Consider the following 43,083-nt stretch of genomic DNA (forward strand, 5'->3'; position numbering starts at 1 on the left):
CGATGGAGGAGAGGGAGGGGGAGGAGGGCGTCGGGAAGTACGTGACGATGTCCAGGTCCGGGCGCTGGTAGAGGGTGAGGGCCTCGGACTCCACCAGCAGGTCCGACCAGTTCAGGGCGGCGCGGCGGTTCGCGGCGAGGATGCGGCCGAAGCCGTCCGGGGTGAGGGGGAGGAGCTGCAGGGTCAGCCAGAGGGCCGCTGCCGCCGCGCCCGCGCGTGAGCACTCCAGGCTGATCTCGCCCAGGTGCAGGTCCGAGTCGGTGAAGTACGTGTACGGCGAGTCGTGCGCGAAGTGCCGGCCGGCCCGGGGGTCCGGGAAGAGGACCGCTCCGCAGCCGTAGGGCTGCAGGCCCTGCTTGTGCGGGTCGACGACGACCGAGTCGCATTCGGCGATCGCGCGCCAGGGGGCCGGGTCGATGTCGCCGGTGGCGGAGCGGCCGAGGATCGCGTAGAAGCCGCCGTATGCCGCGTCGACGTGGACGCGCGCTCCGTAACGGCGGGCGAGCACGAGGACCTCGTGGACCGGGTCGACCGCGCCCAGGCCGGTGGTGCCGGTGGTGACGACGACCGTGCCGATGCGGCCGCCGCGCAGGGCGTCCTCCAGGGCGTCGAGGTCGATGCGGCCGTGGGCGTCGGCGGGGATGCGGTGGCCCTCCATGCCGAGGACGTGACACATCCGCTCGTGCGTGTAGTGGCACTCGCTGCTGTACGCGATCCCGCGGTCCGGGTGCAGCTGCCGGGCGACGTACAGGGCCTCCAGGTTGGCCATCGTGCCGCTGGTGGTGAGGTGCCCGACGTGCGCGGGGAGGCCGAACATGGCGGCCAGTTCGGCGACCGCCTCGCGTTCCATCTCGGTGGTCGCGGGGCCGCCCTCCGCGGCGTGGTTGTTCGGGTTGAAGAGCATCGCGGTGAGGTAGCCGGTCACGGCCGCCGGGTGCGGGGGCTTGACCATCTGTCCGGCGTAACGCGGGTGGAAGAACGGATAGTTGTGGTCCATCCGCTTCGCGAGGCGGTCGAAGGCCTCGGTGAACGCGTCGGGAGGCACCCGCTGGGCGTCGTGGGTCTCGTAGGGGCCGAACTGGCCGCCCCACCGCTCGGCCACCCCGAGCGCGCGCGGCAGCCAGTCGCGTAAGTCGTGCAGGTCGTTCAGGTCCACGGGAATCTCCCCCAGCGACCGCCGGACAGGGCGGCACAAGTCGGGCGTACGCGGTCGTACGTACGCACGAGTAAGGGTTGCCCGGCCCCCGCAAGGCCCGCGCAACCTGACCCGATCCGGGCTCGAGTGACCTGCGAGCCGTCTCTGTTCCACTCGCGGCGCGACACCCGCGCGGCCCCCATCCGTCCCAGGAGGAAACCCATGGTCACCAGACGCAGCGTGCTCGGCGGCGCCATAGGCGCGGCCGGTGCGGGCCTGCTCACCACCGGCGGGCTGGCGCCGCTGCTCAACGCAGGGTCCGCGCAGGCCACGGAGGCGGTCACCGTCCCGGCGCCGTTCACCGTGAAGATGCCGACGCTGCCAGTGCTCTCGCCGTACAACGTGCTGGGCGGCCAGGACACGTACGCCGTCACCATCAAGGAGGTGACGCGGGAGATCATCCCCGGGGTGCAGACGAAGGTCCTGACCTACAACGGCAACTTCCCCGGCCCGGTGCTGCGGGCCCGCTCCGGGCGGCCGGTGTCGATCCGGCACCGCAACAGCCTCACCATGCCGGTCTCGGTCCACCTGCACGGCGGCAGCGTCTCACCGGAGAACGACGGCGGCCCGATGGACACCTTCGGGCCCGGCACCTCGCGCACCTACACCTACCCCAACCAGCAGCCGGGCGCGGCCCTGTGGTTCCACGACCACGCGCACCACATGGAGTCGGAGCACGTCTTCCGCGGCCTGTCCGGCATGTACCTGCTCTCGGACGAGACCGAGCGCGCGCTGCCGCTGCCGGCCGGCCAGTACGAGGTCCCGATCGCGCTGCGCGATGCCCGCTTCGACGAGGCCGGACAGCTCGTCTACCAGATGGACGACGTCTTCGGCCGGACCACGATCCTCGCCAACGGCCGCCCGTCTCCCTATTTCGAGGTTGCGGCGCGCAAGTACCGCTTCCGGCTGCTCAACTCCTCCAACATGCGCTTCTTCCAGCTGCGCCTGTCGGACGGCGGCCAGATGATCCAGATCGGTACGGACGGCGGGCTGCTGGAGCGCCCCTTCACGACGGACACCGTCGGGCTGTCCCCGGCGGAGCGCGCGGACGTGGTCATCGACTTCTCCCGCTACCCCGTCGGCACGAAGATCGTCCTGGAGAACACCCTGGGCCCGGGGACGCCCGACCAGGTGGGCAAGGTGCTGCGCTTCGACGTCGTGCGGACGGCCGCCGACCCGAGCCGGGTGCCCGACGCGCTGCGCACGCTGCCGGCCCTGCGGACGGCTACCGTCCAGCGGAACATCGTCCTCAGCATGGACGAGGACGGCCGCGAGGAACCGCGGGGCCTGATGGACGGCCAGGAGTGGGACTACCAGCGCATCGACCAGACCATCGCGCACGGCACGTCGGAGATCTGGACCGTCACCAACGCGAACAAGATCATCCCGCACAACTTCCACATGCACCTGGTCCAGTTCCGGGTGCTGGAGCGCAACGGCGCCCCCGTGGCTCCGGCCGAAGCAGGGCTGAAGGACACCGTCCGGCTCTTCCCCGGCGAGACGGTGAAGCTGCACGCCACCTTCGACACGTACCGGGGGACGTACGTCTACCACTGCCACCTGCTGGACCACTCGGCGATGGGGATGATGGCGAACTTCCGCGTCCGCTGAGTCCTCCGGCGGGCACGCACGCGGCTCGGCGCGACGGCCGTCCCTCCGCTCGACGAACGCTCAAGGGCGAGCCGAGGGACCGTCGGAAGAATCCTGGACAACAGACCATGTCCGGCCGTGTCCCCCACGGATCTCCGCATGAGTCCACGTGCAAGAGTTCGGCCGCTTGAGCCCCGCTCAAGCACTGGTGGAAACCCATGGCAGGGCATTCCGGGGAATGCCACGATCGGATGTCCGTGCCGAGGGCGAGCACTACTCCCACCACCCAGATGAGGATGTCCCATGAACTCCAATCCGGCCGGTAGCGGCTACTACGCCCCGCCTCAGCAGCCCGCGCCGGCGTCCGCCGAGCGTTCCGGGCTCGCCACCTCCCTGCTGATCGTCTCGACGGTCCTCATCGGCCTGATGGCGGGCCTGTTCTTCGCCTTCGACGTCTCGGTCATGCCGGGCCTGGCCGCGGGCGACGAGCACACGTACGTCACCGCCATGCAGAACTTCAACTCGAAGATCGACGGCAACGGACTCTTCGGCATGGCGTTCATCGTCGCCCTGCTCGCGTCCGCCGCCTCCGCGATCATCGAGTTCCGCAAGGGCCGCCGCAACGTGGCGATCTGGGTCGGGGCCGCGGCCCTGGCCTACTTCGTCGTCCTGATGATCACGTTCTCCGTGAACATCCCGCTCAACAACGAGCTCGCCGACGTCGGTGACGCGGCGAAGCTGACGGACTTCTCGATCGTCGAGAAGTTCAAGACCACCTGGGTCTCCACCAACATCCTGCGCACCCTGCTGTGCACGTTGGGCCTGACCGCCATGTCCCGCGCCCTGATCCTCTTCGGCCGGGCCACCCGCTGATCCGCAGACCCCGCCGGTCCTGATCCCCCCCCCACGCACCACGACGAAGTCCCCCGGCCCACCCGACCGGGGGACTTCGTGCGCGTGCGCGTCCGGGGCGGTCCGGCCGGGGTTGCCGGGGTTGCCGGCGTTGCCCGGGTCAGGCGGTCTGGCCGTGCAGGTACAGGGCCCAGGCCAGGAAGCCGACGGCGGCGGTGCACAGCAGGGTCCGCCAGACGTTGGCGCGGACCCAGGGGCCCTCGAAGGCCCGCCGGACGGCGGCCGGGTCGGCGATCCGGGAGACCGGGCCGGCCTGCTCCAGGGCGTTGTTCAGCGGGATGTTCACCTTGTTGGTGACACCCATCGAGACGATGTAGCAGACCAGGGCCGCGATCAGCGGCGGCAGCACGTCACGGCCGTCGGACGGGACGTGCAGGGCCAGGGCCAGGGCCGTGAAGAGGAACGCGCCGATGTAGCCGAGGACGAACCAGCCGTTGAGGATGGCCTTGTTGATGTGCTGCATGACCTCGATGACGGTCCGGTCGTCCGTGCGCTTCAGACCCGGCATCACGGAGACGGAGAAGCCGTAGAACAGGCCGCTGACCAGGCCCATGGTGAGGGTTGCGGCGATCAGCGAGGCCAGGCGTGCGGTCTCCATACAGTCTCCCCCTGCTCGTCCGGCTCCCGTGACCGCGGGTCATCGATTCTTCGGGAACGGGTCATCAAATAGTCAAGGCATGGCGACTATACGGGGGGAGGCCTCCCGTGGTGCGGTGGATTCGAGCGGCCTTCCACCACGTCTCGAGCGGCTCTGTCCGAACTCGCCCTGGAGGGGCGGCAGTTCCGCCGAACGCCTGGGCGTGGCGCCTGGAAAACAAACGGGCTCGCCGGTATATTTTCGGCCTCCGGATGGACACGGGCTGTCATTGGGGAGGGCACCGCTGTGCAGGGGTTACGTGACATGCAGGCGCACGTGGTCGTGGTCGGCGGGGGGCCGGTCGGCATGCTCGTCGCCGCCGAACTGGCCGCGTACGGGGTCGACACCGTCCTGTTCGAACCACAGGCCGGGGTGCCCGAATGGCCCAAGGCCAACACCCTCCACGCCAGGGCGGTGCAGGGCCTCGCCAGACGGGGCCACCTGCCGACGGCCGCGGCCGCACCCGCCGGTCCCGGCGGCGGCAGCGCCTTCCACTTCGCCGGGATGCCGGGCCTGTTCATCAAGGCTCCGGAGACCGAACCGCAGCCGATCCTCAAATGCCCCCAGTCGGAGCTCGAGCGGCGCTTCGAGGAACGCGCCCGGGCGGCCGGCGCACGGATCCTGCGTGAGCACCGGGTGACGGAGGTCGTCCAGGACGCGGACGGGGTGCGGGTCACCGCCGAGGGGCCGCAGGGGCCCGTCGCCTGCACCGCCTCGTACGCGGTGGGCGCGGACGGGGCCCGCAGCACCGTCCGCGAACAGGCGGGCATCGCCTCCGACACCCAGCCGGCCACGGTCGCCTCGCTGATGGGCGCGGTCACGCTCACCGACCCGGACGCGCTGCCCCAGGGCTGGCTGCGCACGGAGCGGGGCTGGATCGCGGCCAAGCGGGACGCGGAGGGCCGGATGCACATCCGCACGCTCGACTGCGCCGGCGCCCACCGGGACCGGCAGCTGGCGCCCACCCTGGAGGAGCTGCAGCGCGAGGTGTCCCGGATCGCCGGGCACGAGGTCGCGATGGAGGACGGGCGCTGGCTCAGCCGATTCAGCGACGTCGCGCGGCTGGCCCGTACCTTCCGGCAGGGCCGGGTCTTCCTGGCGGGGGACGCGGCGCACGTGCACTTCCCGATCGGCGGCCAGGGCCTCAGCACCGGAGTGCTGGACGCCCTCAACCTGTCCTGGAAGCTGGCGCTCGCGGTGCACGGCACGGCGGCCCCGGGGCTGCTGGAGACGTACGACGCCGAGCGCAGGCCCGCCGCCCGGCGGGTCGTCGACAACACCCGGGCCCAGCTCGCCCTGATGCGGCCGGGCACCGAACCGGACGCGCTGCGCGGGCTGTTCACCGACATCCTGGCCGCCGACCGCAGTCACGGGCGGCTCGGCGGCATGATCAGCGCGCAGGACACGGTGCTCCCGGCCTGCGCAGGCCTCCCGTCACCCGGGGCAGGAACGTTCCTGTGCAACACGCCGCTCGACACGGAGGACGGCCGGACCGATGTGATCGGGCTCCTCCGGGACGGCCGTCCGCTGCTCCTGCTCCTGGGGGAGCAGGGGGCCGGCCACCTGGACGGGGCGCGCGCCTGGGAGGGGAGCCTGCACGTGGTGCGCGCGCAGCCCGTGTCCGGCGTGCCGTACGACGCGCTCCTGGTGCGGCCCGACGGCTACATCGCCTGGACGCCGGGTGAGACGGAGCTGTCCGAGGTGCTGTCCGGGTACCTGGTGCCCCACCGCCTCGGCGTGGTGGTGGCCGCCGGATAGCCGGTGCGGGCGGCCGGATGGCCGGTGGCCGCAGCCGGGCGGACCGAGGGAGGGGCGGCGGGTTGGCAGCTGTCGATTCGGTTGTAGGCCACGGTAGGTCATACAGTCCCCCCACATGAGTGATGCGGTTGAGGAGTGGGTGTCGGCGGGCAGGGCGGCGAAGCGGTTGGGGGTTTCCACGCGGACGCTGCGCCGCTACACCCTGGAGGGGGTGCTGGAGGACCGCCGTTCGCCGGGGGGTCGACGGGTGTTCCGGGTGACGGACCTGGACGCGCTCGCGCGCAGGCGGGGAAACCCCGCGGTGCCGACGGCCGGGTCGGTGGTGCTGTACGGGCGGGTGTCCTCGCACCGTCAGCGCGCCGAGGGCGACCTGGACCGGCAGATGGACCGGCTGCGCCAAGCGGCCGGGGATCGGCCGGTAGCCGGGGAGTTCACCGATGTCGCCTCAGGGTTGTCGGACAAGCGCAAGGGGATGCGGCGTGCGCTGCGGGCCTGCCAGGCGGAGGCCGTGACGGTGTTGCTGGTGACGCACGACGAGCGGCTGGCCCGCTTCGGTACGGGCTTGCTGGCGGAGGTGGTGCTGCCGTCGTGGGGGTGCCGGCTGGAGGTCGTCGGCGGGGAGGAGGAACTCGACGGGAGCGAGGAGGGGGATCTGGTGCGGGACATGCTTGCGGTCGTTACCTCGTTCTCCGGCCGCCTGTACGGGGCACGTTCCGCAAAGGCCCGCGCACTCACCTCGGCAGTGAAGTCCACCACCGGAGAAGGTGATTTGTAGGCCATTATTGGCCATGTGTGGGATCTTATCGGTTGGTTGAAGACCTGCACCGGAAGGGGGCTGCGATCGTGGGCAAGCGCATCAAGAAGAAGCGCGCACTGCGGACAATCGCAGCCCCCTTCACCGTTTCCGCTCCCACCGGCGCCCGCATCCGCGACCGCGCCCGCTTCAACGAGCGAGACGTACAGGTATTGCACCTGGCCGGCGAGCACCTCGGCCACCACCAGCGCGCCGACCTCGCAGAACGCATCAGCCTCGGCAAGGTCGCCGTGAAGGACAACCAGCGCGCTCCGCGCAAGAAGTCCCTCACGGCGGTCTCCTCGTCGCGCTGGGCCGGAGCCATGACCCGCGCCTCCGAGGATCAGTACCAGTTGTCGCTGCGAGCCCTGTTCGACGAACGGGCTTCCCTGCGCCGAGCCGTGCGCACCGTGGAGAAGCGGCTGACCGTCCCGTGCGGGCAGCGCTCCAAGTCCGGCGTGCGCGGCTACCCGACGCAGGCCGAACGCTTCGAGAAGCAGCGTCGCCTCCAGGTCCTCCTCGGCCGCCTCGCTGCCGTGGAAGAGCGCATCGAGGCCGGGAGCCCGGCGGTCACGGTCGGGGGCCGGCGGCTGCTCAAGGCCCGCCACAACCTCGCCAAGGCCGAGCTGACCGTCGAGCAGTGGCGCGGGCAGTGGGAAGCTTCGCGGTTGTTCCTCACCGCGGACGGCGAATCCGGCGCCCCGCACGGCAACTACACCATCACCGTCGACCCCGCCACCGGCGAGGTCACGATGGTCCTGCCCGAGCCGCTGCGGCATCCGGCGAACGCGCCCCGCGGCCGCTACCGGTTCTCCTTCACCGTGCAGTTCAACCACCGCCGCGAGGAATGGCTGGACCGGGCGAGTGCGAACCGGGCCGTGCGCTACGACTTCGTCCACGACCCCGCCCGTGACCGCTGGTACCTCGACGCGTCCTGGGGTGCTGAGGCCGCCGTCCTGCCCACCCCGGAGGAACTCCAGGCCCGCGGGGAGCGCCTGCTCGGCGTCGACCTGAACGCCGACCACCTCGCCGCGTACGTCCTCGACCCGCACGGCAACCCCGTCGGCACCCCCATCACCATCCCCCTCGACCTCGCCGGCCCCACCTCCCAAAGGGACGGCCGGCTCCGCGCAGCGATCTCCGAACTCCTGCGCACCGCTCGAAGCCACCGGTGCGCAGGTATCGCGATCGAGAACCTCGGCTTCGACGACGCCCGCGCCACCGGCCGCGAGACCATGGGCCGCGGTAAGCGCGGCAAGACGTTCCGCCGCACAGTTGCGGGCATGCCCACGGCGAAGTTCCGTGAGCGCCTGCGCTCGATGGCCTTCCACGCGGGCCTGGTCGTCATCGCAGTCGACCCCGCGTACACCAGCGTCTGGGGCGGCCGGTACTGGCAGGCCCCGATCCAGCAGACCAACCAGAAGACCACCGTGACCCGCCACCACGGTGCGTCGGTGGCCATTGGACGACGCGCCCTCGGACACCGAGCACGGCGACGGCCAGGTGTGACCGCCAACGACCAGAGGATCGTTGCGCGGAGAGCTACCGGCCAGGCCCTGCCCGGACCGAGGGCGCGTGGGACCGCGAACCCACCCAGGACAGCGAGCACGCCCACCACGGGCGGCAAGACTCGACCGGGCCAAGGTGACCAACTCGCGCTGTTCCCCGACCCTGAGCACCGTTCGCGGGGTCACCGGACTGGTCCGGTTTCGTGCGATTCGGCCAATGACGGCCAACATCACTAAGAACGGTCAGCCTACGGCGCCCGCCAGTTCCTGCTCCTCGGCCGCCTTCAGCGCGTCGGCGTAGACCGTGGCGCCCCGGCCCTCGGAGAGGTCGAGCGACGCGAGCACGGAGGGCACCGCCACGCTGGGCAGCAGGTGGCGCAGCAGGGAGGAGACCCTGCTCGGCAGGTCGCGGTAGTCCGAGACGACCTGGGACATGGACTGCACGCCCGCGAAGGACCCCACGATGACGTCCGCCGTCTCGGACGGCACGACGTGCGGCAGCAGCTCGCCCTGCTCCTGCGCCTTCTGGAGCAGGTGGAGGCCGGCCTGGCTCCACTGGAGGAAGGGGCCGCTGCGGTCCAGGCCCTGCGCCTGCTGGTCCAGCGACAGGCGGACGCTGGCGCGCACCATGGGATTGGTCTGCAGGCGGTGGGCGTGCAGCATCACCGCGTCGATGATCTCCTGGACCTTGGAGGCCCGGGGCGGGGGAGCGAGCCGCTCGTCCTGCTGTCCGGCGAGGACCCCCAGGGCGAGGTCCTCCTTCGACTGGAAGTGGAAGTACAGGGCTCCCTTGGTCACCCCGGCCTCGCTGAGGATCTGCGAAATCGTCGCGGCCTGGTACCCGTGTTCCTCGAAAACCTTGGCCGCCGCGGACAGGATCGTCTGCCGTGTGCGGATGGCGCGGACTTGCTCGGCCACGTCGGCCCCTCCCTTCCTCAGTTGATGAGATCAGGGTCAGCAAAAAACCGCCCGGTTTGTATCTTACCGCGGGTGATGGTCTCCGCCGGATCCCAGTGGTGAGGAATTCGTGAGCATGACACGGAAATGGACATGATCCTTGTCACCCCGCGCTGATAGGGAGGCCGGGGTCCGGGGCAGTCGCGCCCGGGTGCCGTCAGGAGCCGTGCAGCCCGGCGGTCACGGTGGCGCTGAAGGCGAGGACGCCGTCCTGGACCGCCGTGACCAGGACGGTCTCCTCGGCGTCGGGGGCCGGCCCGGCGATCCGGCGGGCCTCGATGGTGCAGGGCGAGTCCAGTTCGACGTACCGCTTGAACTCGCTGGAGAGGCTGAGCGGAAGGTACGAGGAGCGCCCCAGCACGGAGGCCGTGGCCTGCCGGGCCGCCTCCAGGAGCACCATGCCCGGGACGTGGTCCAGTGCGTGCTCGAAGAGTATGGGGTGGCGGGTGTCCACCCGCAGCTGCCAGCGGTCGGGTTCGGCCGTGGGGGACAGGACCACGTCCATGGGGGACATGCGGCCCACGCTCTGCGGGGCCGCCGGGCTGATGAGCGGAAGCTGGTACCAGTCGTCGCCGAGGGTGTGCTCGCCGCGCACGCGCTTGTACAGTTCGGGCGCCATGCAGGAGAACGAGCCGCCTCCGGTGGCGACGACGGCGCCGTCGCGCCATAAGACCGACTCGAACCGGAGCTTCGAGACGTTTCTGCCGCGGCGCTCGATCTCGGTGCAGGTGATCTCGATGTCGAGCGACGCGGGAGCCCAGCCCACGAGCAGGTGCTCGGGCCGCACGGAGACGTCGAGGTCCCAGATGACGAACTGGTGGCCCAGGGGGACCCCGAACTCGGCGTGGGCGAGCAGGATGCCGAACTGACGCACCGTCTCGCACACGATCAGCGGGTCGTGGTAGCCGTCCGCGACGGGGGTGAAGAAGCTGTGGGCGCGGGGCCACTGGGCGGACACCAGGAAGCGGTCCTCGGCCAGCCGCTGCCAGTCGGTGAGGACGACCTCGGCGACCGAGGCCCGGTGCACCAGCTCCTTCGGGACGGTGACGGTCAGGGACGGGAAACGGAAGCCGTTCGGGAGGGGCAGTGGAGGCGCGAACTCCCCCGCTGCGGTGTCGTTGACCGTGGTGCGCTCGACTCGGAACGTGCTGGCAGACATGGCTCCCCCTAGGCTGCGCTGACGAGAAGGGCTTGGTGTCTCTGGCCCGGAAAGATACAGACCAGCCGGTTTAATTTCTAGCGGTACCCGACCATCCGCTATCGGCTGAAGGGGAGGGATCTTCTCTCCGTTACCTCTTACTCCTGGTCGGCCCGGTTGTCCCGCCCTCCGACCTGCTCGGGCCCGGATTTTCGGGCACGTTCACCGCGCAAGTGCATCCAGCGGGGCGCGAGCCGTCCTCGAGTGCCGGTGGGGAGGGTGGCCGAATGCCCTCGGCCGAAATGATCTCCTGAGGCCGGGCGGGGCGGGTGGCGGACGGGGACCTCAAAACCGCGCAGGCGGTTTGTTAGAGTGGATCGTCGAACGGGACCGCATCCTCGCGCAGCTCCGCGGCACCTTTGCCATGCCCGCATCTCCGTGGGCGCGCACTCTCTCGCAGTGACGGAGCAGCCCATGGTCAAACAGGAACGCGCCGCCCGCACGCGTGACACCCTGATCCGGTCCGCGGCCGAGGTCTTCGACCGGGAGGGCTTTCCCGCCTCCTCGCTCACCGCGATCAGCACCCAGGCCGGAGTGAGCAACGGGGCCCTGCACTTCCACTTCCCCAGCAAGGCGGCCCTCGCCGACGCCGTCGAGGAGGCGGCGCTGACCCGGCTGCTCGCCGTCACCGGAGCCGAGCCCCGGCGCGGGGCGGGCCGCGTGCAGCTCCTGATCGACGTCACCCACGGGCTGGCCGGCGCGCTGCGCCGGGACGTCGTGCTGCGGGCCGGGTTCGAGCTGAGCGGGGAGGTGTCCCGCGTGCCGCAGGCCGACCTGCGCGGGCGGTGGCGGCGCTGGGTCGAGGAGACGCTCAAGCAGGCCGCCGCCGAAGGGGAGCTGCGCCCGGAGGTGGCGGCCGGGGACGCGGGGGGCGCGGTGGTGGCCGCGACCGTGGGCTTCGAGGTGCTCGGGGCCCGGGACGCGCAGTGGCTCGCCGCCGCCACGGTCACCCGGTTCTGGCTGTTGCTGCTGCCGACGCTCGTGCCGCCGGAGCTGCTCGCGGAGCTGCGGGCCGGAGGGTCCCCCGTCGCTCGGTAGCCAGTACGGTCCGGGCGGTTTGTTTTCGAACGTATCGGCTCGCTCTGGAGTGGCTCTGGAGTCTCCCTGTGGGAGTTGCCGCACCTTGCCAGGACTAAATATCCCCAGGTCAGAGGCTTTTTTGAGGTGCCCTCAAGTGCGTTGTGAAATGAAAACAGCACGGTCGGTTTTGTATTGACAAACCGTGGGTCCTGTTTTTAACTGGGATCGGCTCATCCAAGGACAGGGGAGTACGGCGTGGACATCCAAGTACTGGGCACACTGGCGGTGCGGGAGCAGGGGATCTCCGTTACGCCGACCGCCCCCAAGCCGCGGCAGGTACTGGCGATCCTGGCGCTCCATGCCGACCAGGTGGTCCCGGTGTCGGCACTCATCGAGGAACTGTGGGCGGGCACCCCGCCGCGCAGCGCCCGGACCACGCTGCAGACCTACGTGCTGCAGCTGCGGACCCTCATCGCGGCGGCCCTGGAGCAGAGCCCGCCCGGCGAGGGCGGGGGCGGGGGCGAGCGGCGGACGGCCAAGGACGTGCTGGTCACGCTGCCCGGCGGCTACCTGCTCGACAGCGGCGGCGGCCTCAGCGACATACGCGAGTTCGAACGGCTCTCCGGAATGGGCTACCGGGCCATGGACGCCGGCGACTTCCCCGGCGCGGCCCGCAAGCTCCGCGAGGCCCTGGCCCTGTGGTCCGGCCCCGCCTTCGCCGACGTACAGGGCGGAATCCAGCTGGATATGGAGACCCGGCGGCTGGAGGAGACCCGGCTCTGCGCCCTCGACCAGCGCATCGAGGCGGACCTGCGGCTCGGCCGCCACCGCGAGCTGCTCGCCGAACTGACGGTGCTCGTCAGCCAGTACCGCACGCACGAGAACCTGCACGGCCAGTTCATGCTCGCGCTGCACCGCTCCGGCCGCCGGGGCGAGGCCCTCGACGTCTACCAGCGGCTGCGCGCGACGCTCGTACGGGAACTGGGCCTCGAGCCCTCCACCTCGCTGCGCCGGCTGCAGCGCTCCATCCTCATGGCCAGCCCCGACGGCCTGGCAGAGGTGCCGGAGGCGGGTGGCGGACGTCTGGTACGCGTGGGCTGACATGGCCGCACGCGCGAGGGCGACACCCCAGACGACGGTGCAGACGGCAGCCCGTACGCCGGCCCGGACCGCGGCACGGCCCCGGAACCGGAGCGCGGGCCGGGAGGGCGGCGCCATGGTGCAGGAGCGGTCGGAACGGACCCGCCGCAAGCTCGTGCACGCCGGAGCCGAATGGTTCCACCGCCACGGCTACGCGAACGCCACGCTCGGCGGGATCGCGGCGTCGGCCGGAGTGACCAAGGGGGCGCTGTACTTCCACTTCGCCTCCAAGGACGAACTCGCCGAGGCCGTCCAGGAGCGGGGCCGCGCACTGCTCGACGAATCCCTGCGGGCGCTGGGCGCATCCGGGCTCTCCCCGCTGCAGACGCTGGTCGACGCGACGCACTGGCTGGCCCGGGCCCTGCTCGACGAGCCGGCCGTGCCAGCCAGTTTCCGGATCACCAAGGAATGCGCGGACACCCTGCCGAACCTCACCGACTTCCACCGCGTCTGGGTCGCGGCGGCCTGCGGGCTGCTGCGCCAGGCCCGGGACGCGGGCGAACTGCGCGAGGAGTGCCCGTGGGAGGGCGCCGAGTCGCTCGTCGCCGCGGCCGTGTGCGGGATCGAGGTGATGGCGGGTACCGGAATGCCCGGCGCCGAGCTCCAGCGCAGGGTGGCCGCGCTGTGGACGCTGCTGCTGCCGGGCCTCGTACCCGAGGGCGCCGCGGACGGCTTCCGTACGGCGGCGCCGGAGGCCGCCTACGCACACGGATTCTCGGGCAGCGCCGGCTGACCCGCATCGGCGCCGGTTCGGAGGAGTCACCGATGACGAACGACCGTCCTTCCGCTCCGCCTCGCACCGCCGACGTGCTGCCCGACATCATCGGGGTGCTCGGCGACGTGCTCAAGGTGGACCCCCAGAAGATCGACCCCGAGCAGACCTTCCAGTTCCTCGGCCTCGGCTCGCTGCTGATCGCGGAGTTCGTGGCCGTGGTCAACGCCCGCTACGGGACCGCCCTGTGCCCGAGCGACCTCTACGACCACCCCACTCCGGCCGCCTTCGCCCGGGAGGTGGTGCGGGCGGCCGAACCGGTGTCGCTGCAGGTCGTTCCGGCCGTGCTGCCGGTTCGGGGGCTCCCGGTGGTCCCGCCGGTGCCGGCCGGTCCGCCGGTGCCGGCCGGTCCGACGGCTCTGGCCGTCCCGGGCACCGAGATCGTCGACGTACTGCGCGAGCAGCTCACCGCGATCCTGTGCTGCGACAGCTGGGACGTGGACGCGGACACCCCGTTCCCGCGGCTGGGGGTGGACTCGCTCCTCGGCGCGGAGTTCGTCTCCGTCGTCAACCGCGTCTTCGGGCTGAGCGAGCGGGCCGTGGTGCTGCACGAGTACCAGACGCTCGACGCGCTCGCTGCGTACGTGGCCCAGCGGACCGGTGTCCGGACCGGGCCGCCGGCCGTCCGCGAGCTCGAACTGCTGCTGGACGCCCTGCAGGACGGGCGGCTCAGCGTGGCCGAGGCGCTCCTGCTGCTGCCCCGCCGGGCCCAGGTCTGACGGGGGGACCGGCCGGGATGGACGAGCGGGAGATTCTGACCCGGTTCAAGGACGGGACCCTGGACCGGAGACAGGCGGTCGCCCTGCTGGCGCCGGCCGTCGACGCGGCCAACGGCATCGACGGCATCAATGGCAGCCACGGCATCCACGGCGTTAACGGCGTTAACGGCGTTAACGGTTCCGGCGGCGTGGCCGTGGCCGCCGCGCCCGTCGCGCCGTACGAGCCCGCGGGGCGGGAGCTGCCCGTCCGTGCGGCCCCCGTGGCCGTCGTCGGGATGTCCGGCCGCTATCCCGGAGCCCCCGACCTGGCGGCGTTCTGGCACCTGCTGCGCGACGGCCGGGACACGGCCGCCGCGCCGCCGCCCGGCCGGCCCGGCGGCGAACCGGGGCACTACCTGGAACAGGTCGGGGAGTTCGACGCGGAGTTCTTCGGGCTCGACCCGGAGGAGGCCGCGCTGACCGACCCCCGGGAACGACTGCTGCTGGAGACCGCCTGGGAGGCCTTCGAGGACGGCGGGTGCACCGGCAGCCGGCTCGACGCACTGCGCGCCCCGGACGGAACGCCCCGCAACGTCGGGGTGTTCGTCGGCGCGGGAGCGGGCGACTGGCCGCTGCTCGCCGCCGAGGCGGGCACGGCCTCGCGCGGCGGCCCGTGGGACATCGCCAACGGGGTCTCCCGGGTGCTCGGCCTGACGGGCCCCAGCCAGTGCGTGGACACCGCCGAGGCCTCGGTGCCGACGGCGCTGCACCTCGCGCTCGCCTCACTGGAACGCGGGGAGTGCACGGCCGCCCTCGTCGGCGGCGTCCACCTGCTGCTGCACCCCTGGAGCCGCCGGCCGGGAGTCGGCGAGGCGGTGGGCGCGCTGCTGCTGAAGCCGCTGGACCGGGCCCTCGCGGACGGCGACACCGTGCACGCCGTCGTCCGCGGCAGCGCGGCGGCCCACGCCCGGGGCGGGGCGGCCCTCGCGGCGGCCCTGGAACGGGCCGGGCTCGCCGAGCAGGAACCGGGCCTGCGGGAGACCGCGCCGTGCGCGCGTCCCTCCGTCGGGGAAGGCGGCCCGGCCACCGGACTGGCCCTGCTGACCCGGGCCGTCCTCCAGCTGCGCCACGGCGTCCTGCTCCCCGCGCCGGGCCGCGAGAGCGCCGAACCCTGGAGCCGCCCCGACCCGTCCGACCCCTCGGTGCCCCGCCGCGTGGTCGCCGGCCTGCGCGGCGCGGGCGGAGTGGACGCCCAGGTGGTGCTGGAGGAGTACGCGGCCCGGCCGGCGCCGGTCCGTGAGCGCCCGGCCGGGCATGCGGAGCTCGTACTGGTGTCCGGCCCGACCCCGGAGCACGTACGGGCCACCGCGCGGCGGCTCGGGGAGTGGCTGCGAGCGGGTCACGAGGTGCCGGGCCTCGCGGCGGTGGCCCGCGGACTGCGGACCGGGCGCGCGGCCATGGACTGCCGGCTCGCCTACGTCGTGCACGGCGCGGAGGAGCTCGTACGGCTCCTCGTGGAAGCGGACGCGCCGTGCGCGGACCTGCGCGGCGGGCGCCGGGATCCGATGCGGCTGGGCGAGGCCCCCGAGAGCGCCGACTACCTCGCCGCCCTGTGGCGCGGCGGTCGGCTCGGGCAGCTGCGCGACCTGTGGCTGGCCGGGGTGGACGTGGACTGGGCCGCGCTGGAGGCGGCGCCCGGCGCCGCGGCCGTATCGGTCCCGATCCCGCCGTCCGCCCTGCTGCGCACCGCACTGTGGCTGCCGGCGCGGTGAGCGACGGCCGGTGAGCATCAGCCTCTGGTTCTGTCCCGACGCGGACCTCGCCCCGGCCGTATCCGCGACCCTCGCCGCACACTGGCTGGACGAGCAGGAGCGGGAGACCGCCTCCCGCTTCCTCTTCGAACGGGACCGGCGCCAGTACCTCGTGGCGCACACCCTGCTGCGCCGGGTGCTGGCCATGGAGACCGGGATCCCCGAGGCGGAGGCCGTCCTGCAGCGCTCTCCCTACGGCAGGCCCCACCTCCAGCCGCCGCCGGGAGGACTCCCGCGCGGCGGCGCCGCGCTGGACTTCAACCTTGCCCGCACCTCCGGCCACACCCTGGTCGGCGTGGCCCGGGGCCACCGCATCGGCGTGGACGTGGAACACCTCGGCCGGGGTGCGGCGGCCCTGGACGGCGTCGTCGAGGGCTTCCCGCAGGCGGAGCGCGACTGGATCGGCGCGGTGCCCCCGGGGCGTGCGCGCACCCGCCGGGCGATGCGGCTGTGGACGCTCCGGCAGGCGTACGCGAAGGCGTGCGCGCAGGGCGCCGGACCGGAGGCGGCCGCGGCTCCGTCCGCGTACACCTTCACGCGCGCCGACGAGCGCGGCACGTTCGCCTTCACCGTGGAGGGACAGGAGGAGGGCGACCAGGACCGGTGGTGCTTCCTGGAGTTCGAGCCGGTGCCGGAGATGCTCGCCGCGGTCGCCGTGCGGATCGAACGGCCGGCGGGCGGCCCGCCGGCCGTGCACCTGAGGCAGGGATTCCCCTGGGCCCGCCCGGCGCCCCGCGTCCTGCGCCTCACCTGACCGGCCTGACCTGCATGACGTACGTGACTGGAAACAGTCCTTCGTTCCAGGGGTATTCAAGTGCCGTTCCAACGGCTCGTGGCAATGCGGAAACCGGGTGCCGGCCCTTCCGTATGCGGCCTTCGCCAGCGGTAACTCCCCTATCCAGTAGGCCAATTGGAAGCACGCTCGACGGCCGCTCAAGCTTCCGGAGGTTATCCGCGGAGTCCCGCTACCGTGCACGGGTCAAGGCTGGAAATCGAGGGGAACTCGACGAAAGTGACGGAGGAGACCATGCAGATTCAGGTTCTGGGTCCCTTGAGCGCCGAGGTCAACGGGGGCTCGATTGTTCCGACCGCCCGCAAGCCGCGCCAGATCCTCGCACTGCTCGCGCTGTACCCCGGCCGGGTCATGCCCGTACCGACACTCATGGAAGAGATATGGGGGACGCAGCTGCCGCACAGCGCCCTCACCACTCTCCAGACCTACATCCTCCAGCTGCGCCGGCGCCTCGGCACCGCCATGGGGCCGGGCGCCCCGGGCAACGCCAAGGAGGTGCTCGCCACCCGCCACGGCGGATACCTCCTGCAGATACCGCCGGAGTCCGTCGACGTCCACGAGTACGAGCAGCTCGTGACGCGCGGCCAGAGCGCCTTCGAACAGGGGGACGACGAGACCGCGGCCACGCTGCTGCGCCAGGCCCTCGGCCTGTGGAACGGCAACGCGCTGGTCGACGTACGGGTCGGGCCGATCCTGGAGATCGAGGTCATGCGCCTGGAGGAGAGCCGGCTCGTCACCACCGAGCGGCGCATCGACGCTGACCTGCGCCTGGGCCGGCACACCGAACTCCTCGCCGAGCTGAAGGAGATGATCGCCCGCCACCCGCAGCACGAGGGACTGCACTCGCAGGCGATGGTGGCCTTCTACCGCTCGGGACGCCAGGCCACCGCCCTCGACATCTACCGCAGAATGCGGGCCCGGCTGATCGAGGACCTCGGGGTGGAGCCCTCGCCGCAGCTCCAGCGGCTGCACCACGCGATGCTCGCGGTCGACCCGGCGCTCGACGTGGTCGCCGGACCGCGGGGAGGATCGACCTTCAACCTGTACGCGGCCTGAGCGGCCCGATCCGGCACGGGAAGGGCACGAGGATGGGCGTACGGGTGTGGTGCTTCGCGCACGCGGGGGCCGGGGTCTCGGCCTTCCACCACTGGCCGGGGCTGCTCGGGCCGGGCGTGGAGCCCGACGCGTGGCTCCTGCCCGGGCGGGACCGGCGGCGCCGCGAGGCACGGGTGACCGACCGGGCCGCGCTGCTCGAGGACCTCGCCCCGCTCGTCGCATCCCTCGCGCGGGTGGAGGAACCGTACGTGCTGTACGGGCACAGCCTCGGCGGGATCGTCGCCCACACCCTCACCCGGCACCTGCACGAGCGCGGACTGCCGCTGCCGGCCCTGCTGGCCCTCGGCGCCGTGCCCCCGCCCGACGGGCCCGCCGCGCTCGCGGCCTCCGCCGACCTGCCCGACGCGGCACTGCTCGGGCTGCTCGACACCTTCGACGCGGTACCGGCCGGCACCGAACCCGGCGGCATCTGGCACCGCATGGTCCTCCCCGTCCTGCGCGACGACCTCCGGCTCGCCGGAGCCCTGCGCACCGCCGCCCGCGAAGCCGGGGGCCCGCTCCCGGTACCGGTCCTGGCGGTCGCCGGCCGCGAGGATCCCCTGGTCACCCCCGAGGTGGTGGCGGGCTGGGCCCGCTGGACCACGGGCCCCTTCGTCCACCGCACCGTGCCCGGCGGGCACTTCTTCGTACGCGACCGGCTCCTGCCGCGTCTGATCGGGCGGGCCGCGCGGGTCGTCGAGCGGGTGACGGGGCCCGCGTCCGCAGTGGTGAGGGGCCGGTGAGGCGGGCCGTCGTCACCGGTCTCGGCGTCGTGGCCCCGGGCGGGACCGGGGTGCGGGGCTACTGGGACCTGCTCACCGCCGGGCGCACCGCCACCGGAGCGCTGACCCGCTTCGACCCCTCCGGATTCCGCTCACGGGTCGCCGCGGAGGCCGCGTTCGACGAACTGGGCCGCGGTCTCAGCCTGACCGAGGCGCTGCGGCTCGACCGCGTGGCACAGTTCGCGGTGGCGGGCGCGCGGGAGGCGCTGGCCGACAGCGGGCTGGCCGGCCCCGCCCGGGTCGCGGATCCGACGCGCCGCGCGGTGTCGCTGGGCAGCGCCCTCGGCTGCGCGAGCTCCCTGGACCGGGAGTTCGCCGCCGCCGCGGCGGCCGCCGGTACGGCCTTCGGCCACGCGCGTGCGGCGGAACGGCTCTACGACTACTTCGTGCCCTCCTCGATGGCCGCGGAAGTGGCCCGCGCCGTCGGCGCGCAGGGCCCGGTGTCGCTGCTCTCCACCGGCTGCACCTCCGGCCTGGACGCCCTCGGGCACGCCCTCGACCTGATCCGCGAGGGCATCGCCGACGTGGTGGTCGCCGGGGCGAGCGAGGCGCCGATCTCCCCGATGACGCTGGCCTCCTTCGACGCCGTACGCATCGCCTCGCACCACCGCAACGACGACCCGGCCGCCGCCGCCCGGCCCTTCGACCGCACCCGCGACGGGTTCGTACTGGGCGAGGGCGCGGCCCTCCTCGTCGTCGAGGAACTCGAACACGCGCGGCGTCGCGGGGCCCGCGTGTACGGCGAGATCGCCGGGTTCGGCTCGCGCAGCAGCGCCTTCCACATGACCGCGCTGCGCACCGGCGGAGCCGACCTCGCGGAAGCCGTCCGGGCCGCCCTCGACGAGGCCCGCCTGGACCCGGGCGCCGTCGACCACGTGGCCGCGCACGGCTCGGGCACCCGTAGCGGCGACGTGCACGAGACGGTCGCCCTCAAGCGGGCCCTCGGCGCCCACGCCCACCGGGTACCGGTCAGCGCGGTCGCCTCGATGATCGGCTACTCGCTGGGCGCCCTCGGCGCCCTCGCCGTGGCCGCCTGCCTGCTGGCCGTCCAGCACGGCGTGGTCCCGCCGACGGCGAACCTGCACGAGCCCGACCCGGTCTGCGACCTGGACTACACCCCGGTCACCGCCCGCGAGCACCACGTCGGGGCGGCCCTCACAGTGGGCAGCGGCTTCGGCGGCACGCACAGCGCGCTGCTGGTGACCCGGGTGTGAGTCCCGGTCGCCCGTGAGGTGGTCGAGGGGGAGGGGAGCTTGCCCGCGTACTGGGCGCTCAGCCTGCCGCCGCTCGCAGCGACTCGGATCGCCACGCGCCAAGTCGGAACAGCAGCCACAGAAAGCGAGCCACGACGATGCCCGCCATGCGGGTGCCGGTAGCAATGTGGGCATCAGCCAGCCCCGGTATCAGCCACGCCATGAATTGCTCGCGCTCCCCGGCCCCAGCGGCGGGCCCTGGTGGCTGCCGGGCGGTGGACCCACCTGGGAGCGCCGTCGCGGAGCGATGGGGCGAGCAGCGACTGCCTGCCGGGGGCGTAGCCCCGGCGGGCTGGGCCGGGACCCTGCGAACCCCAGCCCACGACGACGCAGTGAGCGGCTGGACTGCCCACGAGTCCACGATCCTGCTGGCCATGCGCTGTATGGGCAGTGATGCCAGCGCTGTAAGTCGGACAGCAGCCGAGTGCGCATGGACCTCAACCACGATTGCGCATCCTCTGGAGCAGATAGCGGCATCGTCCTGACCTGCAGCGATGCGAGAGTTTTGTGCACTCAGCATGCACAACTCGATGCTCCGGAGCCGCCGAACTTGTGCACCTGCATGCACAACTGGGGCCACGCAAGGGAGGCCGCGTCTTGCTGCACAAAACGCCCTCATAACATGAGCTGGGCGCTATATTATGAGGGAAGGAAACTGGCAAAGGAGCAGGTCAGGTGCCACAACCGGCAAGGCGTAGTACATCTGTCTCCGTGCCAACTCCGGCACGGCTTGTCCCTCTGCCTGCCCCGCCGAAGGAGTTGGGCGGCAAGCCTGCCGCCGGACTTCTCAAGGCCCTGGAGAGGATCAGCCGCAACGGTGGGATCATCCAGGCCGACCCGCCACCGAAGGCGTACGGCTTCCCCGGTGGAACCCACATCAATTACTCGCAGCAGATCCAGGAAAACCTGTGGCGGTTCAAGCTGTCGCCCATGGCTCGCGATCTCCTGGACCACATGGCGGCCACGCACGACGTCGACGGCATCGTCGCGGCCACGCAAACTGCCCTGGGCATGTACTTCGGGTGTCACCACTCGAAGATCAGCCGGGCGATCAAGGTTCTGACACAGCACAACTTCGCGTGGAAGGCCCGCCAGGGTCAGTACCAGTTGAACCCGACCTATGCCTACCGGTGGGGCAGCCGACGGCACAGGGTATTGATCGACAGGCTCGGAGCGAAGACGCTCAAGGACCACACAATCGTCATCCCCCTGCCAGAGACGAGGAACAGATGAACGTCCCCGGCTTCCACAACCCCGTGGTCTGGGAGCAGCTGCCGGACGCCAGGATGTCCCGTACCGCACGCGACGTGTTCGACATCCTGACCGCACGCCAGCACCCGGGCGGCGAAGTGGAGATCACCCAAGCCGCTTTGGCGAAGAGGCTTGCCATCACCCAGAGCGCGGTGTCCCGGGCAGTGAGCGAGCTCAAGGACCTGGGCATCGTTCACCCCCGGACAAAGCACGGCAGGCTGCTCATCAATCCCCTGCTTGCCGGCTACGAGTCAGCGGCACACATGGTCAACCACATCAACGACCCCGGCACGGAAGTGTGGGATCTGAAGTTCACCACTGGAGAGGTCAGGCCGCCGAAGCGCCACGATCCGCGAACCGGAACGGACTTCGATCCGGACCCCGACGGTGGCGAGGACATGCCGCTGCCCGAGGTACCGCCCACGTTCCGCCTGGCCGGCTGACGATTCACGAGCTGCGACGTCCCTGCTACGTGTTCGACGACGCAAAGCTGTCCATCGTGTCCAGCGCGGCACTCCATGGGTACGGCCGCTTCTCCCCGGGCTGGTTCGGTTCGAAGCCTCCCGGCCCGTACAGCACCCGGACCCCGGCCGCCCGGAGGATCTCAAGCGACAGCGGCAGTTGAGGGTGCTGAGCGTACGCCGAGTTCACACATGGCATCACCGCCATGGGGATGCCCTTGCCGATCGCCTCTGCGACGAACCCGACGAGCCACGTGTCGGTGATCCCCAGCGCCCACCGGTTGATCGTGTTCGTCGTCGCGGGTGCGACGAGCACCGCGTCCGCAGCCGGCCACACGTCGGGACCGCCGGGTCGTTTGTACCGCGTACGGACCGGATGGCCCGTCAGAGCAGCCAGCCCGGGCAGACCGTCCTCCAGCCAGTCGGCGGCCGCAGGCGTAAGGCCGAGGCACACGTCCCAGCCGCGGCGTTGCGCCTCCTCCACCACACCGGCGATCTCGAAGACGGGCGGGGCGGCCGAACAGAGCAGGTAGAGAATCTTCGTCGTCATGGCGCCCGAGCCTATGCAGTCGTCCCCGATCCGTATGGAGTCGGGGCGAAGGCGCACCCGGCGCATCCGCAGCGCGGATACCGTGATTGATGCCGAGTCTTGGACGGAGACCGGTATGCCACTACCTGACGATGACCACACCGGTTTCCGCATCCGGGAACAGCGGCGCCTGACACGTCCAAGCTGACGGGACAGCCTGCCGTGACATCGCTGCCCCCTGACCGGCTGCACGCGCTGGTAGCCCCGATCCGGGAAGCACTCGACCGGTACGACCTCGGACCGAACCCCGATCTCATCGTGGTCCGGCCGGTTCCGGAGCTGATCGCAAAGGCGGACGCCCTGTGCCGACAGGTGCGGGCAACCCATTTGCGGGCGGCGGCGAAGGAGCTGCCCGGCCTGATCGTGGAACTGACCCACAGCGTATGGACGGAACCGTCGACGGAGAAGTGGCGGGCCCTCGCTTCGGCGTACCGGACCGCTCACGACGTGGCACTGAAGTTGGACTATCCGGACCTCGCCCGTGTCGCTCTGGACCGGATGGGTTGGGCCGCGGTCCGGGCGTCGGATCCGTGCGTCGAGGCAGTACAGCGGTACAAGCGCGCCACCTTGTGGCGGTGCGCGGCGAGCGCGCCGCTGATCACGTCTGGCCAGGACCTCCTCGTCGGGGAGACGAGCAGGGAAGCTCTTGCCGTATCCGGGCAACTCCACCTCGGCCTGGCCACAGTGGCCGCGAAGAACGAGGACGCCACGGGAGTGGAAATGCACCTCACCGCCGCCCAGGAGCTCGCGGACCGCGTAGGCGGTGAGGCCGGCGATGTGCACTGGCTCAGCTTCGGACGGGTCAACGTCGAACTGCACCGGCTCGGCGCTTCGATCGCGATGCGTAGCTTCGACGCGGCGCTCGGCCAGGCCCGGGCACTGGCACTACCGCAGTCGATGCTGACGTCGCGGCGCGCTCGCTACCTGGTGGACCGGGCGCTGGTGGAGATGGAGGCGGGCTCTCCCAAGACGTCACTGAAGTACTTGGCGCAGGCGAGGCACGTGGCGCCGGAGCAGACCCGGCATCTGCCGGGCACCCGGGCCACGATCCGAGGCCTCGTTCACATGTCGCGTCGAGCCCCCGACAGTTTGGGCGGAATGGCCCGCTGGGCCGGGCTGTAGCACTCACAAAACTGTGAGCATTCTTGGCTTCCCGGGCCGTCAGGCTGGTGTCACCACCCGCTGACGACGGTAGGGAGTGACCCGGTGGCCGACCGTACGATTCGATGCCCGGACACCCACGGCGTGCTGTCCATCGACACCCCGGACAACCCGATCCACGGCCTTCTTGCCGTACACGAGCCCAGTGCCGAACTCCTCGACCGTGCGCTCGTCGGCTGGGAGCGCTTCATCGGCAACGCCGAGGAGCCGGCTGATGCCTGAGGCCTACGGGTACGTACAGCACCCCCTGCTGAGGCGGCGCGTCCGTGACATCGCGTCCGGCGTCGAGGGCGAGCTGATGGCCGTGGTCAACGAGAACGTGTCCGCGACGGCCATCGAGCGCTGGGCCGAAATCGCGTACATCCGTGGCGCCAATGGCCGCGAGATTTCGACCGCCGTCAGCAACATCGCGGCAGCCGGTCAGTGAGCGACTGGCGCGTGCAGTTCCTGTACGTCGTGATCGCGATCGCCGTCCTCGGCGCGATCTCCTTCGGCGTCACCCACTGAACGAAGGGAAACGAGATGGCTACCTCCACCCTGGCAGCGTCCGCACGTCACCTGCTGTCCGCCGACGGCTTCAACCGCGTGGTGCACCTCGTGCAGCGCGACAACGACGGGGTCGACGAGCCCCTCGCCGTCCGGATCGTCGACGAGGCTCTGAAATTCACTGCCGCAGCCGGCCGGTCCACGGGGCGCCATCTGCGCCCATCCAAGCTCGTCGATATGGGCTGGCACGCGCTCATCCTCCGTACGGCCATGTACCGCGAGCTGTGTTCGGGACTCGGCCGCTTCGTTGACCACCGGCCCGAGGGCCCCAAGACGCTGCGCCGCGACGCCGACACACTTGACCGCACCATGGAAGCGATCCAGGACGCCGGGTACGAGCCGGACGCGTACCTGTGGGGATCGCTGGCGGACAGCGAGATTCATGCCGGGGACTGCATGCACAGCGAGTGCACCGAGACCCGCCTTTGACGGACCATAGACCGCGAGGCCGTGGCAGGGTTCAGGGGGAACGGACATGGGTCGAGGACGAACGAGTGGGGTGCGGACGAGGGCCGGCGGGGCAGCCATGCTGGCGCTGCTGCTGGTGCAGACCGCGGGGAGCGCCTTCGCGGCGCAGGCTCCGGGGCCGCCCGCCCCGACGGTCGACGGATCCCGGCTGTCCGCGCGCCCCGGTGACCGGCTGACGTTCTCCGTGGCCTCGTACCTGCCGGGCTTGAACGGGGACCGGGTGGTCTCCGACATCTTCGTCGAGCACGGGACGCTGAGGATGAACGAGCCGCTCATCACCGCCGAGGCCACCGTTGCCTGTGACACCCGTCCGGGCGTCTACCCGGTCGTGCGGACCGGTCCCCGTGGTCCTGGCGACGGCTCCACGAGTGATACCTGGGTGACCGTCGAGGTCGCGGACATCGGCGAGGCCGAACGCAAGGCCTGCCCCGCGAAGGTGGCGGCCCTTCCCCCGGTCGAGCAGGAGGAGCACTGGCCCGCGGGTGTTGACGGGTGGCCGCGGTCGCCCTGGGACGTGGCGACGTTCCGGCCCGGTGAACGGGGGACGGTCGGGTACTCGGACGGGGAACCGAGGTTCGGCGAGCCCCTTACCTCGCGGGGCTTCGTCAGCCCGCCCGTCATGCGCGGGAGCAAGGGCCTGAAGGGGACGGTGACGATCCGCTGCGATGCCGAACCCGGCCTGTACGAGGTGCGTTGGGCGGGCGGGGGCGAGGTCTGGGCCCGCTACCGGGTGACGCCGATCGACACTGCGGACCGCCTCTCCTGCCAGGCCGCCCAGGCCGCGGAGTCCGCGTTCGCGCCGACCGGAGGACGGGCACCCTGGCTCATCGGCGCCGCCACCGTCCTGGGCCTGGCAGGGGTGTGGGCCTGCGCCCTGGTCCGGCGCCGTCGCGGCGCCTCACGCTGACACCGTGCTTCCCTGACTACGGCAGGTCGTCGCGGGAGACCAGGCGGTGTGCCGTGCGCCAGCGGCCGCGGGAGCGGACCAGGGTGTCCTCCATGACGCACACCCGGTGCACCTTCGGGACGCCGTCCGGCGGGGTCATGTACACCAGCGCGTAGGCACGCGTGCGGACCGTGCCGTCGGGGCGGGGCTGTACGTCGAGCATGCCGAGCCAGTGGCGGAGCCGTTCGCCCGTGCGGCGCGCCACTTCCTCGTTGTGGCGTACGCACGCGGCCAGCGCGGTCCGCCCGCGCACCGGTTCCGGCAGGGTCGGGACGTCGAAGACGGCCTCCTCGGTGAACGTCGCGGCCCACGGTTCGGCCCGGAACGCATCGAAGAGCTGCATCTGGTGCGCGTAGAACTGCTGGACCTCGGCATAGAGGACGCCGAACTCCACCTGTTCCCGCGCGGACCGGTCCATCGCGTCGATCGTCGTGGTCGGGGTCATGGTGCACAGCTTCTGCAGCGGACATCGAGCCCGCTTCGAATCCTTCTCAAGCGACCCCGCCGAGGGTGGGGCACGTCCGATGAGGAGGATGAGGAGGGCCCTGCCGTGCCGAGTTCCATCACGTACCCGCAGCTGCCCCTCGACGGGCTGCTGCGCCGCGCCGCCGAGCGCGATCCGGACGGCTGCGCCCTCAGGACCGGATCCCACTGGATCTCCTTCGCCGGACTCGACGCGCTCACCGACCGGTTCGCGGCGTGCGCCGCGCACCTGACCGGGCGGCCGGGGGCCCGGATAGGCGTGGCCAACACCCTCGGGCCGGAGTTCCCCGCCGCCTACTACGGGGCCGTGCGCAGCGGCGGCACGGCGGTGCTGGTCAACCCGCTCATCAAGGAGGCGGGGCTGCTGCACGTCTTCTCGGCCGCCGCCGTCGAGGTCGCCTTCGTGCCCGCCACCACTGCGGAACTGCTCGGCAGGCTGCGCGAACGGCTGCCGGCGCTGCGCGCGGTGGTCGTGGTCGGGCCGGAGGGGGATGCGCTGCCGGGCGGGCCCTCCGCGGCCCGGTTCCCGGTGGCCGACCTCGACGCGGACGCCTGCATCCAGTTCACCACCGGTACGACGGGACGCCCCCGCGGGGTCCGGCTCAGCCACCGCAACCTGGTGGCGAACGCCGCGCAGACCGCGGCCGCGCACCGCCTGCACAGTGGCTCGGTCACCCTCAACCACCTGCCGCTCTTCCACACCATGCACCTGAACTCGGCCGTGTTCGCGGGCGCCGCCCAGGTGCTGTGCACCAGCCCCGACCCGCTGGCCTCCCTCGCGCTGGCCGCCCGTACCGGAGCCACCCACTACTACGGGCTGCCCGCCCGGCTGCACCGGCTCGCCGGGCAGCTCGCGCAGGCCGGTCCGTGGGCCGAGGGGGTGCCCGCCGGGCCCGCGCTGACGGCGGTCCTCTCCGGGGGCACCGCGCTCGCGCCCGCCACGGCCGCGGCGCTCTCCGCGCGGCTCGGCGTACCCGTCGTCCAGGGCTACGGGATGGCCGAACTGTCGCCGCTCTCGCACAGCCAGAGCCCCGACGGAGGCCCGGCCGGCTCCGTCGGCCGGCCCGTGCCCGGCACCGAATGCCGCATCGTGGACCTGGAAGGCCGGCAGCCGCTGGGCGCCCGCGCCACCGGCGAGGTGCAGGTGCGCGGACCCCAGCTGATGGCCGGATACCTGGATCCGGACGAGGACCCGGCCGTCGACGGCGAGGGCTGGCTGTCCACCGGGGACATCGGATACGTCGACGAGCACGGCGAGCTGTTCCTCGTCGACCGGATCGGGGACGTCTTCAAGTACGACAACGAACTCGTCTCGCCCACCGCCGTCGAGAGCGTCCTCGCCGAGGACCCGCGGGTGGCCGACTGCGTGGTCACGGGCTGGCCCGACCCCGTCCACGGCGCCGTGACCTGGGCCGGGATCGTACTGCGCGAACCGTACGCACCACGCCTCCTCGACACCCTCGACTCCATCGTCGACGGCGCCAACCGGCGCCTGGCCCGCTTCGAGCGGATCCGCCGCGTCGAGGTCGTCGACGCCGTGCCCCGCACCCCCGTCGGCAAGCCGGAGCGACGCCGGCTGCGGCAGGCCCTGCACAGCCGGGCCGCCCTCGAAGCCGCCGTCTGAGCCGCTCCGCCGCACGTGCCACAAGCACCGCCCCGAGAGAGAGGGACCGCCATGGTGATGTCCGACCAGACCTCGGTGCTCGTCGTGGGAGCGGGGCCCGTGGGCCTGACCGCCGCCCACGAACTGGCCCGCCGGGGCATCCGCGTACGGCTCGTCGACGCGGCGCCCGGACCGGCCGCGACCAGCCGGGCGGTCGCCGTCCACCCGCGCACCCTGGAGACGTTCGACCAGATGGGCGTGGCCGGGCCGGTGCTCGAGAGCGGCCGCCACAACAAGGCCTTCACCATGTACGCCGGCGGCCGCCGCCTGGTGCGCCTGGAGGCCGACTACTCCTCGATGCCCACCCGCTTCCCGTTCACCGTCGTCATCGAGCAGACCCGCACCGAGGAGCTGCTCCGCGAGGCCTGCGGACGGCTCGGCGTCACCCCCGAATGGGGCGTGCGGCTGACCGGCCTGCGCCAGGACGAGCACGGGGTCCGAGCCCGCCTCGAGCACGCGAACGGCCGGACGGAGGAGTACGCGACCGGCTGGCTCGTCGGCTGCGACGGCGGCCACAGCACCGTGCGCAAGGAGATCGGGCTGGAGCTGATCGGCGAATCCAGCGAAACCTGGGAACTGGCCGACGCACAGGTCGACTTCGACCTGCCGCCCGACACCATCTACTGGGTGCACACCGGCGGCCAGGCCCTGATGATGGTGCCCTACCTGCGCGACGGCCACTGGCGGCTGCTCGACACCGCGCCCACCGCCCGCGCCGGCACCACCGGCGCCGCCCACGACCGCGCGAGCGCCGAACGCTTCTCCGCCCGGCTCAGCGCGGGCCTCGGACGCGAGGTGCGCGTCGGCCGCCCCGAGTGGACCTCCGTCTTCACCTTCCAGCAGCGCATGGTGCCCCGCATGCACGAAGGCCGCGTCTTCGTGGCCGGCGACGCGGCGCACGTCCACAGCCCCGCCTCCGGACAGGGCATGAACACCGGCATCCAGGAGGCCTACAACCTCGCCTGGAAGCTCGCCATGACCGCGCACGGCCGGGCGGGGCGGGCCCTGCTCGACACGTACACGGAGGAACGCGTGCCCGTCGGGCGCAGACTGCTCGGCTCCACCAAGCAGGCGACCTTCCTCGTCCAGCTCAAGAACAACCTGGCCGGGGTGATGCTCCCGGCCGTCTTCTCCGTCGTACGCGGCGCACCGCCGCTGCGCCGCAAGATCCAGCGCAAGGTCCTCGGCGGGATGTCCGGGCTGCTCCTCGGCTACCCCGACTCCTCGCTGAACGGGGCCGGCGAAGGCGGGCTGCGGCTCCCCGCCGGATCGCGCGCCGCCGCGATCGCGGCCGCCCTGCCCGCGGGCCCCGCGGCCACCGCGCTGCACGCCGAACTCCGCGACATCCGCTGGACCCTGCTGTACGCGCCCGACGGCGACGAGGCGAGCGCCGCCGCCGAGGGCGCGGCCGCCACCGCCCGGGACTGGCTCTCGGTCCGGGCCGTCGGCGCCCCCGCGGGCAGCGCCCCGTGGCCGCTGCCCGACCCGGACGGCAGGCTGCGCGACGCGCTGGGCCTCGCCTCCGGCGGCTGGGTGCTGATCCGCCCCGACGGCTACCTCGCGTCCAGCGGCCGCAGTCTCACCGCGCGGCGGCTGGAAGACGCCCTGGCCGTACTCGGTCCAGCGCTCCTCCACCGCTCCTCGAACGGGTCCCCAGCGGCCCGGGACACGGTCGGGACAACCACCCGAGTCCTGGAGGGACGACGATGACGGCGACGACTGACGACGCGGTGCCCGCCACCCCCGTGGCCCTGGTCACCGGCGCGACCAGCGGGATCGGCCTGGCCGTGGCCCGGGACCTGGGCCGGCGCGGCCACCGGGTCTTCCTCTGCGCCCGCGACCGGGTGGCCGTCAAGCAGACCGTCGAGGACCTGCGGGCGGAAGGCCTCGAGGTGGAGGGCACGGCGGCCGACGTCCGCGTCAAGGAGGACGTCGTACGGCTCGTCGCGGCGGCCGTCGAGGCCTTCGGCCCCATCGGCATCCTGGTCAACAACGCCGGGCGCAGCGGCGGCGGCCGCACCGCCGAGATCGCCGACGAGCTCTGGTACGACATCATCGACACCAACCTCAACAGCGTGTTCCTGGTGACCCGCGAGGCGCTGCGCAGCGGCGGGCTCGGCACCGGCCCCTACGGCCGCATCATCAACATCGCCTCCACCGCGGGCAAGCAGGGCGTGGTGCTCGGCGCCCCCTACACGGCCTCCAAGCACGCCGTCGTCGGCTTCACCAAGTCCCTCGGGAAGGAACTCGCCGCCACCGGGACCACCGTCAACGCCGTCTGCCCGGGATACGTCGAGACGCCGATGGCCGCCCGGGTGCGCGCCGGGTACGCCGGCGTCTGGAACAAGACCGAGGAGGAGGTCATGGAGGAGTTCGAGGCGAAGATCCCGCTGGGCCGCTACTCGACCCCCGAAGAGGTCGCCGCCCTCGTCGGCTACCTGACCACGCCGCTCGCGGCTTCGATCACGGCCCAGGCGCTCAACGTCTGCGGCGGGCTGGGGAACTTCTGATGACCACCTCCCTCCCCGACACCGGCCGCCTGCACCGCACCGCCCACGCGGTCGAGATCGCCGCCCCCGCGGGCGTGGTCTACGGCCTGATCGCGGACGCCGCCAAGTGGCCCCTGTACTTCCCGCCCAACGTCCACGTGGAGCGGCTCGCCTTCGACGGGGTGAACGAGCACCTCGCCGTGTGGGCCACCGCCAACGGCCGGACCGCGTCGTGGACCTCCCGCCGCACGCTCGACGCGGCCGCCCGCCGGATCGAGTTCCGCCAGGAGGTGCCCGCCGCCCCGCTGTCGGCGATGACCGGCACCTGGGCCGTGGAGGCGCTCGGCACGGAACGCTCCCGGCTGACCCTGCTCCACGAGTTCTCCGTGGCGGGCGACCGGGCCGAGGACGTGGCCTGGGTGAACCGGGCCACCGACACCAACAGCCGCTCCGAACTGGGCAACATCGCCCGCCTCGGAGAGCGCTGGGGGCGCCTCGACGGCCTGGTCATGTCCTTCGAGGACACCGTCCACGTCGCGGCTCCGCCCGCGGCCGTCTACTCCTTCCTGGAGAAGGTCGGCGAGTGGCCGAAGCTGCTCCCCCACGTCTCCCGGCTCGACGTCACGGAGGAGGGCCCGGTCCAGGTGATGTCGATGGACACGCTCACCGCCGACGGGTCCGCGCACACCACCGACTCGGTACGCGTCTGCTTCCCCGAGGCCGGCCGCATCGTCTACAAGCAGACCCGCACCCCCGCCCTGATGGAGGCCCACACCGGCTCCTGGACCGTGACCGGCGACGAACACGGCACCGTCGCCACCGCCCAGCACAGCGTGGTCCTGCGCGAGGACAACATCACCGCCGTGCTCGGGGAGGACGCCGATCTGCGCTCGGCGCGCGCGTACGTCCGTACGGCACTGGGCCGCAACAGCACCGCCACGCTCACCTTCGCCAAGCGGTACGCGGAGAGCCTCTAGCAGCCGGTTGCCGGAGGGCGGCGGCGGCTCCAGCCGTCCTCCAGTGCGGTCGTCGACGCTCGAAGACCGGTACGGGCAACCAACTCGCGGGGGGCAAGGCGATGAGACGCGTGGTCATCACCGGCATCGGGGTCGTCGCCCCGGGCAAGCCCGGTACCAAGGAGTTCTGGTCCCTGCTGACCTCCGGGCGCACGGCCACCCGCACCATCACCCTCCTCGACCCCGCCCCCTACCGCTCACAGGTCGCCGCCGAGGCAGACTTCGACCCGCTGGAGCACGGCTTCGGACCGTCGGACGTCCATCGGCTAGACCGGGCGGTGCAGTTCGCCCTCGTCAGCGCCCGCGAGGCGCTGGCGGACAGCGGGGTGGCGGGCCCGCTCGACCCCACCAGGTGCGGGGTGACCCTGGGCAGCGCACTCGGCTGCACCACCGGCCTGGAACGCGAGTACGCCACCGTCAGCGACCGCGGCGGACGGTGGCTCGTGGACCACGGACGGGCAGCCGACCAGCTCTACGACTACTTCGTGCCCTCCTCGATGGCGGCCGAGGTCGCCCGCACCGCCGGGGCCCAGGGCCCGGTCTCCCTCGTGTCCACCGGCTGCACCTCCGGCCTGGACGCCATCGGGCACGCCGTCGACCTGGTCCGCGAGGGCAGCGCAGACGTGATGGTCACCGGAGCCGCCGAGGCACCGATCTCGCCCATCAGCCTGGCCTGCTTCGACGCGATCAAGGCGACCACCCCCCGCAACGACGACCCGGCCGGCGCCTCGCGCCCCTTCGACCGCACCCGCAACGGCTTCGTCCTGGGCGAGGGCGCGGCCGTCCTCGTCATCGAGGAACTGGAACACGCCCGGCGGCGCGGCGCGCACGTCTACGCCGAGATCGCCGGCTTCGCCTCCCGCAGCAACGCCTACCACATGACCGGACTGCGCCCCGAGGGCACCGAGATGGCCGAGGCGATCGGCCTCGCGCTCGACGAGGCACGGCTGGACCCCGGCGCCGTGGACTACATCAACGCGCACGGCTCCGGCACCAAGCAGAACGACCGGCACGAGACCGACGCCTTCAAACGCAGCCTCGGCGAACGCGCCCACCAGGTGCCCGTCAGCTCGATCAAGTCGATGATCGGGCACTCCCTCGGCGCGGTCGGCGCCCTGGAAGTGGCCGCCTGCGCCCTCACCATCGAGCACGGCGTCGTCCCGCCGACCGCGAACCTGCACGAACCCGACCCGGCCTGCGACCTCGACTACACCCCGCTCACCGCCCGCGAACAGCGAACCGACACCGTCCTGACCGTCGGCAGCGGCTTCGGCGGCTTCCAGAGCGCCATGATCCTGACCCGCCCCAGCCTGAAGGCAGCAGCCGTATGAACGCCGTCCTCGCAGCGCCCGCGACCACCGCCGTCTTCACCGGGATCGGGGTGGCGGCCCCGGGCGGGCTGGGCACCGGGGCCTGGTGGGCCGCCGTCCTGCGCGGCGAGAGCGGCATCGGCCCGGTCACCCGCTTCGACGCCTCCCCGTACCCGGTCCGTATCGCCGGGGAGGTGCCCGGATTCGTCGACGAGGACCACGTCTCCAGCCGCCTCCTGCCGCAGACCGACCGGGTGACCCGGCTCTCGCTGGCCGCCGCCCAGGAGGCCATCGACGACTCCGGCGCCGAGATCAGCGCCCTGCCCCCCTACGCGGCGGGCGTGGTCACCGCGAACTCCTCCGGCGGCTTCGAGTTCGGCCACCGCGAACTCCAGGCCCTGTGGAGCCAGGGCCCCCAGCACGTCAGCGCCTACCAGTCCTTCGCCTGGTTCTACGCCGTCAACAGCGGCCAGATCTCCATCAAGCACGGGCTGCGCGGCGCCTCCGGCGTCGTCGTCTCCGAACAGGCCGGCGGCCTCGACGCGGTCGCGCACGCACGCCGCCAGCTCCGCAAGGGCGCCCGGCTCGTCGTGACCGGCGGCCTCGACTCCGCCCTGTGCCCCTGGGGCTGGGCCGCACACCTCGCCGGCGGCTCCATGAGCACCGTCGCCGACCCCGCCCGGGCCTACCTGCCCTTCGACGAGGACGCCTCGGGCCACGTGGTCGGCGAGGGCGGGGCGCTGCTCGTCATGGAGGACGCCGGGAGCGCCGCCGCCCGCGGCGCCCGCGTGTACGGCACCCTCGCCGGGCACGCCGCCACCTTCGACGCCTCCCCGGGGGAGCCCCGGCTGGCCGACGCCGCACGCCTCGCGCTCGCCGACGCCGGGCTCGGACCGGCCGACGTGGACCTGGTCTTCGCGGACGCCGCGGGCGAACGCGACGCCGACCGGGCCGAGGCCGAGGCCATCGCCGCCGTCTTCGGCCCGTACGCGGTGCCCGTCACCGCCCCCAAGAGCATGGCCGGACGGCTCTCCTCGGGCGGCGCCGCCCTCGACCTCGCGGCGGCCCTGCTCGCCCTGCGCGACCAGGTGATCCCACCGACCACCGGCACCGTGCGGCCCGCCGCAGACTGCCCCGTCGACCTGGTCACCGGCACCCCGCGCACCGGGGCGGCGCTGCGCACCGCCCTCGTACTGGCCCGCGGCCGGGGCGGCTTCAACGCGGCGGCCGTCGTCCGCGCCGCCTGACACGACACACGCAACGGAAGAGAGGCATTTCCATGGGACAGGAGCAGTTCGAACTGGCGGACCTGGTCAGGCTGCTGCGCGAATGCGCGGGCGAGGCCGAGGGAGCCGACCTCGACGGGGACATCCTCGACACGTCGTTCGGGGACCTCGGCTACGACTCGCTGGCGATGCTGGAGACCACCGGCCGGGTGGAGCGCGACCACGCCGTCGTGCTCGACGAGGAGGAGCTCGACGAGGCGTTCACCCCGCGCCGCTACCTCGACATGGTCAACCGGGCGCTCGCCGCCTCACGGGCCACCGTCTGACCGCCCGGCCGGGCCCGGAAGCCGTCGATTCCTCCCCGAACGGTCCTCTAGCGGCCTTCCAGCCACCTTCCGGCGAGCTCGGGCACATTCGTGACCCTAGGGCGAGAGAGGTGGACCGATGTCACTCGAGCGGACACATCACAGGGCTTACACGGTGGACATGGACGCACCCGCCGGCGTGGTGTACGGCCTGATCGCCGACACCACCCAGTGGCCCCTGCTCATGCCTCCCAGCGTGCACGTGGAGCGGCTCGACTTCGACGGGACCGAGGACCGGTTCCAGATGTGGGTCACCGCCAACGGCGAGGTCAAGTCGTGGTTCTCCCGCCGGGCCATGGACCCCGTGGGCCGCCGCGTCGAGTTCCGCCAGGAGACCCCCGCCGCGCCCGCGCTCAGCCTGGGCGGCCGGTGGACCGTGGAGGAGCTCGGCGCCGGCCGGTCCCGCCTCACCCTCGACCACGACTTCACCGTGGCGGAGGGCCGGCCCGACGACGCCGCCTGGGTGGGGCTCGCCACCGACACCAACAGCCGCGCCGAACTCGACCGGATCAAGGAGACCGCCGAGCGCTGGGAGCGCCTCGACGACCTGACCCTCACCTTCGAGGACACGATCAGGGTCCAGGCACCGCCGGAGCTCGTGTACGACTTCCTGTACCGGGCCGACGCCTGGCCCGCGCACCTGTCCCACGTCACCCGCGCCGAGGTCACCGAGGACGCCCCCGGCATCCAGCACCTCGGCATCGACACCCTCGCCGCCGACGGCGTCCGGCAGACCACCGAATCCGTGCGGATCTGCTTCCCGGCCGCCTACCGGATCGTCTGGAAGGAGACCCCGGCCACCCCGCTGTTCGCCGCCCACACCGGCGAGTGGGCGCTGTTCCCCGACGAGACCGGCCTCACCGCCGTCTCCCGGCACGGCGTCCTGCTGCGCGAGGAGGCGATCGAAGCGGTCTTCGGCCCCGACGCGGACCTCGCCGACGCCCGTGCGTACGTACGTGAGGCACTCGGCCGCGACAGCACGGCCACGCTGGCCGCCGCCGCGCACCACGCGGAATCCGCCGTCCGCAGCCTCTGACCAGGGAGTTGAGCTCCGCACATGACGACCTCCCTGGCTCCCGCCGGCCTGCCCGCCACCCCCTCGGCGCAGCTCGGCGCCCCCGAGGCGGCCGCCCGCGCCGCCCGGCTCGAAGCGCTCCTCGGCGATCCGCACGACCCGGCCAACCCGCACGGGATCGCGGCGCTCGCCGAAGCCGACGCGCGGCGCACGCCACCGGCCGCCACCGAGGCACTGCTGGCAGAGGCGCAGCTCGGAGCCGAGTTCGTGCCCGCCGGGGAGGGCGGCCGGCTCACCCGCGCCGACCTGCTCGCACAGGCGCTGCGCCCCGTGTTCCGGCGCGACGTGGCCCTCGGCTTCGGGTACGGCATCACCTCGCTGTTCGGCGCCGCCCCCGTCTGGGCCGAGGGCGGCCCGGAGCAGCGCGCGGAGCTCGCGGCGGTGCTGCTGGGCGGGGGCCGGGCGTCGATCGTGCACCACGAGCTCGCCCACGCCAACGGCATCCTGCGCGACGAGTTCACCGCTGAGCCGGCACCCGCGGGCGGCTACCGGCTCAGCGGCAGCAAGGACGTCATCCTCAACGCGGCCCGCTCCGGGGCGTACGTGGTCTACGCGCGCACCGCCCCGGCCCGCGGCCCGCGCAGCCACTCCGTGTTCCTGCTCGGCCCGGAGGCGATCGCGGACGCCCGCGCTGCCGGCCGGCTCACCCACCTGCCGCGCGTCACCATGAACGGCATGCGCGGAGGCCTCTTCTCCGGGCTGGAGTTCGAGGACTTCCCCCTGCCCGGCAACGCCCTGGTGGGAGCCGAGGGCCAGGGCGTCCCCCTGGCCCTGCGCACCTTCCAGGTCAACCGCTGCCTGATCCCCTCCCTGGCCGTCGCCGCGGCGGACACCGTCCTGCACTCCGCCGTACGGGCCGTCACCGAGGGCCGCACCGGCCCCCTGGCCCGGCGCCGGCACAAGCCGCTCGCCGGGGTGTTCGCCGACCTGCTGGCCGCGGACAGCATGGCCACCGTGTCGCTGCGCGCCCTCAGCCTGCTGCCCGAGCACGTCAACGTACTGGCCGCGGCCGTCAAGTACGTCGTACCGGACCTGATCCGGGAGAACCTGGAGGAACTGGCCGGCGTGCTCGGCGGCCACGGCTACGTGCGCGGCGACGCCCAGTACGGGGCCCTCGACAAGCTGGTCCGCGACCTCCCGGTGGCCGGCCTCGGCCACGCCGGTACCGCCGCCTGCCAGGCCGTCATCGTGCCCCAGCTGCGCACCCTGGCCGAACGCTCCTGGTTCCGCATGCCCGAGCCGCCCCCCGGCCTCTTCGGCGGCGGGGCGCAGCTGCCCGCCCTGGACTACCGGCAGCTGGGCATCGCCGGGGGCGACGACTTCCTCGCGGCGACCCTCGTCGGCGCCGCCGAACGGCTCGGCGGGGCCCTGGCGTTCGGCGGGCAGATGGCCGCGCTCGCCGAACTCGCCGACGGGTTCGTGGGCGAGCTGCGCGAGCTGCGCACCCGGTGCGCGGCCCTGCCCGAGGGCCGGGCCACGCAGGCCGGCCCCGGAGTGGCGGTCCTCGCCGACCGGTACGCGCTCATCCTGGCGGCCGCCTCGGTCCTCGGCATCTGGGAGGCGCAGGACGGCTCGGACGCCTTCCTCGCCGACCCGGCCTGGGCCGTGCTCGCGCTCACCCGGATCGGCAGCCGGCTCGGCATCGCCGTGCCCGACCTGCCCGAAGGCTGCCTCTCCCAGGTGCTCGACGAGTTGATCCGCCGCCACCGCGCGGGCCGCAGCTACGACCTGGACGGGACGGAGCTCATCCGATGAAACCCGCACCGTCCACCTCCGCCCCGGCGAACCTGGCGGCGGCGCCTCCCGTCCACGTCACCGGCCCCGGCGGCCCCTGGGAAGAGGTCTCCGCCGGGCTGGAGTCGCGCGGCAGCGTCGTCGTGTACGCGACGTGGGGGGAGTGGCTGCCCGCAGCGCTCGCCGACACCTCGCTGCGCCCGCTGCTCGGCCGGGACTGGCAGCGCTACCGGCGCACCCCCGACGCGGCGGTCCGCTACCGCTTCGTCACCTCGCGCATGGTCGTCAAGTACACGGCGGCCGCCGCGCTGCGCACCGATCCGGCCGTGCTCGACCTCTCGTACCGGATCGGCGGACGACCGTACATCCGCGGCATGAGCCAGATCGACCTCAGCCTCAGCCACACCGAGGAGCTCATCGCCGTGGGGATCAGCCGGATCGGCCGGATCGGCGTGGACGTGGAACCGGCGGGCCGGCGGATGTCCTTCGAGCTGCTGCGGGACCGCGTGTGCATCCCCGCCGAGGCCGCCGAACTCGACCGGATGCCCCCCGACCGGCAGGCCGCCGAGATGCTGCGGCTGTGGACCCTCAAGGAGGCCTACACCAAGGCCCTGGGACAAGGGCTGAGGCTGGGATTCACGGAGTTCGGCTTCGGCCTGTCCGACGGCGCGTTCCTCGGGCCGGACGGCCGGCCGGCGGCGGGGGAGGCCTCCTGGTGGTTCGCGACGCACCGGGTGCTGGGGCGGTACCTGCTCAGCACGGCCTGTTCCGACACCGGACTGGACACCGCCGGCGACACGGCCGTCGACACGATGTTCGACGAGGGGTTCATGCAAGCGGTGGAGGCCGAACTCGAAGCCGGCTGACACGCCCGGTCCCCAGCGCGCAGATGCCCCAGGCCCGGACCCGGACCCAGGCCCAGGCCCAGGCCCAGGCCCAGGCCCAGGCCCAGGCCCAGGCCCCAGACCCAGACCCAGACCCAGACCTTCAGGCCCCCGATCGGGAATCCCGACAGGAGAGGAGAACGAACGCGATGAGCGCGGCTCGCCAGAGCTTCCCCACGGGCACCGGCCCGCGCCCGCTGCCCGTACGCGCCTCCGCCCTCCAGCGGGACCTGCTGCTCGACACGCTGGTCCGCCCGGGCGCCGGGGTGCACGCCGGGCAGCTGCTGGTGCGCTGGTACGGGCCGCTGGACACGGCCCGGTTCACCGCGGCCTGGCAGGCGCTCCACGACTCCGACGCCGCCCTGCGCACCGCGCTCGCCGACCCCGCGGGCGGGCTGCCCGCGATGGCCGTCCATCCGCGGGTGGAGCCGCGGATCACGCGCCCCGAGCCGGGCGGCGCCGACTGGCACACCCTCGTCCTGGCCGAGCGGCTGCGCGAGTTCGACCTGCGCAGGCCGGGGCAGCTGCGCATCCTGCTGCTGGAGGAGGCCGCGCCGCCCGGCGCCACCCGGATCCTGTTCACCTACCACCACGCCTTCCTCGACGGACGCAGCATGCGGGGACTGCTGAGGGCGTTCCTGCGCGCCTATCTCGCCGACGGCCGCCCGCTGGGCGGGGAGCGCCGGCCCGACGTACGCGACCACGCGCACTGGCTGGCCCGCCAGGACACCTCCGCCGCGCGGGAGTTCTGGTCCCGGGCCGCTCCGCCGCCCGGGGCCGCCACCCTGCCCGCACTGCGCTCGGCGCTCGCGGGGGAGCCGGACCGGTCCGGCCACGGGTGGAGCCGCGAACGCCTCACCCGGTCCGAGGCCGAGCGGCTGCGGGCCTGGGCGGCCGGCCAGGGGGCGACCGAGTCGACGGCCCTGCACGCCGTGTGGGCGCTGCTGCTGTACCGGGCCGCCGCCGACGCCGGGCACGCCGACGCCGGGCACGCCGACGCCGGGCACGCCGATGCCGGGCACGCCGATGCCGGGCACGCCGACGCCGGGCACGCCGGCCCGGTGCCCGTCGCGTTCTCCGCGGCCGTCTCCGGCCGGGGCATCGGCCTCGCCGGCGCCGAGCTGCTCTCCGGCACGCTGCGCAGCTCCCTCCCGCTGTCGGTGCGCGTGGAGGCCTCGACGCCGGTGGCGCAGCTGCTCGAGGAGCTCGGCGGGCAGGCGCTCGACCGGGCGGCGTACGAGTGGGTGTCCGCGGGCCAGATCGAGGAGTGGGCGGGCAGGCACCACGGCACGCCGGCCGCGCCGCCGCCCGTCGAGTCCCTCGTCGTCTTCGAACCGGGTCCCGGGAGCCACGCCGCCCTCGGCGCCGTCGCGGTCGAACTCGCCGGAGAGGGCGTACGGGTGGACCCGCCGGAGGTGATCGAGGGGCACGCCGCCGTGCCCTTCACCCTCGTCGCCCACCACGACGCCGGGGGCGGGCTGGTGCTGACCGGCGTGCACGACCGCGCCGGCCTCCCCGACGCCGCCGCGGCCGCACTGCTCGCCCAGACCGCCATGCTGCTCAGCGCCCTGCCCGACGGGCGGCCCGCCCTGGACGTGGCCGGGGCCCTGGAACTGCTCGACGGGGTACCCGTACCACTGGCACGGCCCCGGCCGGCCGCACCCGCGCGGATCCTGCGGGCGGCCGCACGCCCCGGTGCGGGCACGATCTGCCTGCTGCCGCCGCCGGGTTCACCGCCCGGCTGCTACGACGGCCTCCCCGAGCTCTACGACGGCCCGCAGGCCCTGGCCACCCTGGGCACGCCGCCCGGCGGACAGGACCCCGTCCGCTGCCTGCAGGCCCTGCGCCCCGCGCTCGCCCGGGGCGAACCCGTGCTGCTCGGCGGCTTCTCCGGAGCCGACGACGCCGCCCGGCAGGCCGCCGAACGCGTCGCCGCACACGGCTGGCCCGTGCCACCGGTCGCCATCGCCGGAACCGCGGACGGCGGGCCCGGCCCGCTGCGGACGCTGGCCCGTGCGCTGGCGGCCGTGGTGCGCAGCCCGCGCCTCACCGCCGCTGCCGCCGCTGCCTCCGGCCCCGGCCCCGGCTCCGGCCCCGTGTCACCGGCGCCGCCGCCGGACCCCTCAGCCCCCTCAGTCCCCTCCGTTCCCAACCACCAGGAGTGACATGTCCCGCCGTCTGTTCACCTCGGAGTCCGTGACCGAGGGCCACCCCGACAAGATCGCCGACCAGATCAGCGACACGATCCTCGACGCACTCCTGGCCGAGGACCCGACCTCGCGCGTCGCCGTGGAGACCCTCATCACCACCGGTCTCGTGCACATAGCGGGCGAGGTGACGACGAAGGCGTACGCCCCGATCGCCAAGCTCGTCCGCGAGAAGGTGCTGGAGATCGGCTACGACTCCTCGCAGAAGGGCTTCGACGGCGCCTCCTGCGGCGTGTCCGTCTCCATCGGCGCACAGTCCCCGGACATCGCCCAGGGCGTCGACACCGCGTACGAGAGCCGGGTCGAGGGTGCCGCCACAGGTGAGGAGGGTGACGAGCTCGACAAGCAGGGCGCCGGCGACCAGGGCCTGATGTTCGGCTACGCCACCGACGAGACCCCCGAGCTGATGCCGCTCCCCATCCACCTGGCGCACCGGCTCTCCCGCCGGCTCTCCGAGGTCCGCAAGAACGGCACGCTGCCGTACCTGCGCCCGGACGGAAAGACCCAGGTCACCATCGAGTACGACGGCGACACCGCCGTCCGCCTCGACACCGTGGTCGTCTCCTCGCAGCACGCCGCCGACATCGACCTCGAGGGGCTGCTGGCCCCCGACGTCCAGGAGCACGTGGTCGAGTACGTCCTGGCCCAGCTCGCCGAAGAGGGCATCAAGCTCCAGACCGAGGGCTACCGCCTGCTCGTCAACCCGACCGGCCGTTTCGAGATCGGCGGCCCGATGGGCGACGCCGGCCTCACCGGCCGCAAGATCATCATCGACACGTACGGGGGCATGGCCCGCCACGGCGGCGGCGCCTTCTCCGGCAAGGACCCGTCGAAGGTCGACCGCTCCGCCGCCTACGCGATGCGCTGGGTCGCGAAGAACGTGGTCGCCGCCGGCCTCGCCTCGCGCTGCGAGGTCCAGGTCGCGTACGCCATCGGCAAGGCCGAGCCCGTCGGCCTCTTCGTCGAGACCTTCGGCACGGAGAAGACCGAGATCACCAAGATCCAGGCCGCGATCAGCGAGGTCTTCGACCTGCGCCCCGCCGCGATCATCCGCGACCTGGACCTGCTGCGCCCGATCTACGCCCAGACCGCCGCCTACGGCCACTTCGGCCGCGAGCTGCCGGACTTCACCTGGGAGCGCACCGACCGGGCCGAGGCCCTCAAGGCCGCCGCCGCCCGCTGACGGCTCCTCCAGCCCCTTCTCCTTCCGCCCCGCCCCACCCCGCCGACAGCGAGAGCCCGGCCCAACCCGCCCCAGGAGACCCCGTGCGTATTGCGGTGACAGGATCCATCGCGACGGATCACCTCATGGCCTTTCCGGGCCGGTTCGTCGACCAGCTGCTTCCCGACCAACTGGAACACGTCTCGCTGTCCTTCCTCGTCGACTCCCTGGAGGTCCGGCGGGGCGGGGTGGCGGCCAACATCTCCTACGGCCTCGGAGCACTCGGCCTCGCGCCGCTGCTCGTCGGGGCCGTGGGCCCGGACTTCGGCGAGTACGAGGTCTGGCTCAAGGAACACGGTGTGGACACCGGCGGAGTACACGTCTCCGCCGGCCACCAGACCGCCCGCTTCATGTGCATGACCGACCAGGACTCCAACCAGATCGCCTCCTTCTACGCGGGAGCGATGGCGGAGGCCGCCGACATCGAGCTGCGTAGGCTCCTCGAGGCCCACGGCCCCCTGGACCTGGTCCTCGTATCGCCCAACGACCCGGCCGCGATGGTCCGCCACACCGAGGAGTGCCGCGCACTGGGCATCCCCTTCGCCGCCGACCCCTCCCAGCAGCTCGCCCGGCTCTCCGGCGACGAGGTGCGCACCCTGGTCGAGGGCGCCCGCTGGCTCTTCACGAACGAGTACGAGTCCGCGCTGCTGCGCGAACGTGCCGAGTGGACGGCAGAAGACGTACTCGCCCGCGTCGGCACCTGGGTGACCACCCTCGGCTCGAAGGGCGTACGCATCGAGCGGCAGGGCGCCCCGGCCATCGTCGTGGACGCCGTCCCGGACGTGCCCGCCGAGGACCCGACCGGCGTCGGAGACGCCTTCCGCTCCGGCTTCCTCGCTGCGATCGCCAAGGACCTGCCGCTGGAGGCCGCCGCCCGGCTCGGCTGCGCGATGGCGGCCCTGGTGCTGCGGGCCGTCGGCTCGCAGTCCTACGAAGCCGACCCCGCCGAACTGCTGCGCACGGTGCGGACGGTGTACGGAACGGACGCCGCACGGCAGCTGGAAGCCGTCCTGGGCTCCCGGGGAGGCACCTCATGAACCGGGTCGACGCACTGCGCGAGGCCTTCGCCACGCGCGTGGTCGTCGCCGACGGGGCGATGGGGACGATGCTCCAGGCGCAGGACCCCTCGATGGAGGACTTCCAGCAGCTGGAGGGCTGCAACGAGGTCCTGAACGTGACGCGGCCCGACATCGTGCGCACCGTCCACGAGGCGTACTTCGCGGTGGGGGTGGACTGCGTCGAGACGAACACTTTCGGTGCGAACTACGCGGCGCTGGCCGAGTACGACATCGCGGAGCGCAACTTCGAGCTGTCGGAGGCGGGCGCGCGGATCGCCCGTGAGGTCGCCGACGAGTTCACCGCCTCGACGGGGCAGCAGCGCTGGGTGCTGGGCTCGATGGGCCCGGGGACGAAACTGCCCACGCTCGGCCACATCACGTACGACAAGATCCGCGACGCCTACCAGGTCAACGCGGAGGGCCTGCTGTCCGGCGGAGCCGACGCGCTCCTCGTGGAGACCACGCAGGACCTCCTCCAGACGAAGTCGTCGATCATCGGTGCCAGACGAGCCATGGACGCCCTCGGTGTGTCCGTCCCGCTCATCTGCTCGGTCACGGTGGAGACCACCGGCACCATGCTCCTCGGTTCCGAGATCGGCGCGGCGCTGACCGCGCTGGAGCCCCTCGGTATCGACATGATCGGTCTGAACTGTGCGACCGGTCCGGCGGAGATGAGCGAGCACCTGCGCTATCTGGCGCGCAATTCGCGTGTGCCGATCTCCTGCATGCCCAACGCCGGCCTGCCGGTCCTGACCAAGGACGGCGCCCACTACCCCCTGTCGGCCTCCGAGATGGCCGACGCCCAGGAGAGCTTCGTCCGCGAGTACGGGCTCTCGCTGGTCGGCGGCTGCTGCGGCACCACCCCCGAGCACCTGCGCCAGGTGGTCGATCGGGTGCGCGGCGCGGCGGTCACCGTACGGAGCCCGCGTCCGGAGCCGGGTGCGGCGTCGCTGTACCAGACGGTGCCGTTCCGGCAGGACACCTCGTACATGGCGATCGGTGAGCGGACGAACGCGA

General features: G+C 72.7%; 41 protein-coding genes (1 of these 41 running past the window's edge). 35 read left to right on the forward strand and 6 right to left on the reverse strand.

All coding sequences use genetic code 11. The features are described from left to right. Positions 1 to 1,156, reverse strand: the 5' portion of a protein-coding gene (locus ACIGFK_RS36675) for a pyridoxal phosphate-dependent decarboxylase family protein (RefSeq protein WP_376656237.1). Its footprint begins 233 nt before the window's first position; 1,156 of the gene's 1,389 nt are visible here — the first part of the coding sequence; the start codon lies at positions 1,154 to 1,156; its stop codon lies off the left edge, out of view. 201 nt (positions 1,157 to 1,357) lie between these two features. Here ACIGFK_RS36675 and ACIGFK_RS36680 point away from each other — a divergent pair, with 201 nt between their 5' ends. Beyond that, complete coding sequence (locus ACIGFK_RS36680; protein WP_376656236.1) at positions 1,358 to 2,806, forward strand: multicopper oxidase family protein; 1,449 nt, start codon at positions 1,358 to 1,360, stop codon at positions 2,804 to 2,806. A gap of 282 nt (positions 2,807 to 3,088) precedes the next feature. After that, on the forward strand, positions 3,089 to 3,658 hold the full coding sequence (locus ACIGFK_RS36685; RefSeq protein ID WP_376656235.1) for a DUF1772 domain-containing protein: 570 nt from the start codon (positions 3,089 to 3,091) through the stop codon (positions 3,656 to 3,658). Positions 3,659 to 3,797: 139 nt separating this feature from the next. Here ACIGFK_RS36685 and ACIGFK_RS36690 read toward each other — a convergent pair whose 3' ends face one another. After that, positions 3,798 to 4,295, reverse strand: a complete 498-nt coding sequence (locus ACIGFK_RS36690; RefSeq protein WP_376656234.1) for a DUF1772 domain-containing protein — start codon at positions 4,293 to 4,295, stop codon at positions 3,798 to 3,800. A gap of 303 nt (positions 4,296 to 4,598) precedes the next feature. Between ACIGFK_RS36690 and ACIGFK_RS36695 the strand changes: the two genes are divergently transcribed. The 3 genes from ACIGFK_RS36695 (at position 4,599) to ACIGFK_RS36705 (ending at position 8,630) form a co-directional block, all read left to right on the forward strand. Then, positions 4,599 to 6,092: an FAD-dependent monooxygenase gene (locus tag ACIGFK_RS36695; RefSeq protein WP_400055330.1), complete on the forward strand. Its 1,494-nt coding sequence runs from the start codon at positions 4,599 to 4,601 to the stop codon at positions 6,090 to 6,092. A 115-nt stretch (positions 6,093 to 6,207) separates the two neighbouring features. Next, positions 6,208 to 6,867 carry an IS607 family transposase gene (locus tag ACIGFK_RS36700; protein WP_386468814.1) on the forward strand — a complete coding sequence of 220 codons (660 nt, stop codon included), beginning with the start codon at positions 6,208 to 6,210 and terminating at the stop codon, positions 6,865 to 6,867. A 68-nt stretch (positions 6,868 to 6,935) separates the two neighbouring features. After that, positions 6,936 to 8,630: a hypothetical protein gene (locus ACIGFK_RS36705; RefSeq protein WP_400055332.1), complete on the forward strand. Its 1,695-nt coding sequence runs from the start codon at positions 6,936 to 6,938 to the stop codon at positions 8,628 to 8,630. Between the two features lie 6 nt (positions 8,631 to 8,636). Here ACIGFK_RS36705 and ACIGFK_RS36710 read toward each other — a convergent pair whose 3' ends face one another. Next, complete coding sequence (locus ACIGFK_RS36710) at positions 8,637 to 9,311, reverse strand: ScbR family autoregulator-binding transcription factor (protein ID WP_400055334.1); 675 nt, start codon at positions 9,309 to 9,311, stop codon at positions 8,637 to 8,639. Positions 9,312 to 9,507: 196 nt separating this feature from the next. Next, positions 9,508 to 10,509, reverse strand: coding sequence for a ScbA/BarX family gamma-butyrolactone biosynthesis protein (locus ACIGFK_RS36715; RefSeq protein WP_376656231.1), 1,002 nt, complete (start codon positions 10,507 to 10,509; stop codon positions 9,508 to 9,510). 438 nt (positions 10,510 to 10,947) lie between these two features. Here ACIGFK_RS36715 and ACIGFK_RS36720 point away from each other — a divergent pair, with 438 nt between their 5' ends. The 11 genes from ACIGFK_RS36720 (at position 10,948) to ACIGFK_RS36770 (ending at position 21,606) form a co-directional block, all read left to right on the forward strand. Beyond that, positions 10,948 to 11,586 carry a ScbR family autoregulator-binding transcription factor gene (locus tag ACIGFK_RS36720; RefSeq protein WP_376656230.1) on the forward strand — a complete coding sequence of 213 codons (639 nt, stop codon included), beginning with the start codon at positions 10,948 to 10,950 and terminating at the stop codon, positions 11,584 to 11,586. Positions 11,587 to 11,823: 237 nt separating this feature from the next. After that, complete coding sequence (locus ACIGFK_RS36725; RefSeq protein WP_386468821.1) at positions 11,824 to 12,669, forward strand: BTAD domain-containing putative transcriptional regulator; 846 nt, start codon at positions 11,824 to 11,826, stop codon at positions 12,667 to 12,669. Between the two features lie 115 nt (positions 12,670 to 12,784). Then, the gene (locus tag ACIGFK_RS36730; RefSeq protein ID WP_376656228.1) at positions 12,785 to 13,441 is read left to right on the forward strand and encodes a ScbR family autoregulator-binding transcription factor; all 657 of its coding nucleotides are present in this window, start codon (positions 12,785 to 12,787) and stop codon (positions 13,439 to 13,441) included. A gap of 32 nt (positions 13,442 to 13,473) precedes the next feature. Continuing rightward, positions 13,474 to 14,199 carry a phosphopantetheine-binding protein gene (locus ACIGFK_RS36735; RefSeq protein ID WP_400055337.1) on the forward strand — a complete coding sequence of 242 codons (726 nt, stop codon included), beginning with the start codon at positions 13,474 to 13,476 and terminating at the stop codon, positions 14,197 to 14,199. 17 nt (positions 14,200 to 14,216) lie between these two features. Further along, positions 14,217 to 15,950 (forward strand): beta-ketoacyl synthase N-terminal-like domain-containing protein, encoded by a 1,734-nt coding sequence (locus ACIGFK_RS36740; protein WP_400055339.1) that lies wholly within the window; start codon positions 14,217 to 14,219, stop codon positions 15,948 to 15,950. Between the two features lie 10 nt (positions 15,951 to 15,960). Further along, the gene (locus ACIGFK_RS36745) at positions 15,961 to 16,743 is read left to right on the forward strand and encodes a 4'-phosphopantetheinyl transferase family protein (protein WP_376656225.1); all 783 of its coding nucleotides are present in this window, start codon (positions 15,961 to 15,963) and stop codon (positions 16,741 to 16,743) included. Positions 16,744 to 17,016: 273 nt separating this feature from the next. Continuing rightward, on the forward strand, positions 17,017 to 17,838 hold the full coding sequence (locus tag ACIGFK_RS36750) for a BTAD domain-containing putative transcriptional regulator (RefSeq protein WP_376656224.1): 822 nt from the start codon (positions 17,017 to 17,019) through the stop codon (positions 17,836 to 17,838). Positions 17,839 to 17,870: 32 nt separating this feature from the next. Next, positions 17,871 to 18,620 (forward strand): thioesterase II family protein, encoded by a 750-nt coding sequence (locus tag ACIGFK_RS36755; RefSeq protein WP_400055341.1) that lies wholly within the window; start codon positions 17,871 to 17,873, stop codon positions 18,618 to 18,620. Further along, on the forward strand, positions 18,617 to 19,873 hold the full coding sequence (locus ACIGFK_RS36760; protein WP_400055343.1) for a beta-ketoacyl-[acyl-carrier-protein] synthase family protein: 1,257 nt from the start codon (positions 18,617 to 18,619) through the stop codon (positions 19,871 to 19,873). The genes ACIGFK_RS36755 and ACIGFK_RS36760 overlap by 4 nt, the downstream gene beginning before the upstream one ends. Before the next feature lie 798 nt (positions 19,874 to 20,671). Continuing rightward, entirely contained in the window at positions 20,672 to 21,145 is a 474-nt protein-coding gene (locus ACIGFK_RS36765; RefSeq protein WP_376656221.1) for a hypothetical protein, read from the forward strand. Continuing rightward, entirely contained in the window at positions 21,142 to 21,606 is a 465-nt protein-coding gene (locus tag ACIGFK_RS36770) for a helix-turn-helix transcriptional regulator (protein ID WP_376656220.1), read from the forward strand. Before ACIGFK_RS36765 ends, ACIGFK_RS36770 begins: the two co-directional genes overlap by 4 nt. Before the next feature lie 25 nt (positions 21,607 to 21,631). On the opposite strand, the gene ACIGFK_RS36775 is transcribed toward ACIGFK_RS36770, so the two are convergent. Beyond that, positions 21,632 to 22,174 (reverse strand): flavoprotein, encoded by a 543-nt coding sequence (locus ACIGFK_RS36775; RefSeq protein ID WP_376656219.1) that lies wholly within the window; start codon positions 22,172 to 22,174, stop codon positions 21,632 to 21,634. Positions 22,175 to 22,375: 201 nt separating this feature from the next. Between ACIGFK_RS36775 and ACIGFK_RS36780 the strand changes: the two genes are divergently transcribed. The 5 genes from ACIGFK_RS36780 to ACIGFK_RS36800 all read left to right on the forward strand — a co-directional run bounded on the left by ACIGFK_RS36780 (position 22,376) and on the right by ACIGFK_RS36800 (position 25,295). Continuing rightward, on the forward strand, positions 22,376 to 23,335 hold the full coding sequence (locus ACIGFK_RS36780; RefSeq protein WP_376656218.1) for a transcriptional regulator: 960 nt from the start codon (positions 22,376 to 22,378) through the stop codon (positions 23,333 to 23,335). Positions 23,336 to 23,419: 84 nt separating this feature from the next. Continuing rightward, the gene (locus ACIGFK_RS36785; protein WP_376656217.1) at positions 23,420 to 23,596 is read left to right on the forward strand and encodes a hypothetical protein; all 177 of its coding nucleotides are present in this window, start codon (positions 23,420 to 23,422) and stop codon (positions 23,594 to 23,596) included. After that, complete coding sequence (locus ACIGFK_RS36790) at positions 23,589 to 23,801, forward strand: hypothetical protein (RefSeq protein WP_376656216.1); 213 nt, start codon at positions 23,589 to 23,591, stop codon at positions 23,799 to 23,801. Before ACIGFK_RS36785 ends, ACIGFK_RS36790 begins: the two co-directional genes overlap by 8 nt. 95 nt (positions 23,802 to 23,896) lie before the next feature. Continuing rightward, complete coding sequence (locus ACIGFK_RS36795) at positions 23,897 to 24,349, forward strand: hypothetical protein (RefSeq protein ID WP_400055346.1); 453 nt, start codon at positions 23,897 to 23,899, stop codon at positions 24,347 to 24,349. Between the two features lie 70 nt (positions 24,350 to 24,419). Further along, complete coding sequence (locus tag ACIGFK_RS36800; protein WP_386468836.1) at positions 24,420 to 25,295, forward strand: hypothetical protein; 876 nt, start codon at positions 24,420 to 24,422, stop codon at positions 25,293 to 25,295. A gap of 16 nt (positions 25,296 to 25,311) precedes the next feature. On the opposite strand, the gene ACIGFK_RS36805 is transcribed toward ACIGFK_RS36800, so the two are convergent. Further along, a complete protein-coding gene (locus ACIGFK_RS36805; protein ID WP_386468838.1) occupies positions 25,312 to 25,779 on the reverse strand; it encodes a nuclear transport factor 2 family protein in 468 nt (155 codons plus the stop codon). 105 nt (positions 25,780 to 25,884) lie between these two features. Here ACIGFK_RS36805 and ACIGFK_RS36810 point away from each other — a divergent pair, with 105 nt between their 5' ends. The 14 genes from ACIGFK_RS36810 to ACIGFK_RS36875 form a co-directional block, all read left to right on the forward strand. Further along, positions 25,885 to 27,441 carry a class I adenylate-forming enzyme family protein gene (locus ACIGFK_RS36810; protein WP_400055349.1) on the forward strand — a complete coding sequence of 519 codons (1,557 nt, stop codon included), beginning with the start codon at positions 25,885 to 25,887 and terminating at the stop codon, positions 27,439 to 27,441. Positions 27,442 to 27,492: 51 nt separating this feature from the next. After that, entirely contained in the window at positions 27,493 to 29,190 is a 1,698-nt protein-coding gene (locus ACIGFK_RS36815; RefSeq protein ID WP_386468842.1) for an FAD-dependent oxidoreductase, read from the forward strand. Continuing rightward, complete coding sequence (locus ACIGFK_RS36820; RefSeq protein ID WP_376656210.1) at positions 29,187 to 29,990, forward strand: SDR family NAD(P)-dependent oxidoreductase; 804 nt, start codon at positions 29,187 to 29,189, stop codon at positions 29,988 to 29,990. The genes ACIGFK_RS36815 and ACIGFK_RS36820 overlap by 4 nt, the downstream gene beginning before the upstream one ends. Further along, positions 29,990 to 30,946, forward strand: a complete 957-nt coding sequence (locus tag ACIGFK_RS36825; protein WP_376656209.1) for an aromatase/cyclase — start codon at positions 29,990 to 29,992, stop codon at positions 30,944 to 30,946. The genes ACIGFK_RS36820 and ACIGFK_RS36825 overlap by 1 nt, the downstream gene beginning before the upstream one ends. Before the next feature lie 101 nt (positions 30,947 to 31,047). Further along, positions 31,048 to 32,316: a beta-ketoacyl-[acyl-carrier-protein] synthase family protein gene (locus ACIGFK_RS36830; RefSeq protein WP_376656208.1), complete on the forward strand. Its 1,269-nt coding sequence runs from the start codon at positions 31,048 to 31,050 to the stop codon at positions 32,314 to 32,316. Further along, positions 32,313 to 33,542 (forward strand): ketosynthase chain-length factor, encoded by a 1,230-nt coding sequence (locus tag ACIGFK_RS36835; RefSeq protein WP_386468847.1) that lies wholly within the window; start codon positions 32,313 to 32,315, stop codon positions 33,540 to 33,542. Before ACIGFK_RS36830 ends, ACIGFK_RS36835 begins: the two co-directional genes overlap by 4 nt. 32 nt (positions 33,543 to 33,574) lie before the next feature. Further along, a complete protein-coding gene (locus ACIGFK_RS36840) occupies positions 33,575 to 33,847 on the forward strand; it encodes an acyl carrier protein (protein ID WP_376656206.1) in 273 nt (90 codons plus the stop codon). Positions 33,848 to 34,007: 160 nt separating this feature from the next. Beyond that, positions 34,008 to 34,922 (forward strand): aromatase/cyclase, encoded by a 915-nt coding sequence (locus ACIGFK_RS36845; RefSeq protein ID WP_376656205.1) that lies wholly within the window; start codon positions 34,008 to 34,010, stop codon positions 34,920 to 34,922. Positions 34,923 to 34,943: 21 nt separating this feature from the next. Continuing rightward, positions 34,944 to 36,716, forward strand: a complete 1,773-nt coding sequence (locus ACIGFK_RS36850) for an acyl-CoA dehydrogenase (RefSeq protein WP_400055352.1) — start codon at positions 34,944 to 34,946, stop codon at positions 36,714 to 36,716. Then, a complete protein-coding gene (locus ACIGFK_RS36855; RefSeq protein WP_376656203.1) occupies positions 36,713 to 37,561 on the forward strand; it encodes a 4'-phosphopantetheinyl transferase family protein in 849 nt (282 codons plus the stop codon). Before ACIGFK_RS36850 ends, ACIGFK_RS36855 begins: the two co-directional genes overlap by 4 nt. A 167-nt stretch (positions 37,562 to 37,728) precedes the next feature. Further along, positions 37,729 to 39,744: a condensation domain-containing protein gene (locus ACIGFK_RS36860; protein WP_400055354.1), complete on the forward strand. Its 2,016-nt coding sequence runs from the start codon at positions 37,729 to 37,731 to the stop codon at positions 39,742 to 39,744. 1 nt (position 39,745) lies between these two features. Further along, entirely contained in the window at positions 39,746 to 40,969 is a 1,224-nt protein-coding gene (gene metK, locus ACIGFK_RS36865; protein WP_376656201.1) for a methionine adenosyltransferase, read from the forward strand. A gap of 83 nt (positions 40,970 to 41,052) precedes the next feature. Beyond that, positions 41,053 to 42,045, forward strand: a complete 993-nt coding sequence (locus ACIGFK_RS36870) for a carbohydrate kinase family protein (RefSeq protein ID WP_386473834.1) — start codon at positions 41,053 to 41,055, stop codon at positions 42,043 to 42,045. Next, on the forward strand, positions 42,042 to 43,083 hold a 1,042-nt coding region (locus ACIGFK_RS36875; RefSeq protein ID WP_400055357.1), incomplete at its 3' end, for a homocysteine S-methyltransferase family protein. The genes ACIGFK_RS36870 and ACIGFK_RS36875, both read left to right, overlap by 4 nt.

Source organism: Streptomyces sp. NPDC085524 (assembly GCF_044541755.1).
Classification (GTDB): domain Bacteria; phylum Actinomycetota; class Actinomycetes; order Streptomycetales; family Streptomycetaceae; genus Streptomyces.

What these genes read in the sequence shown, in the direction of transcription:
- ACIGFK_RS36830 (WP_376656208.1), top strand. Translation starts at nt 31,048, where the DNA reads ATGAGACGCGTGGTCATCACCGGCATCGGGGTCGTCGCCCCGGGCAAG.
- ACIGFK_RS36820 (WP_376656210.1), top strand. Translation starts at nt 29,187, where the DNA reads ATGACGGCGACGACTGACGACGCGGTGCCCGCCACCCCCGTGGCCCTG.
- ACIGFK_RS36815 (WP_386468842.1), top strand. Translation starts at nt 27,493, where the DNA reads ATGGTGATGTCCGACCAGACCTCGGTGCTCGTCGTGGGAGCGGGGCCC.
- ACIGFK_RS36735 (WP_400055337.1), top strand. Translation starts at nt 13,474, where the DNA reads ATGACGAACGACCGTCCTTCCGCTCCGCCTCGCACCGCCGACGTGCTG.
- ACIGFK_RS36740 (WP_400055339.1), top strand. Translation starts at nt 14,217, where the DNA reads ATGGACGAGCGGGAGATTCTGACCCGGTTCAAGGACGGGACCCTGGAC.
- ACIGFK_RS36795 (WP_400055346.1), top strand. Translation starts at nt 23,897, where the DNA reads ATGGCTACCTCCACCCTGGCAGCGTCCGCACGTCACCTGCTGTCCGCC.
- ACIGFK_RS36750 (WP_376656224.1), top strand. Translation starts at nt 17,017, where the DNA reads ATGCAGATTCAGGTTCTGGGTCCCTTGAGCGCCGAGGTCAACGGGGGC.
- ACIGFK_RS36755 (WP_400055341.1), top strand. Translation starts at nt 17,871, where the DNA reads ATGGGCGTACGGGTGTGGTGCTTCGCGCACGCGGGGGCCGGGGTCTCG.
- ACIGFK_RS36700 (WP_386468814.1), top strand. Translation starts at nt 6,208, where the DNA reads ATGAGTGATGCGGTTGAGGAGTGGGTGTCGGCGGGCAGGGCGGCGAAG.
- metK (WP_376656201.1), top strand. Translation starts at nt 39,746, where the DNA reads ATGTCCCGCCGTCTGTTCACCTCGGAGTCCGTGACCGAGGGCCACCCC.
- ACIGFK_RS36715 (WP_376656231.1), bottom strand. Translation starts at nt 10,509, where the DNA reads ATGTCTGCCAGCACGTTCCGAGTCGAGCGCACCACGGTCAACGACACC.
- ACIGFK_RS36855 (WP_376656203.1), top strand. Translation starts at nt 36,713, where the DNA reads ATGAAACCCGCACCGTCCACCTCCGCCCCGGCGAACCTGGCGGCGGCG.
- ACIGFK_RS36805 (WP_386468838.1), bottom strand. Translation starts at nt 25,779, where the DNA reads ATGACCCCGACCACGACGATCGACGCGATGGACCGGTCCGCGCGGGAA.
- ACIGFK_RS36680 (WP_376656236.1), top strand. Translation starts at nt 1,358, where the DNA reads ATGGTCACCAGACGCAGCGTGCTCGGCGGCGCCATAGGCGCGGCCGGT.
- ACIGFK_RS36860 (WP_400055354.1), top strand. Translation starts at nt 37,729, where the DNA reads ATGAGCGCGGCTCGCCAGAGCTTCCCCACGGGCACCGGCCCGCGCCCG.
- ACIGFK_RS36840 (WP_376656206.1), top strand. Translation starts at nt 33,575, where the DNA reads ATGGGACAGGAGCAGTTCGAACTGGCGGACCTGGTCAGGCTGCTGCGC.
- ACIGFK_RS36850 (WP_400055352.1), top strand. Translation starts at nt 34,944, where the DNA reads ATGACGACCTCCCTGGCTCCCGCCGGCCTGCCCGCCACCCCCTCGGCG.
- ACIGFK_RS36790 (WP_376656216.1), top strand. Translation starts at nt 23,589, where the DNA reads ATGCCTGAGGCCTACGGGTACGTACAGCACCCCCTGCTGAGGCGGCGC.
- ACIGFK_RS36730 (WP_376656228.1), top strand. Translation starts at nt 12,785, where the DNA reads ATGGTGCAGGAGCGGTCGGAACGGACCCGCCGCAAGCTCGTGCACGCC.
- ACIGFK_RS36770 (WP_376656220.1), top strand. Translation starts at nt 21,142, where the DNA reads ATGAACGTCCCCGGCTTCCACAACCCCGTGGTCTGGGAGCAGCTGCCG.
- ACIGFK_RS36690 (WP_376656234.1), bottom strand. Translation starts at nt 4,295, where the DNA reads ATGGAGACCGCACGCCTGGCCTCGCTGATCGCCGCAACCCTCACCATG.
- ACIGFK_RS36845 (WP_376656205.1), top strand. Translation starts at nt 34,008, where the DNA reads ATGGACGCACCCGCCGGCGTGGTGTACGGCCTGATCGCCGACACCACC.
- ACIGFK_RS36685 (WP_376656235.1), top strand. Translation starts at nt 3,089, where the DNA reads ATGAACTCCAATCCGGCCGGTAGCGGCTACTACGCCCCGCCTCAGCAG.
- ACIGFK_RS36695 (WP_400055330.1), top strand. Translation starts at nt 4,599, where the DNA reads ATGCAGGCGCACGTGGTCGTGGTCGGCGGGGGGCCGGTCGGCATGCTC.
- ACIGFK_RS36825 (WP_376656209.1), top strand. Translation starts at nt 29,990, where the DNA reads ATGACCACCTCCCTCCCCGACACCGGCCGCCTGCACCGCACCGCCCAC.
- ACIGFK_RS36835 (WP_386468847.1), top strand. Translation starts at nt 32,313, where the DNA reads ATGAACGCCGTCCTCGCAGCGCCCGCGACCACCGCCGTCTTCACCGGG.
- ACIGFK_RS36775 (WP_376656219.1), bottom strand. Translation starts at nt 22,174, where the DNA reads ATGACGACGAAGATTCTCTACCTGCTCTGTTCGGCCGCCCCGCCCGTC.